Genomic DNA, 56,906 nt, shown 5'->3' on the forward strand with positions numbered 1-56,906 from the left:
CCTGTCCCTGGCTCTCCGCGCTGGCCCCGGGCCGCAGGCGCGGGGTAGCGCTCGGCGCGAGCGCTACCCCGCGGGGGCCACCTGCACCGGGAAGCCGTTGAGGACCGCCGTGCCGGACAGAGGGTCGAGACGGGTTCCGTCGAGCAACTGGTTCACGTTCGCCCCGGCGTCCTCCGACGCGACCGAAAGGCGGGTCCCCGGCCGGTCGTGGCCCCAGCCGTGCGGCAGGCTGACGACCCCGGCCCGTACGGCGTCGGTCACCTCCACCGGCACCAGCAGCTCTCCGCCGTCCCCCTTCACCCGGGCCTTCCCGCCGTCCACGACCCCCAGCCGGGCCGCGTCCTCCGGATGCACCTGGAGGGTGCAGCGGTTGCTGCCGCCCCTGAGGGCGGGCACGTTGTGCATCCAGCTGTTGTTGGACCGCAGATGGCGGCGGCCGACGAGCACGAGCTCCTCGGGACGCCCGTCCAGCGCGCCGCGCAGCCTGGGCATGTCCTCCGCGATGGGGGCGGGGCACAGTTCGACCTTGCCGCTGGGGGTCTTGAGGATCTGCGGGATCCGTGATGCCAGGGGGCCGAGGTCGATGCCGTGCGGGTGGGCGAGCAGCTTCTCCAGGCTCAGCCCTTCGCTGTCGGCGCCGAACCCGTCCCCGTACGGCCCGAGGCGCAGCATGAGGTCGAGCCGCCGCTCGGCGCCGGTGCGGCCGGTGAGCTGTCCGGCCAGCTCCTGCGCGCTGCGGCCGTGCACGGGCGAGTGCGGATCGGCCACCGCCTTCGCGAGTGTCATGTCGATCGCCATCGCGTCGACGTCGGCCGGCCCCGCCACGCCGTGCATGCCGTTCACGCACAGCACGAGCCGGGCGAGGATCTCGCACTCGTCGGGCCGGTCGTCCGGCAGCGGCACGACCTCGCGCGTGAAGCGGGCCTGGTTACGGATGGCGAAGCCGTTGAACGCGAAGTCGTGGTGCGGCACCTGCGAGGGGCGGGGCGGGGGCAGCACCACGTGCGCGTGGCGCGAGGTCTCGTTGAGGTACGGGTCGACGCTGACCATGAAGTCGACGCCCTCCAGGGCCCGGTCGAGCCGGTCGCCGTCGGGCGCGGAGAGGACCGGGTTGGCCGCGAGTGCGATCACGGCCCGCACCCGGCCATCGCCCGGCGTGTCGATCTCCTCGGCGAGCGCGGCCACCGGGAACTCGCCCTTGGCCTCCGGGTGGCCACTGACCCGGCTGCGCCAGCGGCCGAGCGCGAAACCCTTGCCGGGCGCGGCAGGGCGGGGCGCCCGGGCGGTGGCGGCGAGCGGGAACATCGCGCCGCCGGGCCGGTCGAGGTTGCCGGTGAGCGTGTTGAGCACGTCGACCAGCCAGTTGGCGAGCGTGCCGAACTCGACGGTCGAGCTGCCGACCCGGCCGTAGACCGCGGCCGTCGGAGCGGCCGCCAGCTCGCGGGCGATCGTACGGATCTCCTCCGCCGGCACGTCGCACGCCTCGGCCACGGCCTCGGGCGTGAAGTCGGCGGTCTGGGCGCGCACGTCGGCCACCCCCTCCACATGGCCGTCGAGCCCGCCGAGGTCCACCAGGTCCTCGGCGAAGAGGACCTGCACGAGGGCGGCGAGCAGCAGGGCGTCCGTGCCGGGGCGTACGGCCACGTGCCGGTCGGCGAGTCTGGCCGTACGGGTGCGGCGCGGGTCGATGACGGTGAGCGTGCCGCCGCGGCGGCGCAGCGCCTTGAGCCGCCCGGGGAAGTCGGGAGCGGTGCACAGGCTGCCGTTGGACTCGAGTGGGTTGGCGCCGATGAGCAGCAGGTGGTCGGTGCGGTCGAGGTCCGGTACGGGGATGGCGAAGGCGTCTCCGAACAGCAGGCCGCTGGAGACGTGCTTGGGCATCTGGTCGACCGTGCTGGCTGAGTAGATGTTGCGGGTGCGCAGGGCACCGAGCAGCAGCGGCGGGTAGAGAGCCCCGGCCATGGTGTGCACGTTCGGGTTGCCCAGGACGACGGCCACCGCGTCGGAACCGTGCTCCTCGATCAGCGGCCGCAGCCCGGCGGCCACCGCGTCGAACGCCTCCGCCCAGCTCGCCTCCTCGAGCTGCCCGCCGCGGCGTACGAGGGGCCGGGTGAGCCGGTCGGGGTCGCCGTCGAGCTCGCCGAACGCGGCGCCCTTGGGACAGATGAACCCCGCGCTGAAAACGTCGTCCCGGTCACCGCGGGCGCCGGTGACCCGGTCCGCACCGTCGATCGTCAGGGTGAGGCCGCAGGTGGCCTCGCAGAGCGGGCAGATACGCAGGGCGGTACGAGTCGTGCGGTCGGCAGCGGCAGTACGGGGCATGGTCCCTCCCGGTGGGACGGCGGCGGCGACGGTGGCGCGCGGCATTGCCTCCGACCATACCGACCGGTACGCATCCTGTCAGTGGGGGTGCCGGTCGAGGCCCTTCCGGCCAGCCGGCCGAGCTCTCGTCCGACCCGTCAGTCGAGGGTGCGCGCGAGGTAGGCGCGCAGCAGCTCCTTGGTCTCGGCGATGATCAGCGGATCGCCGGACGGCACGGTGCGGAACGCCAGCTGGAGCAGCGCGTCGGCCGCCTCGACCCCGATCAGGAAGGTGCGCTGCAGATCCGCGTCGGCGGCACGGCCGAGCGGCTCCGCGAGCAGCCCGCAGAGCCGCTCGGCGACCAGGGGATTGGCGCCGCCGCCCCGCCGGCCGCTGGGTGCGGGCACGCTGAAGTCGAGCAGCGCGAAGCCCGGCATGTCCCGTTTCATATTGATGTAGACGTCCAGGACGACATCCATCGCGCGCCGCCAGTCGACGGGCTGCGCGGCGTCCAGGCCGTCCGCCACGCGGGCGATGTAGACGTCGAGGTTGCGGTGCGCGAGTGCGTCGGCCATGTCCCGCTTGTTGCTGAAGAAGCGGTAGACGGAGCCGATCGGTACGCCTGCGCGGGCGGCGACGGCGCGGGTGCTGAGGTCCTCGTAGCCGGTCTCGTCCAGAACTTCTGCACAGGCGTCGAGGATGCGGGCGAGGCGGTCGGCGCTGCGCCGCTGCACGGGCATGCGCCGCAGGGGCGGGCTTGGCTGCTGCTCTGTGGGCGTGTGCACGGCCCCATCATGCCGCGAGGCCTCGTTGACGCGCCCTCCCCGTGATTCCTATGGTCTGACATAGGAATCGTTGAGCGGTGGGTCGACCGGCGGGAGCGCGCGATGAGCGGTACGGGCGGTACAAGCGGCACGGGCAGTACGGGAAGTACGGACAGCGAGCAGGCGAGGAAGACGGCCGAAGGGCTGGCGTACCTCTCGGGGTTCGGCAACGAGCACAGCTCCGAGGCGATCCCCGGGGCCCTGCCCACCGGCCGTAACTCGCCGCAGCGCGCGCCGCTCGGGCTGTACGCGGAGCAGCTCAGCGGCACCGCGTTCACCGAGCCGCGCCACCACAACCGCCGCTCCTGGCTCTACCGGATCCGCCCCTCGGCCGCCCACCCGGCGTTCCGGCGGACCGGCAACGGAGCCCTCCGCGCGGCGCCGTTCGACGAGGCGGTCCCCGACCCCAACCGGCTGCGATGGAACCCGCTGCCGGAGCCCGACGGGCCCGCCGACTTCGTCGAGGGGCTGTGGACCCTCGGCGGCAACGGCGACGTCCGGCAGCGCACGGGCATGGCCATCCACCTCTACGCCGCCAACCGCTCCATGACCGACCGGGTGTTCTCCGACGCCGACGGCGAGCTGCTGATCGTCCCCGAGCAGGGCGGTCTGCTGCTGCGCACCGAGTTCGGCCTGCTGCGGGCGGAGCCGGGCCATGTCGCGCTGATCCCGCGCGGGGTCCGCTTCCGCGTCGAGCTGCTCGATGCCGCGCCGATCGGCGGGCAGAGCCCGACTGCGCGCGGTTATGTCTGCGAGAACTACGGGCAGCCCTTCGCGCTCCCCGACCTCGGCCCGATCGGCGCCAACGGACTCGCCAACGCCCGGGACTTCCTCGCGCCCAGCGCTGCGTACGAGGACCGCGAAGGGCCGGTCGAGGTGATCAACAAGTTCTGCGGCAACCTCTGGGCGGCCACCTACGACCACTCGCCGCTGGACGTCGTCGCCTGGCACGGCAACCACGTTCCTTACGTCTACGACCTGCGCCGCTTCAATGTGCTGGGCAGCATCAGCTACGACCACCCGGACCCGTCGATCTTCACCGTGCTGACCTCCCCGTCCGACACCCCGGGCCTCGCGGGCGTCGACTTCGTCGTCTTCGCGCCGCGCTGGCTGGTCGGCGAGGACACCTTCCGGCCGCCGTACTTCCACCGCAATGTGATGAGCGAGTACATGGGCCTGATCGAGGGCGCGTACGACGCGAAGGCGGAAGGTTTCGTTCCGGGCGGCGGCTCGCTGCACAACATGATGTCCGCGCACGGACCCGACCGTGAGACCTTCGACAGGGCGAGCGCGGCGGAGCTGAAGCCGCAGAAAATCGAGGGCGGCCTGGCCATCATGTTCGAGACCCGCTGGCCGGTGACCGCCACCGAGCAGGCACTGTCCGCCGACCATCTGCAGCGAGGCTACGACGACGTGTGGCAGGGTCTGCAGCGGAATTTCCGCCCCTGATTTCCGCCTGATTTCCGCCCCTGACCGGAGCTTTCGGAGCTTTCGCCGTGACCGCCTTCGCCCCCGACTCGCTCGTCCTGAACCGCAAGCTGCCGCTGTGGTACCAGGTCTCGCAGTCGCTTCGCGCCTCGATACTGGGGCGCCGCCCCGATGCGCCGCTGCGGCTGCCGACCGAGGGCCAGCTCGCGGAGCACTACGGCGTCAGCGTGCTCACCATGCGCCAGGCGCTGAAGGAGCTGGAGACGGAAGGGCTGATCAGCCGCCACCGGCGGCGCGGCACCTTCATCGAGCCTGCGGCTCAGCGCGGGGCGCCGGTACGGCTGCTGGGCTCGGTGGACGCCATCGTGGCCCAGCAGTCGGGTGAGGCCGCCACGGTGCTGGGGCACGGCCCCGCGCCCGTACCGGCGGAGCTGGCCGAGCACTTCCCGGACCTGGAGGAAGTGGTGCGGTACCGGCGGCTGCGCTGCGACGGCAGCAACGGCGAGCCGACCAACTGGGCCGAGAACGCGGTGCGTCCCGAACTCGCCGAGCGCATCGAGATCGAGGACCTGACGCGCTGGCCGATGACGAAGGTGCTGCGCGACGCGGTGGGGGTGCGGATCAGCCGGATCACCGACACGGTGGAGGCGCGGCTCGCGGACCCGGAGACGGCCCGTCTGCTGGACGTCCCGCTGCTGAGCCCGATCCTGCACTACACGGGCGTGACGTACGACGACACGGGCCGCGTCGTCGACGTCGCTCGCATCCACTACCGCGGCGACCGCTTCTCGTTCACGGTGACGCTGGAGGCGTAGCCGGGCAGCCAGCCGTAGCCGCGCAGCCGCCTCCGGCGCGGACCACACCGCGTTGACCTGGGCTTTTGCGCTTATTGCTCACGCCTCAAGGCCTTGTTGACGCCGAGTTTCGCCACCTACGGTCGTCCGGACCGCCGAACCCCACGGTGGAGTTCAAGGGCGAACGATAGGTGTCCACATGCTGACAATCCTCGGATTCGTCATGATTGCTACCTTCCTGGTGCTGATCATGGCCAAGAAGATGTCCCCGATCGCGGCGCTGGTCCTGATCCCCGCGCTGTTCTGCGTCCTCGCCGGACAGGGCGCCGGCCTCGGGGACTACGTGCTCAAGGGCATCGGCGATCTGGCGCCCACGGCCGCCATGCTGATGTTCGCCATCGTGTACTTCGGCGTGATGATCGACGTGGGTCTCTTCGACCCGATCGTCCGGGTCATCCTGCGGTTCTGCAAGGCGGATCCGCTGCGCGTCGTGATCGGCACCGCGGTGCTCGCCGCCATCGTCTCGCTCGACGGCGACGGCTCCACCACCTTCATGATCACCGTCTCGGCGCTGCTGCCGCTCTACAAGCGCCTGAAGATGAGCCTCGTCGTGATGACGGGTGTCGCCGCCACCGCGAACGGCGTCATGAACACCCTGCCCTGGGGCGGCCCGACCGCCCGCGCCGCCACCGCGCTCAAGCTGGACACGGGCGAGATCTTCGTCCCGATGATCCCGGCGCTCGCCGTCGGCCTGGTCTTCGTCTTCGCTCTCGCCTACTTCCTGGGCCTCCGCGAGCGCAGGCGCCTCGGCGTGCTCACCCTCGACGAGGTCCTCGAGCCGGAGACCGAGGCCGAGTCCGAGTCCGAGCAGGTCCTCGTGGGCGCCGGTGCCGGGACCGGTGCCGGTGCGGACGGCGGCTCCGCGGCCCGTACGAAGAAGAGCCTCGGCGGCTCCGGCACGGACGCGGACTGTACGCCGGAGGACGAGCGCGCCGCCGTACTGGACCCGAACCGCACCACGCTGCGGCCCAAGCTCTACTGGTTCAACGCCGCGCTGACGGTCGCCCTGCTCACCCTCCTGATCATGGAGGTCCTGCCGATCCCGGTGCTGTTCCTGCTGGGTGCCGCAATCGCGCTGACCGTCAACTTCCCGCACATGCCTGACCAGAAGGCCCGTATCGCCGCACACGCCGAGAACGTCCTCAACGTCTCCGGCATGGTCTTCGCGGCCGCCGTCTTCACCGGAGTCCTCACGGGCACCGGAATGGTCGAGCACATGGCCCGAGCCGTGGTCGATGCCATCCCCGACGGCATGGGCCCGCACATGGGCCTGGTCACGGGCCTGCTGAGCATCCCGTTCACGTACTTCATGTCGAACGACGGCTTCTACTTCGGCATCGTGCCGATCCTCGCCGAGGCCGGAGCCGCGCACGGCGTGGCCCCTGTCGAGATCGCCCGCGCCTCGCTCATCGGCCAGGCGCTGCACATGTCCAGCCCGCTGGTGCCCGCCGTGTACGTGCTCGTGGGCATGGCGAAGGTGGAATTCGGGGACCACACCAGGTTTACGGTGAAGTGGGCGGCGCTCACCTCGCTGGTGGTGCTCGGAGCAGGACTGCTCTTCGGAATCATCTGACGGGACATCCGACCGGGGATGCGACTGAAGAATCCGACCGGAGATCTGACCGGAGTCATCCGACCGTGACGTATGCAGGGCCCGGCAGGGGCTGGCTGGTCCGCCTGGTCATCGCCTTCGCTTTCGCGCAGGGTGCGGTGTCCATGGCGCGGCCTGCCGTCTCCTACCGGGCCCTCGCCCTGGGCGCCGACGCCCGCGCCGTCGGTGTCATCGCCGCCGTCTACGCACTGCTGCCGCTGTTCGCGGCGGTGCCCCTGGGGCGGCGTACGGACCACGGGCGGTGCGCGCCCCTGCTGCCCGTCGGCGTGGCACTCATCGCGGTGGGCTGCGCGCTGAGCGGCACGGCCGGCTCGCTCCCCGCGATGGCCGCGTGGAGCGGTGTGATGGGCCTCGGCCACCTGGCGTTCGTCATCGGCGCGCAGAGCATCGTGGCCCGCCAGAGCGCCCCGGCCGAACAGGACCGCAACTTCGGCCACTTCACCATCGGCGCCTCGCTCGGCCAGCTGGTCGGTCCGATCGCCACGGGCCTGCTGGTGTCCGGGCACGACGGGGCGCTGTCCCGCACCAGCGCAGCAGCCCTGCTGGTCTCGGCCGCCGTCGCCGCCTTCTCCTTCACCTCGCTGTGGCGGATCGAGCGCCGCGACACCCTGCCCGTACGCGAGGAGCCCGGGACGGGGACGGGGGCCGGTGCCGGGACGGGGCCCGGGACCGGGCCCGGGACCGCCGCGAAGGTGCCGGTCCACCGCATCCTGCGCACCCGGGGCGTGCCCGCCGGGATGTTCACCAGCCTCGCCGTGCTCTCCGCCACCGACATCCTCACCGCGTACCTCCCGGTCGTCGGCGAGCACCGCGGCATCGCGCCCACCACGATCGGCCTGCTGCTGAGCCTGCGGGCCGCGGCCACCATCGCCTGCCGCCTCGTCATGACCCCGATGATCCGCCTCCTGGGCCGTACGGCCCTGCTGGTCCTCAGCTGCCTCGCCGCCGCACTGCTCTGCGCGGGCATCGCCGTACCGCTCCCGGCCTGGGCACTCGGCATCCTCCTCGCGGCCCTGGGCTTCTGCCTCGGGGTGGGACAGCCGCTGTCCATGACCACCGTGGTGCAGGCCGCCCCGGACGAGGCCCGCAGCACGGCCCTCGCCCTGCGCCTGACCGGCAACCGCCTCGGCCAGGTCGCCGCCCCGGCCACCGCCGGCCTCGCCGCGGGCCTCGCGGGCACGGCCGCCCCGTTCGCGATGCTGGGCGTCCTGCTCCTGATCGCATCGGCCGCGGCAGCCAGGCCGCTCCGCGGGGGCGGCGGCGCGGAGCAGGGGGTCGTAGGCGGCGGGCGGGAATCCGGCTACCAGACCTCGGATACGGCTAGAGAATCGCGATCGGGTTGACCGGAGAGCCGGTGGCCCGCGGCAGCCGGAGCGGTGCGATCACGCACAGGAACGACCAGCGGCCCTCCCGTTCGCAGACCGGCACGAGGTCCTCGAACTGCAGGTAGTCCAGCAGATGCACGCCCAGGGCGTGCACGGCGAGCACATGGACGGGGTAGGCCACGCCCTCCGCGAGGCTCGGGGCGACATCGCTGTTGCCGTCGCTGCCCAGCACCGCGACCCGGCGTTCGGCCACGAACTCCGCCGCGTCCGGGTGCAGTCCGGCGCGGGCCTCCGATGCGGCCCACGGCCCGAGTTCGTCTCTGCGCCTGCGGTGGCCGACCCGTACGAGCAGGATGTCGCCCTCCCGGACGCGTACGCCCTGGGCCTCCTCCGCCGCGGCGAGTTCAGCGGCCGTCACATGGTCGCCGGGCTCCAGCCACGGGACGCCCCGCAGCCCGGGGATGTCCAGCAGGACCCCACGGCCCGCGATACCGTCCCGCACCGCCTCGACGGTGAGCTCCTCGGCGCCGCCCTCCGTCACCGTGGCGCCGGGGACGCCGCCGTGGAGTGAGGCGTCGTAGATGACGTGGCAGAGGGCGTCGAGGTGGCTGTCCGCGTCGCCGTGCACGTTCATAGCGAAGCGGTCCCGGGCGAAGTGGAGCCCGGGGCCGGGGTCCTGCTCGGCCCACGCGGTCATCTCGTGGCGGCACGGATCGGGATTGTCGGGGCCGGAGCGGGTCTCCACCGGGGCGGCGAGGGTCACGGTGCGCCCGGTCCGTACCTCGGCGGCCGCGGCCAGCACCTGGGCGGACGCGCTGTACGCCAGCGCGCCGCGCCGCCCTCCCGCGCCCCGCCGGCCCGCTCCTGAAGGTCCGCGAACAGCGCGCCGAACCCGGCCGCGCTCAGGGCCGCGGGCCCGCCGGGCCGGGTGCGCCAATTCGTCCCGCGAGCAGTCATGGCCGTCTCAGCGTCGCATGCCGCCGCGGGGCGTGCGCGCCTGCGCGCTACGGGGTCCGGCGGGGGCCTGACCGGGCGGACGGCGCCGCGCGGGCCCCGTACGGCGTGCGAATCTGAAGCTGTGCCCGGCCGCTGGGTCCTGGGTCTGCGCTCGGCTGCTGGATCCGTCCCCGGCCGCTGGATCCGTGTCCGGGTGGATGAGGGGGTGACCCGCATGCCTGGCGGAATCCGCCTGCCGCGCGCCCGCGCCCCGGTCCTGCCGGCGTTCAGGCGCCCGGCCCGGATCACGATCGCCGCCAGTGCCGCCTTCTCCCTCTGCCGCGATGCCATCGGCCTGGCCGGGCTCACCCTCGGCTGTCTCATCCGAACCACCGCCACCGCCGCCGCCACCACCACCGCTACCGCCCCGCCGCACGGGGCCGGTTGACCGCCCCTGACGTCGGAGCTGACGTCGGACTGGCGTCGGAGAGCGATCGCGTGGTCGTGGCGGCCGCGCCCCGCGTGAGACGGTGGCCGTCCGTACCGAGCTGCGCTGGGAGGGGCGTCAGATGGCCGGTCCGTACCCGGAGGCCGAACCGTACGAGAGCGGGATGCTCGAGGTGGGCGACGGCAACAGCCTCTACTGGGAGACCTGCGGCAATCCCGCGGGCAAGCCGGCGGTCGTGCTGCACGGCGGACCGGGGTCGGGGTGTACGCCGGGGTGGCGGCGGTTCTTCGACCCCGACGCGTACCGGATCGTGCTGTTCGACCAGCGCGGCTGCGGCAGGAGCACCCCGCACGCGAGCGACCCGGCGGTCGGCCTGGCCGCCAACACGACCCGTCACCTGCTTGCCGACATCGAGAGCCTGCGGCGGCATCTGGGCATCGACCGCTGGCTGGTACTCGGCGCGTCATGGGGCTCCACGCTCGGGCTCGCGTACGCCCAGAGCCATCCCGAGCGCGTCTGCGAGACCGTGCTGTTCAGCGTCGCCACCACCACGCGGCGCGAGGTGGAGTGGGTCACGCGCGGCGTCGGCCGGTTCTTCCCCGGGGAATGGGCGCGCTTCCGTGACGGCGTGCCGGCCGCCGAACGGAGCGGCAGCCTGGTGGACGCGTACGGCAGGCTGCTGCACGACCCCGATCCGGCCGTGCGGGAGAAGGCCGCCCGGGACTGGTGCGCCTGGGAGGACTCCCACATCGCCGTGCGGGCGGACCACAAGCCTGATCCGCGCTACGACGACCCGGCGTTCCGGATGGCTTTCGCCCGGCTGGTCACGCACTACTGGCGGCACGCCGCATGGCTCGACGACGGCGCGCTCCTGCGGGGAGTGGACGCACTCGCCGGGATCCCGGGCGTCCTGGTCCACGGCCGCCTCGACCTGAGCAGTCCGCCGGACGTCGCGTGGGAGCTCGCTCAGGCGTGGCGCGGCAGCGAGCTCGTGCTGGTGGACGACGCGGGACACGGCTCCGGATACCCGGACATGACCGAAGCCGTCGTCGCGGCCACGGACCGCTTCGCCGTGCGCGCATGACAAGGCCACCGCTTCCGCGGGCAGGTGATGCGCGTGACATGACCCACCCTGGCGGTACCAAAACTACCGCCGCTAGTTTGGGTGCCGTACGGAGAACGCCCGACGGTCCGGGAGGACGCACGATGAAGGCCCATGACGGGATGTACATCGACGGGGACTGGCGGCCGCCCGTCGGCACCGGCACGATCGAGGTCGTGAACCCGGCAGACGAGCAGGTCATCGGGCTCGTACCGGCCGGCGTCGCGGAGGACGTCGACGCCGCCGTGGCCGCCGCCCGCGCCGCGTTCCCCGGCTGGGCCGCCACCCCGCCCGCCGGGCGCGCGGCCCGTATCGCCGCGCTGCGCGACGCGCTCGCCGCGCGCCGCGACGAGATCGCCGAGACCGTCACCGCGGAACTCGGCTCACCGCTCGGCTTCGCGCAGAAGGTGCACGCCGACCTGCCGATCGCGGTCGCGGGCGGCTACGCCGAGCTGGCCGCCACCTACGCGTTCGAGGAGAAGGTCGGCAACTCCACCGTCCTGCACGAGCCGGTCGGCGTCGTCGGCGCGATCACGCCCTGGAACTACCCGCTGCACCAGATCGTCGCCAAGGTCGCGGCCGCGCTCGCCGCGGGCTGCACGGTCGTGCTGAAGCCCGCCGAGGACACCCCGCTGGTCGCCCAGCTCTTCGCGGAGGCGGTGCACGAGGCGGGCGTGCCGGCCGGCGTGTTCAACCTCGTCACCGGGCTCGGCCCGGTCGCCGGGCAGGCGCTCGCCGAGCACGACGGCGTGGATCTGGTGTCCTTCACCGGCTCCACCGCCGTCGGCAGGCGGATCGGGGCGGTGGCCGGCGGAGCGGTCAAGCGGGTCGCCCTCGAACTCGGCGGCAAGTCCGCCAACGTCATCCTCCCGAGCGCCGACCTGGCCCGCGCGGTCAGCGTGGGCGTCGCCAACGTCTTCGCCAACTCCGGCCAGACGTGCAGCGCCTGGACCCGGATCCTGGTGGACGCCGCACGGTACGACGAGGCGGTCGAGCTCGCGCGCCAGGCCGCGGCCAAGTACGTCCCCGGTGACCCGCACGACGCCGCCAGCCGCCTCGGCCCGGTCGTCAGCGCCCGGCAGCGCGACCGCGTCCGCGGCTACATCGAGCAGGGAGCGGCCGAGGGCGCCCGTATCGTCGCGGGCGGCCCGGAGGCCCCCGAGGGCCGCGAGACCGGCTACTACGTCCGCCCGACGGTCTTCGCCGACGTGACCCCGGAGATGACGATCGCTCAGGAGGAGATCTTCGGCCCGGTCATCACGATCCTGAAGTACGAGGACGAGGACGACGCCGTACGCATCGCCAACGGCACGGTGTACGGGCTCGCGGGCGCGGTCTGGTCGGCGGACGAGGACGAGGCGGTCGCCTTCGCCCGCCGCCTGGAGACCGGCCAGGTCGACATCAACGGCGGCCGGTTCAACCTCCTGGCCCCGTTCGGGGGCTACAAGCAGTCGGGCGTGGGCCGCGAACTGGGCGCCCACGGCCTGACCGAGTACCTCCAGACGAAGTCGCTGCAGTTCTGAGTTCCTGAAGACGCCCGAGCCCGGCGGCCGCCATGACTGCGGCTGTCGGACTCGACCCCGAATCCGCCCGTACCGAGGAGAACCCCGTGGTCCGCGCCGCCGTTCTGCCCGCCGTCAACGCACCTCTCGAGCTCATCGAGATCGACCTGCCGCAGCCCGGCCCGGGCCAGGTGCGGGTGCGGCTCGCCGCCGCCGGGGTGTGCCACTCCGACCTGTCCCTGTCCAACGGCACGCTGCGCCAGCCCGTACCCGCCGTCCTCGGCCACGAGGGCGCGGGCACGGTCACCGCGGTCGGCGACGGCGTCACCTCCCTCGCCCCGGGCGATCCGGTCGTCCTCAACTGGGCGCCGTCCTGCGGCAGCTGCCACTTCTGTGGCCTCGGCGAGCCCTGGCTGTGCGCCAACGCCATGGCGGGCGCCGGCGCGCCGTACGCCCGTACCGCCGACGGGCGGGAGCTCTACCCCGGCCTGGGCAGCGCGGTCTTCGCCGAGGAGACCGTCGTCTCGGCGCACGCCGCGCTGCCGCTGCCGGACGGGGTGCCGCTCACGGTCGCGGCCCTGCTCGGCTGCGCGGTCCTCACCGGATACGGCGCGATCCACCACGCCGCGAAAGTACGGGAGGGCGAGTCCGTCGCGGTGTTCGGCGTGGGCGGGGTCGGGCTCGCGGTGATCCAGGCGGCCCGGATCGCGGGAGCGGGACCGATCGTGGCCGTCGACGTCTCCGCGGGCAAGGAGGAGCTGGCGCGCAAAGCCGGAGCGACGGACTTCCTGATCTCCGCCCCGGACACCGCGAAGCAGATCCGCAAACTCACGGGCGGACACGGCGCGGACGTCGCCGTCGAGTGCGTGGGCCGCGCCGAGACCATCCGCACCGCCTGGGACTCCACCCGCCGCGGCGGCCGCACCACGGTCGTCGGCATCGGCGGCAAGGAACAGCAGGTCTCCTTCTCCGCCCTGGAGCTCTTCCACTTCGGCCGCACGCTCTCCGGCTGCGTCTACGGCAACTGCGACCCGGCGAAGGACCTCCCGCTGCTTGCCGAGCACATCCGCGCGGGCCGCCTGGACCTGGCGGGCATGGTCACCGAGCGCATCGCCCTCGACGGCATCCCGGCCGCCTTCGAGGCGATGCTCGCGGGCCGCGGCGGGCGTACCCTCGTCGTCTTCTAGCGCCTGCTCAGCGCGCTCGCTTGACCCGTCCCTCGTCCCCGGCGCGCGCCGGACTTCGGTCATCGGGGAGTTGCCGCAGGGCTGCCTCGTACTGCATCGCCAGCCCGTCCACCAGAGCCGTGAGGCCCGTCTCGAAGGCGCCCTCGTCGACCTGCTGCTGACGGTCGGCCAGCAGGTGGGCCTGGCCCAGGTGGGGGTAGGCGGCCGGGTCGTACGCGGTCGCGTCGTCGACGAAGCCGCGCGCGAAGGAGCCGAGCGCCGAGCCCGCGACGAAGTAGCGCATCAGGGCGCCGATCCTGGTCGCCTGGGCCGGCGGCCAGCCCGCGTCGACCATGGCGCCGAAGACGGCGTCCGCCATCCGCAGACCTGCCGGGCGGCGGCCGGGACCGCGGGCGAGGAACGGCACGATGTTGGGGTGGGCGGCGAGCGCGGCCCGGTACGAGCGCGCCCACTCCAGCAGTGCCGTACGCCAGTCCGTGCGGCCCCCGGGCGCGGCCTCGAACATCGACAGGTCGACCTGGCCCACGACCGTGTCCGCGGCCGCGTCCAGGATCTCGTCCTTGACTTTGAAGTGGTTGTAGAGCGACGGGCCGCTCACCCCGAGCTCCGCCGCCAGCCGCCGCGTCGAGACGGCCTCGAGACCTTCCTCGTCGATCAGCGCCAGGGCTGTCTCGACGATTCGGTCGCGGCTGAGCAGGGGCTTGCGTGGGCGGGCCATGCCGCACATAGTAGAGGCCGTCCCCCATAAACTAGCACTGCTAATTTATGCGGGACTCCGGCGGAAGCCATGAAAGCCGCGAGATCCACGCCATCCATGCCATCCACGCCATCCGCGACAGCCGACGAAAGGTGCGCGCCGTGAACCTGGAGCTCTCCGAGGAGCAGGAGGCCGTCCGCCGACTCGCCAAGGACTTCACCGACCGCGAGATCGTCCCGAACGCCGTCGCGTGGGACCGGGCGGAAAGTGTCGACCGCGGCATCGTGAAGACCCTCGGCGACCTCGGCTTCCTGGGCCTCACCATCCCCGAGGAGTACGGCGGATCCGGCGGCGACCACCTCGCGTACGTCCTGGTCACCGAGGAGCTGGGGCGCGGCGACTCCGCGGTGCGCGGGATCCTGTCCGTGTCGCTCGGCCTGGTCGCCAAGACGATCGCCGCGTGGGGGAGCGAGGAGCAGAAGCGCGCGTGGCTGCCCCGGCTCTGCTCGGGCGAGGCTGTCGGCTGCTTCGGCCTCACCGAGCCCGGCACCGGCTCCGATGCCGCGAACCTCACCACGCGCGCGGTGCGCGACGGCGACGACTACGTCATCGACGGCACCAAGATGTTCATCACCAACGGCACCTGGGCGGACGTCGTCCTGCTCTTCGCCCGCACCGGCCAGGAGCCCGGCCACAAGGGCATCAGCGCCTTCCTCGTCCCCACCGACACACCGGGTCTGACCCGCCGCGAGATCCACGGGAAGCTCGGCCTGCGCGGCCAGGCAACCGCCGAGCTGATCCTCGAGGGCGTCCGCGTCCCGGCCTCCGCCATGATCGCCCCGGAGGGCAAGGGCTTCTCGGTCGCCATGTCGGCGCTGGCCAAGGGCCGGATGTCGGTCGCGGCGGGCTGCGTCGGCATCGCGCAGGCGTGCCTGGATGCGGCGGTGCGGTACGCGGGCGAGCGCGAGCAGTTCGGCCGGCCGATCGCCCGGCACCAGCTCGTCCAGGAGCTGATATCCGACATCGCGGTGGACGTCGAGGCGGCCCGGCTGCTGACGTGGCGGGTGGCCGACCACATCGAGCGCGGGCTGCCGTTCGCGACCGAGTCCTCCGTCGCCAAGCTGTACGCGAGCGAGGCCGCGGTGCGCTGCGCCAACAACGCCCTGCAGGTGTTCGGCGGGTATGGCTATATCGATGAATACCCCGCGGGCAAGCTGCTTCGCGACGCCCGCGTGATGACGCTCTACGAGGGCACCAGCCAGATCCACAAGCTTCTGATCGGCCGTGCCCTGACGGGAGAATCGGCGTTCTGAGCGGCCCGCACGGACAGGCCCCCTAAGCGCTTGCTCAGCTTCGGAGGTATGGTGTTTGTCCGGCCGGCGGAGGGTCCGCGGGGCCGGAGGACGGGACGTGCGTGCAATGGGCACCGAGGCGGAGCGGACGGCTGACCGTACGGCCGGGCAGGGGGCCGAGTGCATGGCCGAGCAGTGGGACGACGTCGCACCCGACGCGGCCAGGCGACTGGTGATCGCCGCGGTCCAGGCCTTCGCCGAGCGCGGCTACCACGCGACCACCACCCGCGATATCGCCGGCCGCGCCGGCATGAGCCCGGCCGCCCTCTACATCCACTACAAGACGAAGGAAGAGCTGCTCTTCCAGATCAGCAGCGTCGGCCACCGCCTCTCGCTGGGGATCCTCCAGGATGCGGCAGCCGGCGACGGCACCCCCGCCGACCGCCTCGGCACCGCCGTACGCTCCTTCGTCCGCTGGCACGCCGAGCGCCACACGACCGCCCGCGTGGTGCAGTACGAGCTGGGGGCGCTGGGCGAGGAGCACTACGCGGAGATCGTCGGGCTGCGCCGCGAGGTCGACGCCACGATGCGGTCGATCATCCAGGAGGGGGTCGACGCGGGCGACTTCGACGTACCCGACGTCGCCGGCACGACGCTCGCCGTGCTGTCCCTCTGCATCGACGTGGCCCGCTGGTTCAACCCGGAGGGCCGGCGCACCCCCGACGACGTCGGGCGGCTGTATGCCGACCTCGTCCTGCGGATGGTTGGCGCCGCCCCCCAGGGCTGACGACAAGAACCGGCTGGAGCGAACCGGCTAGAGATAGAAGCGGCTCACCGTCTCCGCCACGCACGCCGGCTTCGCGCCGCCCTCCCGCTCGACCGTCACGCTCGTGGTCAGCTGCACGCCGCCCTCGACCTCGGTCACCTCGGCGATCTTCCCGGTCGCCCGCAGGCGCGAGCCGACCGGCACCGGCGAAGGAAAGCGGACCTTGTTCGAGCCGTAGTTGATCCCCATCCGCACGCCCTCGACCCGGAGCAGCTGCGGCACGAACGCGGGCAGCAGCGACAGCGTGAGATAACCGTGGGCGATGGTCGTGCCGAACGGCCCGGCCGCGGCCTTCTCCGGGTCCACGTGGATCCACTGGTGGTCGCCGGTCGCGTCCGCGAACAGGTCGATCCGCTTCTGGTCGACCTCCAGCCAGTCACTGAAGCCCAGCTGGTCGCCGACCGCGGACCGCAGCTCGTCGAGCGATGAGAAGACCCGGGGTTCCGCCATCTCCGATACCTCCACCGGCTTTGCGCACGCACCGTGCGCAACGTTACGTACTAAGCAGTTGCTCAGCACCTGCCAGCATGGTTCGAAGGCGGTCTTCTGTCAACGCGTCGCCGACGTAGGGTTGGGTCCTGTGCCGCAGATACCCACAACTGTTCACGAGCTCACCGTCGGCCAGCTGTCCGCGCGCAGCGGCGCAGCCGTGTCGGCACTGCACTTCTACGAGTCCAAGGGCCTGATCAGCAGCCGCCGCACGTCGGGCAACCAGCGCCGCTACAACCGTGACACGCTGCGCCGCGTCGCGTTCGTACGCGCCGCGCAGCGCGTCGGCATCCCGCTCGCCACCATCCGGGACGCGCTCGCCGAGCTGCCCGACGAGCGCACCCCGACCCGCGAGGACTGGGCCAGGCTCTCCGAGGCCTGGCGCTCCGAACTCGATCAGCGCATCCAGCAGCTCAACCGGCTGCGCGACCACCTCACCGACTGCATCGGCTGCGGGTGCCTCTCGCTCGACACGTGCGTGCTCTCCAACCCGGACGACCGCTTCGGCGAGCGCGGGGACGGCTCGCGGCTGCTGGTGCAGCGCAAACGCTGAGCCGCCCAGCCACGCGAGCCACCCGAGCTATCCCAGCTGGGCAAGCCGCCCGAGCCACCCCAAGCGGACCCGGCCCGGTCACCAGACGGCCGGCCGCCTCGCCGCCCACGGCCGGGCCTCCTCCAGTTCGGCGGAGAGCGAGATCAGGGTCGTCTCCTCGCCGTAGCGGCCGCCGAACATGACGCCGATCGGCAGGTCCTCGTCCGTCCAGTGCAGCGGCACGCTGACGGCGGGCTGGCCGGTGGCGTTGTAGATCGGGGTGAACGGGGTGAAGGCGGCCATCGCCGCGAACTCGGCGTCCGGGTCCGCGTCGTTGCGCAACGCGCCCACCAGGGCCGGGGGCTGGGCCAGGGTCGGGGTGAGGATCGCGTCGTAGCCCGTCCCCGGGGTCAGGAGCGCGTCCGCGATCATCTGCCCCAGGGCCCGGAACGCGTACATCGAGTCCGCGAACTCCTGGCCCGTCACCTTGCCGCCGCGCTCGCGCAGATGGCGGCTGAGGGGCTGCAGCAGCCCTTCGGCGCCGGCCGGCACCGGGCGCGCCAGGGCCATGACGTCCCAGACCGTCGTGAAGGCGGTCCGCACCGTGTCGTCCACCGGCAGCTCCAGCTCGTCCACGTGGTGGCCGAGTTCGCGCAGCAGCGCGGTCGCGCCGTCGGCGGCGGCCCGGCAGTCGGGGTGCAGCTCCACGCCGGGAACGGGCGGCGTGAGCAGCGAGACGATCCGCAGCCGGCCGGCCGGGCGCCGCCGGGCGGCCGCGAGGAAGGTCTCGCCCGGCGGCAGGGACGAAGCGCCGTACGGGTCGCCTGGCATCGGCCCGGCGAGCACGTCGAGCAGCACCGCCGCGTCCGCGACCGTACGGCCGATGGGCCCGGACGTGCTGAGCCCGCTGATGTCGTGGAGGGCCGGGCCGCCGCTGACCCGGCCGCGGCTCGGCTTGATGCCGAACAGACCGCAGACCGAGGACGGGATGCGGATCGATCCGCCGCCGTCGCTGCCGTGGGCGACGGGCGCGAGGCCGCCCGCGACGGCGGCCGCCGCCCCGCCGCTCGACCCGCCCGCGGACCGGTCGAGGTCCCAGGGCGTACGGGCCGGGGGCGCGACCTTGTTCTCCGTGTAGCAGGGCAGGCCGAACTCGGGGGTGTTGGTCTTGCCGAGCATCACCGTGCCCGCGGCGCGCAGCTTGGTGACCACATGGTCGTCGACGTCGGGGATGTGGTCGCTGAAGGCCTCGGAGCCGAAGGTGCAGCGCACGCCCGCCACGAGGTTGAGATCCTTGACCGGCACCGGCACGCCGTGCAGCGGCGGCAGTTCCCTGCCCTCGCGGCGCGCGGCCGTCGCCTCGTCCTCCGCGGCGGTGGCCTGCTTCCGGGCGATCTCGGGCGTGAGGGTGATGAACGCGCCCAGAGTCTGGTCCAGTTGGTCGATCCGTCGCAGGTAGTGCTCGGTCAGCTCGAGCGGCGAGAGCGTCCCCTCCCGGATTCCCTCCGCCTGCTCCAGCGCTGTCAGATCGTGCAGCTCGGCCATGCCCGTCCGTTCTCTCGGCGACTGGAGCAGAATCGTCGCACTACCGCCTGGTAACGGGCCAGACCTCGCCGTGTCCGAGGTGGGTTGCCGTCCCATGTCTCGTCGCGGCCTCCGGCGTCGCGGCGCCTGGTCGCCTGAGCGGTGCCGGGGCCGGTCAGCCCGCCTGCCGGTAGGAGGCGAACCGGGCGAGCAGGCCATGGGGGGCATGGTCACTGAAGCAGACGGCGAGGCTGTCGGCGGACTCGCCGGCGGAAGCCTCGCTGCGCGGGACGCCGACGCCGCCAAGGCGGCGCTGCGTGGCCCGGTCGGCGCTGGTGGCCCGCCCCGTTTCCGGGACTTCAGGGTGCGATGGAGCCCGGCGACCGGGTGTCGCCGAGTGGCGTCCGGCGGGGGAAGGGCTGCGGGACGCGGCGTGGGCGGACGTAGTGCGCTACGAGGCCAGCGCCGCTCTTCGGCATCTCTTGGCCGTCATCAGCGCCTCGTCCGTCAGCACGGCTTCGGGCACGACGATGCCGCAGCCCGTGCAGACCGGTCCCGAACCCGGATGGCGCTCCAGGCCGTGGCGCCAGACGATCCGGTCGTCCGCGCACACCGGGCACACCTCGCGCGGCTCGGACTCCAGCGCCGCGATGAGACGCCGGAGGACGTCGGGGAGGGGTGCCGTCGGGTGGTGCTGCGGGTCGTCGCACCAGACCACGCCGCACCCGCCCCACGTGCGGCGATGCCATTCGTCCAGAGCGCCGGGCTGCCGGATGCCCGCGTGCTTCTCGCGCTTGCGCCGGGCCGCGAACTCCACGTCGTACGCGAGCCAGATGGTCCGCGCCTCCTCCAGCTCCGCGAGTGCCGCGACGAGCCGCGCGGGCTCCGGCTGGCGGTCTCCCGTTCCGATGCCGACCCGGGTGCACAGGTGGTGCCAGGTCGCCCGGTGTCCGTAAGGGGCGAATTTCTCCAGGCACTTGCGCAGGGCGGTGCGCCGCTGCCGGGTCGGGATCCGTGGGTCGCGTACGTGCTCGGCGAGGGCTCTGAATCCGGCCATCTTCCTTGCCACCTCCGTGGCTCGAACTTCGGCTGGTACTCCGGCGATGAGGAATGGACGGATCCCGGAGCGATTCGGATCCATCGAACTGCCTGGCGATTCGCGGCCGGAGTCGTGGGCGGACCGGGCGTTGGTGCTCTCGCCGGGGCGCTCAACTCCCCGCGTGATTCCTGCAGATCCGGAAGAAGCTGACGTCTGTTCATCTTCCGGTGGCGCAGTACCGGCGGTAACCTCCCGGCCACCGTTTTGGGTCCCGTACTCGGGAGGAGCAGGAATGCGACCGCGCACCCCACGCCTCACCGCCGCCCTGCTCGCGCTGATCGCCGGACTGGTCTCGCCGTTGCCGCAGGCCGCCGCCGCAGAGCCGAGCAGCCCACCCGTCGCCGACTACTGCCAGGGCCAGTGCGCAGACATCCTGCCGCCGGGCGAGAACGGCAACGCCACGCTCGCCGAGATCCTGGCCCACCGCCTCTTCGGCACCCGCCCAGCCCACAGCTCCGACCAACTGGGCCCGTACAACGACCTCGTCGCAGGCCATACTTCCCTCACCGACGACACGTTGACCGAGTTCTTCAACGACTCCTCCTTCGGCGTGCCCGAGGACCAGGTCGCCTCCGTCACCAGGCCGCGCCCCGACGTGACGATCACCCGTGACAAGAAGACCGGCGTGCCGCACATCCAGGGCACCACGCGCGAAGGAACCGAATTCGGCGCCGGATACGCGGCCGGCCAGGACCGGCTCTGGCTCATCGACCTCTTCCGGCATATCGGCCGCGGGCAGCTCACTCCCTTCGCGGGCGGCGCACCCGCCAACCAGGGCCTGGAGCAGCAGTTCTGGCCGCTGGCGCCGTACACCGAGAAGGACCTCCAAGCCCAGATCGACCGGATCACCGAGACGGGCGGCGAGCGCGGGAAGCAGGCCATGGCGGACGCGCAGGCGTACATCGACGGCCTCAACGCATACCGGGAGCAGTCGAAGAACGGGCGCTACTTCCCCGGCGAGTACGTCCTCACCGGCCATATCGACGCCATCACCAACGCCGGTGAGATCGAGCCGTTCAAGCTCACCGACCTGATCGCGCTCGCCTCCGTCGTCGGCGGGCTCTTCGGCAACGGCGGTGGCGGAGAAGTGCAGTCGGCGCTCTCGCTGCTCGCCGCGCAGCAGAAGTACGGCGTCGCCGAAGGCACGAAGGTGTGGGAGTCCTTCCGGATGCGCAACGACCCGGAGTCCGTGCTCACCGTGCACGACGGGCAGCGCTTCCCGTACGCGGGCAAGCCGGACAGGGCGCGCGGCACCGCCCTTCCGGACCGCGGCTCGGTCACCCCTGAGCCGCTGGTGTTCGACCGCACGGGTGCGGCGGCCGATTCCCGCAAGCCCCGGGCAAAGGATCCGGTCAAGGCCCCGAAGAAGCTGAAGCCGTTGCAGGGCATCTTCGACGACGGGGTGCTGCCCGCCGATCTGTTCAGCAGGCCGCGGGGTATGTCCAACGCCCTGCTCGTCTCGGGCGAGCACACCGCGAGCGGCAACCCGGTCGCCGTCTTCGGCCCGCAGACCGGCTACATCGCCCCCCAGCTGCTGATGCTCCAGGAGCTCCAGGGCCCCGGCATCAGCGCGCGCGGCGCGTCCTTCGCGGGCATCGGGATGTACGTCCAACTGGGCCGCGGCCAGGACTACTCCTGGAGCGCGACCTCGGCGTCCCAGGACATCACCGACACCTACGCCCTCGAGCTGTGCGAACCGGACGGTTCCCCGCCCACCAAGGACTCCACGCACTACCGCTACCGGGGCAGCTGCAAGCCGATGGAGAAGCTGGAGCAGCGCAACGCGTGGAAGCCGTCGCTGGCCGACTCCACCCCGGCCGGCTCGTACCGGATGCAGGTGTACCGCACCGAGTACGGCACCGTGACACACCGCGCCACCGTCGGCGGCAAGCCCGTCGCATACGCGCTGCTGCGCTCCACCTACCGCCACGAGGCCGACTCGATCATCGGCTTCCAGATGCTCAACGACCCGGGCCATGTGCGCGGCGCGCGATCCTTCCAGCGCGCGGCGCAGCACATCGACTACGCCTTCAACTGGTTCTACGCCGACTCGCGGGAAGCCGCTTACTACAACAGCGGCCTGAACCCCGTACGCGCTCCCGGCGTCGACGCCTCCCTCCCGGTGAAGGCCGAAGGGACCTACGAGTGGCGGGACTTCAACCCGGTCGCCAACACCGCCGCCTACACCCCGCCCGCCCAGCACCCGCAGTCCATCGGCCAGGACTACTTCGTCTCCTGGAACAACAAGCAGGCGCTCGACTACTCCTCGTCCGGCTTCGGCAACGGCTCGGTGCACCGTGGGGACCTGCTGGACGACCGGGTGGCGGCGCTCGTGGGCCGTGGCGGGGTGACCCGGGCCTCGCTCACCCGGGCCATGGCCGACGCCGGGCTCGCCGACCTGCGCGGTGAGGACGTGCTGCCCGAGCTGCTGAAGGTGCTCCGCAGCAAGCCCATGACCGATACGCAACTCGCAGCCGCCGTCGGAAAGTTGGAATCCTGGCTCGACGCGGGCGCGGAGCGCCGCGAAACCGCCCCCGGGTCGCACACCTACACCCACCCCGATGCCGTACGCATCATGGACGCCTGGTGGCCGCTGCTCGTCGAGGCCGCGTTCAAGCCGGGTCTCGGCACGGAGCTCTACGACGCGCTGCGCGCCAACATCCCGGTCGACGAATCCCCGTCGGCGGGCCACGGGCCCACCGGGTCGCACGCCGGCTCGTCCTTCCTGTCCGGGTGGTGGAGCTATGTCGACAAGGATCTCCGCCGGCTGCTCGGAGAGCCGGTGAAGGGGCGGCTCGCGAAGGCGTACTGCGGTAACGGAGACCTGTCCGCCTGCCGCGAAGCCCTTCTCGCGACCCTGGGGCAGGCTGCCGCCAAGCCTGCCACGGAGGTCTATCCGGGCGACGCCTCCTGCACGGCGGGCGATCAGTGGTGCGCCGACGCGATCATCCACCGGCCGGTCGGCGGGCTCACCCACGACACCATCCACTGGCAGAACCGTCCGACCTTCCAGCAGGTCGTGGAGTTCCCACGGCATCGGTGACATGGGGCGCGCGGGTCCTGCCGCCGGCGGCAGGACCGGCGCGTCTCGTACGGGCGGCGCGGTCGCGGTGCCGTATGACCCGTTGGGGGCAGGGCAGTTGCCCGATCGGCCGCCGTCCGCATGCGGCCTTCCCGGCCCTCCGGTACGCATGGATCATGGATTTCCACACCGGCCCTCAGGGGCCTCTCCGAGTACGCCCGCGCCTCGGGCGCGGCAGAGGTGGAGCGCGGCTGCGGCTCGTCGTGCCCGCCGCGGTCCTGGCAGCCACCTTGGGCCTGCCGTCCGGCAGCGCCTGGGCCGCGTCCGAGCCGCCACCGCCCGCCGCGAGCGGCGATGGCGACGACGCCGGGGCCCGCGGGGCTCCCGGGCAGCCCTCGGCTCCCGGCGAGGCGGCCGCGTCCGGCGACGACCTCGCCGACGGAATCGCTCTTGGGCCCGCGCACGAAGGCGCGGGCGAGGAGCCCCTGGCGGCACAGGAGGCGCAGCCCCCCGACGCACCGGACGCGGAGCCCGGTGCCGCGCCGTCCGCCGAGCCCTCCGCCGAATCCGTCATGGAGCCGGGCGGCCTGCTGTCCCTGCTGATGCCCGGCGCCGCACCGCCCGCACAACCTCCGTCGGCGTCACCGGCCGAGTCCTCCGCTGCGCCGCCCGAGCTGCCGGGCGACAGACCGCCTGCGGACCACATGGCCGCCCAGCTATCGGATGCCGCCGCACCGGACGCGGAGCCCGCCCACCAGCAGTCGGACTCCTCCCACCAGCAGGCGGAGCCCGCCCACCAGCAGTCGGACCCCGTCGACGGACCGTCGGAGCCCAACGCCGAGTCCTCCGCCGTCGTCCCGCCCTGGCCGCAGGGCAGGCAGCCCGAGGATCCGGCTGCCCGGCCCATCCCGGGGCCGCCCGCTCAGCCGCAGGGGGGCGAGCGGGGCCAGCGCGGTGCGCAGCCTCCGGCGCCCGCGGACGCGCCCCGTAAGGAACCGGTCGCTGAGCCCCCGTCGGCCGGTGTCGAGCCGCCCCGGGAACCGGAGCGCCGCCCGTCCGCCAGGCCCAAGTTGCCGCGGGAGCACGAGCGTCGCCCGGCGGCCAAGCCCAAGTCGCCCCACAAACACGACCGTCGCCCGTCGACCAGGCCCAAGTCGCCCCGGGCGTCCCAGTATCGCGCAGCCGTCAGGGGCAAGACCTTTCGCAAGCCGCAGCGCCGACAACGGGCCGGAACGCTCATGAAGGCGGCCCGGCAGGTCGTCAAGTTGATCAACGCGAGGCGGGCCGCTGCCGGATGCAGGCCGCTGCGGGTGAGCCCGGCCCTGTCCCGGGCCGCCACGAACCACGCGGATGCCATGGCCAGGTCCGGCAGGTTGTCCCACACAGGCCCGGACGGTTCGCAGCAGACCACCCGGGCGGCACGCGTCGGTTATCGCGGCTGGTCCGTCCTCGGCGAGAACATCGCGGTCGGCCAGAGGAGCCCCTCCCAGGTGACCCAGGACTGGATGAACAGCCCCGGGCACCGGGCGAACATTCTCAACTGCGAGTTCCGGGAGATCGGCGTCGGAGTTCACAAGGGCCCCAGCGGACCCTGGTGGGCCCAGAATTTCGGTGCCCGGCGATAGCCCCGCCCGCACCGCCGGCGACAGCCCCGCCTCACCGGTAGCGGAGGTACTTCCTCCGTACGGTGCGGAAGGCCTCCAGGCGCTCCTGCCAGGCCCCCGTCACCTCGTCCGTGTCCGCCCCGGCGTCGATCATGGTGCGCACGGCCGACGAGCCCGTCAGCTTGTCGATCCAGTTGTCCTGCCGCCACGCGAAGCCGCTCCACACCCGCTTCGCGGTGACGAGCAGGCCGATGCCCGTGCGCACCGGGTCGTAGGCCCCCCGGTCGTGGACGTGCAGCTGCACCCCGCCGATGGTCTTGCCCTGGAACTTCGAGAACGTGGGCGCGAAGTACGCCTCCCGGAAGCGGACCCCGGGCAGGCCGAGGGCGTTCGCGGCCTTCGCCCACCGGCGGTCGATGCCCTCCGCGCCGAGCAGCTCGAACGGGCGGGTGGTGCCGCGGCCCTCGGACAGGTTCGTGCCCTCGAACAGGCAGGTGCCGGAGTAGACCAGGGCGGTGTCCGGCGTCGGCATGTTGGGGCTCGGCGGCACCCACGGCAGCCCCGTGGCGTCATAGAAGTCCCCGCGCCGCCAGCCCGACATCTCCACCGTCTCCAGCTCGACGGCCTTGCCCGCCGCCTCCGGCACGAACTCGGCGTTGAACAGCCGCGCCAGCTCGCCCACCGTCATGCCGTGCGCCTGGGCGATCGGCTCGCGGCCGACGAAGGTCGCGTACGCCTTGTCGAGCACGGGCCCGTAGGCCTTCCGCCCGGTGACCGGGTTCGGCCGGTCCAGGACGACGACGCGCTTCCCGGCGAGGACCGCCGCGACCATGCAGTCGTAGAGCGTCCAGATGTAGGTGTAGAAGCGCGCGCCCACGTCCTGGATGTCGAAGACGACCGTGTCCACGCCCGACTCGGTGAAGATGCCGGCGAGTTCCCGCCCGCTCTTCCGGTACGTGTCGAAGACCGGCAGCCCGGTCGCGGGGTCGTCGTAGCGGCCCTCGGAGCCGCCTGCCTGCGCGGTCCCCCGGAAGCCGTGCTCGGGTCCGAAGACCGCGGTCAGATTCACCCGGTCGTCGGCGTGCATCACGTCCACGATGTGCCGGACGTCCGCCGTGATCCCGGTGGGGTTGGTCACCACGCCCACGCGCTGCCCGTCCAGCAGCCGGTAGCCGGTGGCCGCCAGCCGGTCGAAGCCGGTACGCAGCTGCTCGCCCCCGCAATGCCGCTCGGCCCCGGCGGCCGGTCCCGACCCGGCCGCGAGCGCCCCCACGGCCCCGGTGGCGGCCAGCAGGCTCCGTCTGGAGAGTTCTGGTTCCGGAGAAGTCGGCATGCTCACGCACGCTAGTGGTCCGCGTCCCCCGGCGGAACGACCCACGGCAGCGGCGTTCCCCCTCTTTCCGAGTGACATACCGACTGGTTAGTCTGCTCGCAGGCCAGCCGCGCCGCCGCGCACAGTCGAGTCGAAGGAGCCGCGACGTGAAGACGCTGCACGATGCCGGAGTCGTCGTCACCGGAGCCGGGGGAGGTATCGGGGCCGCGCTCGCCCGCAGGTTCGCCGCCGAGGGCGCCCGGGTCGTCATCAACGACCTGGACGCCGACAAGGCCAAGGCCGTGGCGGAGGAGATCGGCGGCACGGCCGTGCCCGGTGACGCCTCGGGGATCGTCGGCGACGCGCGTGAGGCGCTGGGCGGCCGCATCGACGTCTACTGCGCCAACGCGGGGCTCGCCTCGCCCGGCGGACCGAACGCCGGAGAGGACGTGTGGGCCGCCGCCTGGGACGTCAACGTCATGGCGCACGTGAGGGCGGCGCGCGAGCTGCTGCCCGAGTGGCTGGAGCGCGGCGCCGGCCGCTTCATCTCCACCGTCTCCGCGGCGGGCCTGCTCACCATGATCGGCGCGGCCCCGTACAGCGTCACCAAGCACGGCGCGCTCGCCTTCGCCGAGTGGCTCTCCCTCACCTACCGCCACCGCGGCATCGACGTGCACGCGATCTGCCCGCAGGGAGTCCGTACGGACATGCTGACCGAGGCGGGCAGCGCGGGCGAGATCGTGCTGGCGCCGACCGCCATCGAGCCCGAGCAGGTCGCCGACGCCCTGTTCGACGCGATGGCCGAAGGCCGCTTCCTGGTCCTTCCGCACCCCGAAGTCGCCGGCTACTACGAGTCCCGCGTCACCGAGAACGACCGCTGGCTCTCCGGGATGAACTACCTCCAGCAGAAGTGGGAGGCGACCCGATGAGCACCTCGATCTACGCGGCCCAGCCCTGGCTGGCCCAGCTCACCGACGTCCAGCGGGCCCCGGCCGCGCCGCCGGAGACCGTGCTGCACGCCTTCCGCGACGCCGTGCGCCGCTTTCCCGACCGCACCGCGCTGGCCTACTTCGACGGGCGGCTGAGCTACCGCGAGGCCGACGAGCTGTCCGACGGGATCGCGGGCCACCTCGCGGAGCGCGGATTCGCGCACGGCGACCGGCTGGCGCTCGTCCTGCAGAACACCCCGCAGTTCGTGCTGGCGCTGCTCGGCGCGTGGAAGGCGGGCGGCACGGTCGTGCCGGTCAACCCGATGTACAAGGACCGGGAGGTCGCGCACGTCCTCGCCGATGCCGAGGTGGCCGCACTGGTCTGCGCGGACCGCGCCTGGGAGGCGTACTTGCGCGACACCGCCGCCAAGTCCCCGGTCCGCATCGCCCTCACCACCAGCGACCTCGACCTCCAGACGCGGAACGACGAGCGGGTGCTGGGCGGTCCGCGGATACCGGTGCCCGCGGGTGCGGAGGACCTGCTCGCCGTCGCACGCCGGGGCGCGGCCGCGCCGGGCGACCGGGAGCTCGGGTCCGACGCCATCGCGCTGATCAGCTACACCTCCGGCACCAGCGGCACCCCCAAGGGCGCCATGAACACCCACGGCAACATCGCCTACAACGCCGAGCGGCAGCACACCGGGCTCGACCTGCCCGAGGGCAGCACGTACTTCGCGCTCGCCCCGCTCTTCCACATCACCGGCATGGTGTGCGAGCTGTCGGCCTGTATCGTGAGCGCGGGCACGCTCGCCCTCGCCTACCGCTTCGAGCCCGGTGTCGTCCTCGACGCCTTCGCCGAGCACCGCCCCGCGTACACCGTCGGCCCGTCCACGGCCTTCATGGCCCTGGCCGCCCACCCCGCCTGTACGCCGGACCACTTCAGCTCCTTCCGGATCATCTCCTCGGGCGGTGCGCCGGTGCCGCCCGCGCTGGTGGAGAAGTTCCGGGCGGACTTCGGCCCGTACCTCCGCAACGGCTACGGACTCACCGAGTGCACCGCCCCCTGCGCCTTCGTCCCGCCCGGGAAGGAGGCGCCGGTCGACCCGGAATCGGGCACGCTGTCCGTCGGCCTGCCGGGCCCCGACACGGTCGTCCGGATCGTGGACGAAAAGGGCGAGGACGTGCCCTTCGGCGAGCAGGGCGAGATCGCGGTGCGCGGCCCGATGGTGGTGCCCGGCTACTGGCGGCTGCCGGAGGCGAGCGCGGCCGCGCTCCCGGACGGCGAGCTGCGCACCGGCGACATCGGCTTCATGGACGAGAACGGCTGGCTGTACGTCGTCGACCGCAAGAAGGACATGATCAACGCGTCCGGCTTCAAGGTGTGGCCGCGCGAGGTCGAGGACGTCCTCTACACCCATCCGGCCGTCCGCGAAGCGGCGGTGGTGGGCGTGCCCGACGCGTACCGCGGCGAGACGGTGAAGGCCTACGTCAGCCTGCGCCCGGGCGAGTCCGCCGAGTCCGGGGAACTGGCCGCGTACTGCAAGGAGCGGCTCGCGGCCTACAAGTATCCGCGCGACGTCGAGATCCTGCCGGATCTGCCGAAGACGACAAGTGGGAAGATCCTCCGGCGGGAACTGAAATTGCGTTCTCGCGCGTAGATGCACAGAACAGCCACGAAACGAAAGGCGGGTGGCGGGAATGGCCAGGACGACGGACGGAGACGGCACCCCCGTCCCGCAGCGGCTTCTGGCCGCCGCCACCCGTCTCTTCGCTGACCGCGGGTACGACAAGACCTCCGTGCAGGACATCGTCGAGGCCGCCGGCGTGACCAAGGGCGCCCTCTACCACTACTTCGGCTCGAAGGACGATCTGCTCCACGAGATCTACGGGCGCGTGCTGCGGCTCCAGCAGGAGCGTCTCGACGCCCTCGCGGGCACGGACGCGCCAGTGGAGGAGCGGCTGCGCGCCGTCGCGGCCGATGTCGTGGTGACGACGATCGACAACCTCGACGACGCGTCGATCTTCTGGCGCTCGATGCACCACCTCGGCCCGGAGAAGCACAAGCAGGTGCGGGCGGAGCGGCGGCGCTATCACGAGCGGTTCCGGGCGCTGATCGAGGAGGGGCAGAAGAGCGGGGTCTTCAGCACGGCGACCCCGGCGGACCTGGTGGTGGACTACCACTTCGGGTCGGTCCACCACCTGTCGACGTGGTACCGGCCCGAGGGGCCGATGACGCCGCAGCAGGTCGCGGACCACCTGGCGGACCTCCTGCTCCGCGCGCTCCGGCCTTAGCGGCCGGCATTACGGTCTCCGCGGTTGCGGCCAAAGTCTTTCCGCCGCAGCGGCGAGAGGCCCGACGGCGCAGACCGGCGGTGCCGAATCAGCCGCGATCACCGGGGGATTCCGGTTGTTGCGGCCGGCTCGGCACCGCCGGTCGATGCCGTCGTGGTTGATCGCCGTCGCGGCGGGACGATTTTTCGCTACACGTAGCGCTTCAGCTCGCGGCGGGCGAGTGAGCGCTGGTGGACCTCGTCCGGGCCGTCGGCGATCCGGAGCGTGCGGGCCGCGGCCCAGAGTTCCGCGAGCGGGAAGTCCTGGCTGACGCCGCCCGCCCCGTGCAGCTGCACCGCCTGGTCCAGGATGTCGACGACCGTCCTCGGCGTCGCGATCTTGATGGCCTGGATCTCCGTGTGCGCGCCCCTGTTGCCGACCGTGTCCATCAGCCAGGCCGTCTTCAGAACCAGCAGCCGCAGCTGCTCGACCGCCACGCGCGCGTCAGCGATCCACCCCTGCACCTGGCCCTGCTGGGCGAGCGGCTTACCGAAGGCCGTACGGGACACCGCCCGGCGGCACATCAGCTCGATCGCCCGCTCCGCCATGCCGATCAGCCGCATGCAGTGGTGGATCCGGCCCGGGCCCAGCCGCGCCTGGGCGATGGCGAAGCCGCCGCCCTCCTCGCCGATCAGGTTGGAGGCCGGGACGCGCGCTCCGTGGAAGACGACCTCGGCATGGCCGCCGTGGTAGTGGTCCTCGTAGCCGTAGACCTGCATGGCGCGGCGGATCTCGACACCGGGGGTGTCGCGCGGCACGAGAATCATGGACTGCTGGCGGCGGACGTCATCGGAGTCGGGGTCGGTCTTGCCCATCACGATGAAGATGTTGCAGTCGGGGTGCATCGCGCCGGACGCGAACCACTTCCGGCCGGTGATGACGTACTCGTCGCCCTCCCGCTCGATCCGGGTCGCGATATTGGTGGCGTCGGCGGAGGCGACCTCGGGCTCGGTCATCGCGAAAGCCGACCGGATCTCCCCGGCGAGCAGCGGCTCGAGCCACTGCTTGCGCTGCTGCTCGCTGCCGAACTGGGTGAGCACCTCCATGTTGCCGGTGTCCGGGGCGGCACAGTTGAGCGCGGTGGGGGCCAGCTGCGGGCTGCGGCCGGTGATCTCGGCGAGCGGCGCGTACTGCAGATTGGTCAGCCCGGCGCCGTACTTCTCGTCCGGCAGGAACAGGTTCCACAGCCCCTGCTTGCGGGCCTCGGCCTTCAGATCCTCCTGGACCGGCACGGTGAGCCAGGGCGAGGAGAGCTGGGCGCGCTGCTCCTCGGCCACCTTCTCCGCCGGGTACACGTACTCGTCCATGAAGGCGAGGAGCTTCTGGCGCAGCTCCTCGGTACGCGCGTCGAATGCGAAGTCCATGCGTGCTCAGCTTTCCTGAAGGGTGTTGAGGCCGTTGTCGATGAAGACCGGGACGAGATCGCCGATGCGGTCGAAGCCGGCGCCGACGGTCTGGCCGAGCGTGAAGCGGTAGTGGATGCCCTCGAGGACGACCGCGAGCTTGAACCAGGCGAAGGCGGTGTACCAGGAGACGGCGGAGGCGTCGCGGCCGGAGCCCGCGACGTACCGCTCGATCAGCTCGGCGGGGTCCGGGTGCCCCGGCGCCCCGGCCGTCGTGCTGACCGGGGAGTCGGAGACGTCGATCCGCTGGCTGTACATCACCAGCAGTCCGAGGTCGGTCAGCGGATCGCCGAGGGTCGACATCTCCCAGTCGAGGATCGCCTTGATCCGGTCGTCCCCGCCGACCAGGACGTTGTCGAGGCGGTAGTCGCCGTGGACGACCGTGGGAGCGGGGGACTGGGGCATGGTTTTGCCCAGGGCGGCGTGCAGCTCGTCGATGCCGGGCAGCTCGCGGTTCCGGGAGGCCTCGAGCTGCTTGCCCCAGCGGCGCAGCTGGCGGTCGAGGAAGCCCTCGGGGCGCCCGAAGTCCCCGAGCCCGGCCGCCTCCGGCTCGACCGCGTGCAGCTCGACGAGCGTGTCCACCAGTCCGAGGATCACCCCGCGGGTGCGCTCGGGCCCGAGTGCGGACAGCTGCTCGGCCGACCGGTACGGGGTCCCGTCCACGAACTTCATGACGTAGAAGGGCGACCCGATGACGGACTCGTCCTCGCAGAGCAGCAGTGGCTCGGGGACGGGCACGGCGGTCGCGTGCAGGCCGCTGATCACCCGGTGCTCGCGGCGCATGTCATGGGCGGTCGCGAGCACGTGCCCCAGGGGCGGGCGGCGGACGACCCAGCGAGAGGTCCCGTCGGTGACCGTGTAGGTGAGGTTCGACCGGCCGCCCTCGATGAGCTCGGCACTGAGCGGTCCCCGGACGAGTCCGGGGCGCTCGCGGTCCAGGTGGCCGCGCAGCTGCTCGAGGTCGAGTCCAGGGGGGTGATCGTTGCTCATCGAGGCACTCTCCTCCGTGGGAGACGGTTAGTCGGTAAGGCGAACACCCCTCATCATGCCGACCAGTCGGTATGGAGTCCAGTGAGCTGCAGCAACCATCTGGCGTCCCTAACGCATGCGTGAATAGAGTTCATGTATGGATACAGCGCTGATCGTCGACGAGGTTCGGATCACCCCGATACTGATCGCCGACCCGCCGCTGCTCAACACCCAGGGGGTGCACCAGCCGTATACGCCCCGCCTGGTGATCGAGGTCGTCACGCGCGGCGGTGTGACCGGCGTCGGGGAGACGTACGGGGACGGGAAGTACCTCCGCATCGCCCGCGCGCTGGCCCAGGTGCTGCCCGGCCGCTCGGTCAGCGATCTGAACGGGCTCTTCTCACTCGCCGCCGAGGTCTCCGGCGACCCCGCCGGGACGGTGGCGAGCGTGGACGCGGGCGGTCTGCGCGGCGTGCAGACCGCCGACAAGCTGCGGCTCTCGGTCGTCTCCGGCTTCGAGGTCGGGTGCCTGGACGCCCTGGGCAAGGCGCTCGGCCTGCCCGTGCACGCCCTGCTCGGCGGCAAGGTGCGCGATCGCGTCGAGTACAGCGCGTATCTCTTCTACCGCTGGGCCGAGCATCCGGACGGGGGCGAGCCGAGCGCGGGAATCGGCGCGCGGGACGACTGGGGGGCGGCGCTCGATCCGGAAGGGGTGGTGGCGCAGGCGCGGCGCTTCGAGCGGGACTACGGCTTCCGGTCCTTCAAGCTCAAGGGCGGTGTCTTCCCGCCGGATGAGGAGATCGCGGCGGTGCGCGCGCTCGCCGAGGCGCTGCCCGGCCGTCCGCTGCGCCTGGACCCCAACGGGGCCTGGTCCGTGGATACGTCGCTGCGCGTCGCCCATGAGCTGCGGGACGTGCTCGAATACCTGGAGGACCCGACCAGCGGCATGGAGCGGATGGCCGTGGTCGCGGCCCGTGCCGGGGTTCCGCTCGCCACGAACATGTGCGTCACCACCGTCCCCGAGATCCGGGAGGCCTTCAGGCGGGGCGCGGTCCAGGTGGTGCTCTCCGACCACCACTACTGGGGCGGGCTGCACCGTACGCGTGAACTCGCCGCGATCTGCCGCGCCTTCGGTGTCGGCCTGGCCATGCACTCCAACACCCACCTGGGCATCAGCCTCGCCGCCATGACGCACGTCGCCGCGACCGTGCCCAACCTCGACTACGCCTGCGACAGCCACTACCCCTGGCAGACCGAGGACGTCATCACCGCGCGGCACGTCTTCCGCGACGGGCGGCTCGAGGTCTCCGACGCCCCTGGCCTCGGCGTCGAGCTGGACCGGGACGCGCTCGCGGCGCTCCACAGGCGCTGGCAGGCCGACGACGGCACGATGCGGGAGCGCGACGACGCGGCCGCGATGCGCAAGGCGGACCCGGAGTGGATCACTCCGGCGGTCCCGCGCTGGTGAGGTTCGGGTCGTGCCCGCCGACAACCGGGGCTCAGGAGGGCGGGAGTTCGGCGAGCGCCCGGTCGGTGGTCTCCTCCGGGGTGCCGTCGATCGGGACCATCGCTCCGTTCTCATCCTCCTCCAGCGGCTCCAGGTCGGCGAACTGCGAGCGCAGCAGGCGGGCCGGCATGAAGTGGTTCCTGCGGTCCGCAAGCCGGTGGGCGATCAGCTCGAAGGAGCCGCTGAGGTGGACGAAGAACGCTGCGGGCGCGGCCTGGGCGAGCCGGTCGCGGTACGCGCGCTTGAGCGCCGAGCAGCCGACCACCCCGCCGCCGGAGGTGTGGTCGGCCAGCCATACGCCGATGGCGTCGAGCCAGGGCAGACGGTCGGCGTCGTCGAGCGGAGTGCCGGCCGACATCTTGGCGACGTTCTCCGGCGGGTGGAAGTCGTCGGCCTCCGCGTACGGGACTCCGAGCCGGTCGGCGAGCCGCTCGCCGATCGTCGTCTTGCCCGCGCCCGACACGCCCATGACGACGACCAGGGGAGCGGCGCGCTTCGTCCGCTTGCGGGTCGTGGCCATGGGCCCCTCTGGTCGTCCGGTGTCGCCTTGCATGGTCTTGTGACGCTTTGTCCGGCCAGGCTAGCCTGGGACGTCCGCCGTATCGCGGTTCCACCCCTGTGCCTCGACGAACGCGTCGCCGTACTCGTCGGCCCACCGCCCCAGCGCGCGAAGCGGCTCCAGCAGGCTCCGGCCCAGCGCCGTCAGGCTGTACTCCACGCGCGGCGGCGCCTCGGCGTACACCCGGCGCGACACCAGCCCGTACCCCTCCAGCCGGCGCAGCGTCTGGGTGAGGACCTTGGTGCTGATGCCGCCGATCGGCTCGCGCAACTCGCCCGGCCGGTAAGAGCCGTGGTCCAGCGCGTACAGCACGACCGCGTTCCAGGTGTTGCCGATCAGATCGATGCCCAGCCGTGCGCGGCAGTCGGCGAAGTGGCGCTCCGGGGCTTTGGCGCTCTGCGTCACAAGTCTCCTCCTGACGCCCGCAGTTGGGCACCAAAGGGTGCCTATCGGCTTTCCTGCCGTATCTTTCGCACACGCTACGTGAGCCACATGAGAGGGGAAGCGATGAGGATCGGGATTCTGGGCACCGGCGACATGGCCGACGCGCTGGGCACCCAGTGGGCGCGGGCCGGGTACGAGCTGCTCATCGGCGGCCGTACGCCGTCGCGCGCCGCCGCGCTGGCGGAGCGCATCGGCGCGCGGGGCCCGGACGGCCGGAAGCCTGCGCGAGGCGGCCGAGTACGGCGAGGCGGTGCTGCTCGCGGTCGCCCACGCGGGGGTGCCGCAGATGCTTGAGCAGGCGGGGGCCGCAGACGGGACCCTGGGCGGGAAGGCGCTGATCGACTGCCGCGCCGTCAGCCGGGTGCGGGCGGATCAGAACAGCAGCGCCGTGCCGAACGCGGCGATCGCGACCGCGCAGCCCGCGGCAGCCGCTGCCGCCCGCGGGGACAGCAGGGGCGGCACGGGACGGTGCGGCGCCGGGCTGGGCGGACGGTGCGGCGCCGGGGGACCCTGCGGCGCCGGGGGCCCGTACGGCACCGGCGGCTGAGGCTGCGGCGCGGACAGCGCGCGGATGCGCGCGTGCGCCACGCCCAGGAACGCCGCCAATGCCAGGACCACGAACACGACCGCCACGACGCCGAGCGGCGACACCCCGCCGTACAGCGCGAGCCGCACCGCCAGCACCGCGACCACCGTGCACGCCAGGGTCGTACGCCGCCACGCCAGCCGCGTGCGCTCCGGCTGCAGCCCCGGATCGCGCACGGCTCGCGCATCCCGCGCGGCCCGTGTCATCAGTCGGCCCAGCCGGCCGCCACGGCGACCACCATCACCACCGCCATCGCGCCGACCGTCAGCGCCAGCAGCGAGGGGAAGCGGGACACCGGCAGATCCTCGCCGCGCCGCATCGCCAGTTCGCAGCGCACCCAGTGATTGACTGCACGCACCGCGCACATCGCGCCGACCGCGAGCAGCAGCAGGGCGAGCGTGACGCGCAGCGTCCGGTGCAGATCCGGCAGGAACTGGGCGACCGCGAAGCCGCCGCCCACGAGCGCGAGGGCCGTCCGCAGCCAGGCCAGGAAGGTGCGCTCGTTCGCCAGTGAGAAGCGGTAGTCGGGCGTCTCGCCCTCGTCGCCGATCCGTGCGGGTGCCCACCACAACCGGGCCGCGGCGGTGGCCGCCCGCAGCCTCCCGGGCAGGGCCTTCACGGGAACGATCACGACCGGCACACTACCGGCCGCGCCACTCCAGCAGCCTCCGGTACGCCTCCAGGCCGTCCGGAACCCACTCCCAGCGCGGCAGGCGCTCCGCCAGCTCCTCGTCGGTGAGGAAGGTGTGCCAGGCCACCTCCTCGGCCTGGGGGTTGACCGGCAGCGGGCACCGGACCTCGTGGACGTACGACCACCAGGTGTGCTCGGGCGACTCGTAGAGGAACTTGAACAGGGGTACGGGGGAGGGGAGTCCGGTCACGCCGAGCTCCTCCTCCGCCTCGCGCAGCGCCGCGTCCTCGTACGACTCGCCGGCGCCGACCACGCCGCCGACGAACATGTCGTAGCGGGACGGGAAGACGAGTTTCCCGGCGGTCCTGCGGTGGACGAAGATCCGGCCGTCGGCGTCGCGCGCGAGGATGAACACGCAGCGGTGCCGCAGCCCTTGCACGTATGCCTCGCCGCGCGGCGCCTGCCCGACGACCCGGTCCTGCACGTCCACGATGTCCAGCAGCTCCTCAGCGGAGCGCGACGCCTGCTGCTCAGCCATGTGGCCATCCAAGCAGACGAGGGCGGCTGCGGCAGCGCGGCCGGAGCCGCGGTACCCGGCTAGTCGTCCTCGGTCTCGTCCGCGTGCTTCTGCCGGGCGGCCGTGCCTCCGGTGCGGTGTTCGCCACCCGCCCTCCCCATAGAGGGAGGGCGGGTGGGAATTCCGGCGCGCAGCGCGGCCATGCGCCGCAAGGTGGCAGCGCGCCGCGTGGCCGCGCGCGCCGGCATGGCGCTCGGCCAGCGCGTCAGGAAAGCCAGTCGTGGGCGCGGCCTGGAGTCGGACGGCGTCCCGGTGGTCCAGCGCACCGGCACGCGGCCCACGTCCGCGCCGCCCCCGCCCGCGGCGCGGTCGGACGCGCTCCCCACCTGGGCCGCTCGCCGCGCGTCACGCGGGGCCCGGCGGGCGGCTGTCCGGCCCTCGCCGGTGGTGGGCGACGCCGCCTGCGGGGCGGAGGAACCGGCGCCTCGCACGGGCGCCACGGGGACATCGGAGGGGTCCTGGGGCTCGGGCAGTACGAGCAGCAGCGCCGAGGCCACCGCCACGGCCGAGACCATCACGGCCTCCGCCGCGCGCCTCCGCCCGTAAGCCCGCCCGTAAGCCCGCTCGTACGGCCGTCCGTAACCCCGCCTGTACGGTCGTCCGTAACCCCGCCCGGCTCCGCCGCGGGCCCGCCCCGGCCGGAGAACCTCCCCCTCGATGACCGCCGCGGTCCCCGCCCGCCCCGGCTCGAGGGGCTGCGGGGCGGGGATCACCCGCGTCGGGCGCAGCACGCGCCGCCGCTGCTCAGGTGCACGCTCAGCCTCAGCCATGCGCCAGGATGATTCACAGGCCGCCGACCACTGTCCAGTCGCCCAAATCACCAACACCCGTTCATTCACAGAGAGTTGAGCCCAGTGGCCTGCGCGTCCACAGCCCACGGCCCCGCCCCACGAACGGTGTACACCGTCGTTCAACAGGTTGACGCCGTGTACAACTGTCCAGAAGATCGTACGCAGCGGTAACGGCCGCGCACCTGTCGCGCTTCGACGAGGCGCCCTCCGGCGAGGATGGAACGATGGCGATGGCGTACGACGCTGATGTGATCGTGATCGGGGCAGGTCTCGCGGGTCTGGCGGCCACCGCGGAACTCGCCGACGCCGGCCGCCGCGTCATCCTCCTCGACCAGGAGCCCGAAGCCTCGCTCGGCGGCCAGGCCCACTGGTCCTTCGGCGGGCTCTTCTTCGTCGACTCGCCCGAGCAGCGCCGTATGCGCATCCGCGACAGCCACGACCTCGCCTGGCAGGACTGGCTGGGCACGGCCGCCTTCGACCGCGAGGAGGATCACTGGCCGCGCCGCTGGGCCGAGGCCTACGTGGACTTCGCCTCGGGGGAGAAGCGGGCCTGGCTGCGCGCCCAGGGCGTGCGGATCTTCCCGGTCGTCGGCTGGGCCGAGCGCGGCGGCTACGAAGCCACCGGGCACGGCAACTCCGTACCCCGCTTCCACATCACCTGGGGCACGGGCCCCGGCCTCGTCGCGCCCTTCGAGCGGCGGGTGCGCGCCGCGGCCGAGCGCGGACTGGTGGAGCTGCGCTTCCGGCACCGGGTCACCGGCCTCTCGCGCACGGCGGGCACGGTGGACACCGTGACCGGCGAGGTCCTGGCGCCCAGCGGCGCCGCGCGCGGCACCGCGAGCAGCCGCGAGGTCACCGGCTCCTTCGAACTGCGCGCCCAGGCCGTGATCGTCACCTCCGGCGGCATCGGCGGCAACCACGACCTCGTACGCCGCAACTGGCCCGAGCGCCTCGGTACACCCCCGGAGCGGATGCTCTCCGGCGTGCCCGCGCACGTGGACGGCGAGATGCTCGGCGTCGTCGAGTCCGCGGGCGGTCGGCTGATCAACCGCGACCGGATGTGGCACTACACCGAGGGCATCGAGAACTGGAACCCGATCTGGGCCAAGCACGGCATACGCATCCTGCCCGGCCCGTCGTCGCTGTGGCTCGACGCGCGCGGGCGGCGGCTCCCGGTGCCGCTGTTCCCGGGCTTCGACACCCTCGGCACGCTCGAGCACATCATGAAGACCGGCTACGACTACACGTGGTTCGTCCTCGACCAGCGCATCATCGGCAAGGAGTTCGCGCTGTCCGGCTCCGAGCAGAACCCCGATCTGACGGGACGCAGCATCCGCGACGTGATCGGCCGGGCGCGCGCCGACGTGCCGGGCCCGGTCAGGGCGTTCATGGACAACGGTGTCGACTTCGTCGTCGAGAAGGACCTCTCCGCACTCGTCCGGGGCATGAACGCCCTCACCAAGGAGCCGCTGATCGACGAGGCGGAGCTGCGCCGCGAGATCACCGCGCGCGACCGGGAGATCGCCAACCCGTTCACCAAGGACCTTCAGGTCATGGCCATCCGCGGCACCCGCAAGTACCTCGGCGACAAGCTCATCCGCACCGCGGCCCCGCACCGCATCCTCGACCCCAAGGCCGGCCCGCTGATCGCCGTACGGCTGCACATCCTGACCCGTAAGTTCCTTGGCGGGCTGGAGACCGATCTGTCGTCCCGGGTGCTGGGCGAGGGCGGCGATCCGCTGGCCGGCGTCTACGCGGCGGGGGAGGCGGCGGGATTCGGCGGCGGGGGAGTGCACGGCTACCGCTCGCTCGAAGGCACCTTCCTCGGTGGCTGCCTCTTCTCCGGGCGTACGGCGGGCAGGGCGGCGGCGAAGGCCGTCGGGTAGCCCGACTGCCACCGGTCCAGACCAGATTCCCGTTCGGCGCATGGCGCAAAGAGCCTGGTCGTGGCCGGGGGATGAGTCCAACATTGCCGGAAATGACATGGAGTTGCGGAGCTTATGGGGTTCCTTTCCGGCCTTGACGCGGAGCGGTGACTACCGGTTTGCTGTGCGTGATCATTGGCCATTGGTGGGGCGTGACCAACCCCGCCGGATGCGACCGTCGTTATCGGGCAGGGGCCCCCGCAGGGGCAGAAAGTGGCGTGCCGCCGTGGAGGAAGCTCGCGGATGACTCCCCCTCCGCCTCCCCTCGGCCGATCTCGGCACAGGGACGGCCTGAGCTTCGATCCCGCACTCGACGACACCGCGCTCGCGAGTGCGCGCGATTCGCTCGCCCAGGGCAGATGGCCCGACGCGCGGTCGCTGCTCGCCCAGACCGGTGACGACTGGGACCGCCGCGGGCACCGTATCGTCGTCCTCGCCGAGAGCCCCACGAGCGCTGCCTGGGCCGAGGAATGGCAGCTGGCCGAGCCCGACAGCGCCGACGCCGCAACGCTGTTGGCCTGCGCCACCGTCTTCCGGGCGCTGCGCGGCAAGGCGAGCCGGGATGACGCGCGCGCGGCGTGCCGGGCCGCGGCGCGCATGGCGCCCGCCGATCCGACACCCTGGCTCGCCCTGCTGATCCTCGCCCGCCGCACCGGCACCGACGACGAGCGGCTCCAGGTCTTCGACCAGGTGCGCGGCCGCCATCGCGATCACCACCACGCCCACCATCTGATGACGGCCTGCCTGGCGGAGCGTCAGCAGGGCGAGGGCGACGACCCGTTCCACGAGGTGTACGACTTCGCGTACTGGGCCGCGGAGCAGGCCCCCGCGGACTCGCCGCTCGCCGTGCTGCCCGTCGTCGCGCACACCGAGCGCTACCGCGTTCTGGCCGGGGCCGGGATCGAGCCCGCCGACCCCGCGCGCTCCCGGCACTGGACGACCCGCAGGGCCCGGCAGGCGATGAAGGCCGCCTTCGACTGGTGGCTCGAGTGGGAGGGCGAGGACCACCCCCGCAACAAGGTCGACCTCAACTACCTCGCCCACGCGAAGGTTTACGAGGGGCGGACGGCCGAGGCCGCCGCCCTGTTCAACCGGATCGGGCCGTACGTCACCACCGCACCCTGGTCCTATCCGGACCGCGATCCGAGGAAAGCTTTCCGCACCGCGCGCCGCGCCGCGCTCGGCTCCTCGTAGCGCCCGCGACGCACCGCCCCGCGCACCACCGAGCACCGCTGAGAACCACCCCAGCACCACACCGCACCACCCCGCCCCCACCCACCTCCAGGGAAGGACATCCCCGCCATGCTGACGGGCAACAGCACCGAGATCAGCACGTTCAAAGGCCAGGACAGAGCGCTGCGCGCCGACCGGATCGGGATGGCAGGGCTCCTGCTGTCGGTGCTCGCGGCCAGTGCGCCCCTGATGGTGGTGGCCGGCGTCATGCCCACCACATTCGCGGTGATGGGCATCGTCGGGCAGCCGCTGCTGTTCGTCATCCTCGGCGTCGTGCTGGCGCTCTTCGCCTTCGGCTACGCCGAGATGAGCCGTCATGTGCACAACGCCGGTGCCTTCACCGCGTACATCGCCCGCGGCCTCGGCGGAACCGCGGGCGCCGGGGCCTCCGTCGTCGCTCTGATCGCCTACAGCGCCATGCAGGTCGGTGTCTTCGGCATCTTCGGCTTCGAGATATCGGCGCTGCTCGCCGAGCACTTCGACGTCACCGTCGCCTGGTGGATCCCGGGCCTCGCGGGCGTGGCGCTCATCGGCGTACTCGGCTGGCTGAAGATCGACATCAACGTCAGGGTGCTCGGTGTGCTGCTGCTCATCGAGGTCGCCATGGTCCTGATCTTCGACATCGCCGCGCTCGCCGACCCGGCCTCCGAGGGCCTGTCCGCGCACGCCTTCAACCCCGAGACGCTGTCCGGCGCCGGGCTCGGCACCGCCCTGGTGTTCTGCATCGCCAGCTTCGTCGGATTCGAGCAGCCCCCCGTCTACGCCGAGGAGACCAGCCGCCCCCAGGTCCTCGTCGCCCGGGCCACGCTCCTCGTCGTCGCCTTCGCCGCCGTCTTCTTCGCGCTCGGCTCCTGGGCGCTCACCGTCGCCGCGGGACCGTCCGACGTCGTCGCCGCGTCGCAGAAACAGGGCCCCGGGCTGCTCTTCTCCCTCACCGAGGCCAGGCTCGGCGCCGGATTCACCGACGCACTTCACCTCTTCTTCGTCACCGGCATGTTCGCCTGCCTGCTCAGCTTCCACAACGTCGTCGCCCGGTACGCCTTCGCCATGGGTCGCGAGGGCCTGCTGCCCTCCCCCTTCGGCCGCACCAACCGGACCAGCGGCGCCCCCGCCTACGGCTCGCTGCTGCAGACCGCCGTGTCCCTGATCGTCGTCGTGGCGTTCGCGGTCGGCGACGACAAGCCGGCCGGCGACCCCACAGCGCCCGTACTGCAGCTGTTCACCTGGGGAGGCAACGTCGGTGCGCTCGGCGTGATCGTCCTCCTCGCGACCACCTCCTTCGCCGTCATCGCCTTCTTCGTCCGCCGCGGTGCCGCCCGCGTCCAGGCCTGGCGCATCGCCTCCTCCGCCGTCGCCGGAACTGCCCTGGTCGTGATCGCCGTGTACGCGGTGAAGGACTTCGACGTGCTGCTGGGCGCCGACCCCGGCTCCTCGCTCAGCTGGATCCTGCCCGGCATCATCGGGGCCGCCGTGGTCCTCGGCGTCGCCCTCGGCCTCGTCCTGCGCGCCGCCAAGCCCGAGGTACACGCCCGTATCGGCCTGGGCAACCAGGCGTTCCAGCTGGAGAAGGCCGCGGAGTCCGCTTCCGCGAAGGGCGCACCCACGACCGGGGCATGACCGTGGGCGCTCGCGGCGCGCCGCGGACGGCGGGCCCGCGTCCTGCCTCGTCCGAACCACCTCCGTCCGAACCGCCCTCCGGACCACCTCCGGGCCGCCGGACCGTCACTTCACCGTGAACGGCGGTCCGACGGCCCGTGGGAGGCGACATCACCCCAAGGACTCGCCCACCGCGATGGCGACCCCGTCGTACGCCGGGTCCGGGTCACGCTGCTGGAGACCGGCCCCGGCAACCCGGCGGGCAACGCCGCGTGGTGTACGGCACCAAGCACCTGTGGGTGACGCGCGGGCGGCCCGATCGCCGCTGCACGGCGGGCGACTACCCGAACCAGAACGGCGGGGCCGGGGTGCCCGAGTGGACGGCCGGGGGCGTCGCTGGGGAACACCGAGCTGACGCTGTGGCACACCTTCGGCCCGACGCACCTGCCGCGCCCGGAGGACTGGCCGGTGATGCCGGTCGAGCCGTGCGGCTTCACCCTGAAGCCCACGGGCTTCTTCGACCGCGACCCGGCGCTCGGCTGCCACCCGTAGCCCGCAAGGGTGTGCCCGCCCGTTCCGCCCCGCGGAACGAATGCCCACCACCCGGTATGACGGAAGTCTGACGGCTGCCCGTGGCCACTGGCCCCGCGCAGCCATTGAGTGCTCGAATCATGGGGTGGACCCCGAAGAAGAACCCGCCGCCGCCGAAGAACGCCCCGCGGCCGACGGCCGCGGCGCGTCCGTCGGCCGCCGCATCGTCCTCGGCATGCTCGGTCTCGGCGCGGCCGGCATCGCAGCCGGACCGTATCTCCAGGACCGGCTCGACTCCGTCCTGGGCGCCGCCGCCGAGAAGGACCCCACGGGCGTGACCGGGCTGTTCCCCGGCAGCGGAGGCTTCCGCTACTACTCCGTCGCCTCCTCCGTCGCCCACCGCGGCGAGCGGGACTACCGCCTGACCGTCGGCGGACTCGTCGAACGCCCCGCCGCCTACACGCTCGCCGAGCTCCGCGCCCAGCCCCAGGACCGGCTGGTCCGCGACGTCCAGTGCGTCACCGGCTGGCGTGTGCCCGGCACGCCCTTCGAGGGCGTACGGCTGTCCCGGCTGCTCGACGCGGCGGGCGTACGGCCCGAGGCCACCGCCGTCCGCTTCACCTGCTTCGACGGCACGTACAGCGAGAGCCTCACCCTCGAACAGGCCCGCCGCGCCGACGTCCTGGTCGCCCTGCGCATGCAGGACAAGCCACTCACCCACGCGCACGGCGGCCCGGCCCGGCTGTACGCCGCCCCCATGTACTTCTACAAGTCGGCGAAGTGGCTCTCCGGCATCGAGCTCACGCGCGCGGTGCGGCCCGGTTACTGGGAGCTGCGCGGGTACGACGTCGACGCCTGGGTCGGCCGGTCGAACGGACGCGACGATGCCCCCACTGCCTGACCAGCCGGAGACCGAGAAGACCGAGGCCGGGACCGCGACCGGGACCGCGGCCGGGACCGCGAGCGGGACCGCGGCCGGGACCAAGACCGCAACCGCGATCGGACGCCCCGCCGTACGCGTCCGCCGCTTCACCCGCGCCGAGCGCTGGGTCCACCGCGCCACCGCCGCCCTCATGGGCCTCTGCATCCTCACCGCGGGCTGCCTCTACCTGCCCTCCCTCGCCGAACTCGTCGGCCGCCGCGCCCTGGTGGTCACCGTCCACGAGTGGTCCGGGCTGCTGCTCCCCGTGCCCTTCCTGCTCGGCCTCGCCTCCCGCGCGTTCCGGTCCGACCTGCGCTTCCTGGGCCGGTTCGGCCCGCACGACCGGCGCTGGCTGGGCGCCGCGCTGCGCCGCGACCACCGCCCCTCGGCCCGCCCGGCGGGAAAGTTCAATGCCGGACAGAAGCTCTACGCCGCGTACGCCGCTGGCGCCGTCCTCGTCATGCTCGGCACGGGACTGCTGATGTGGTTCACCGGGCTGGCGCCTCTGGCCTGGCGCACCGGAGCGACATTCGTTCACGACTGGCTCGCGCTCGCCCTCGGCGCCGTGGTCTGCGGGCACATCGGGATGGCGCTCTCCGATCCGGAGGCCCGCCGCGGTCTGCGCACCGGAACCGTCGACCGCCGGTGGGCCGCCCGCGAGCACCCTCTGTGGCGCCCGCCGGCCGGTCCGGACCCGAAAGCAGAGCCCGGGCCAGGACCGCAAGGTGTCGAACCCACATAGTTGCGCCGCGAGTTGTGTCCCGGCCTCTATGCAGCTGACCAACCAGCCGGTAGCTTGCCCTCTCGGCCACTTACTCGGCACAGCACGGATCGCCCGGCAGGTGCCCGGGCAGGGGGGGAGGTGCGGTGTGCGCGAACTCGGCCTTCCACCCCTGGTGGAGCCCCTGAAGTCGGGAGGCCTCGCCGACGCGGTGTACGAGAACGCCGACCGCAGCCCGGCCCTGCCCCAGTTCTCCCGGCGCGAGGACCCCGCATCCCCCGAGTGGACCCCCGTCACAGCGGCCGCGTTCCGGCAGGAGGTGCTGGACGTCGCCAAGGGCCTGGTCGCCGAGGGCATCCGCTTCGGCGACCGGGTCGCGCTGATGTCCCGCACCCGCTACGAGTGGACCCTGTTCAGCTTCGCCGTCTGGTCCATCGGCGCCCAGCTGGTCCCGGTCTACCCCACCTCTTCCTCGGAACAGGTGCACTGGATCCTCTACGACTCGAAGGCCGCCGCCATCGTCGTCGAGCACGAGGATCACGTCATGACGGTCGGGGCCGTGTGCGACGGCCTGCCCCTCCGCCGCATCTGGCAGCTGAACGCGGGCTGCGTAAGGGAACTGACCGAGCAGGGGCGCGGGGTCCCGGATGCGCTGGTGCTGGGCCGGCGGGCGTCCGTACGCCCCCAGCTGGCCGCCGCCATCACGTACACCTCGGGAACCACCGGCAGGCCCAAGGGCTGCGTGATCACCCACAGCAACCTCGCGATCGACTGCGACACGCTCCTCGCCGGCTGGAGCTCCCTGCTCGCCGAGCCCGGCGAGCAGCCCTCCGTCCTCGCCTTCCTCCCCCTCTCGCACATCTACGGCCTGATGATGCAGGTCGCCTGCGTGCGCGGCGGCGTCCGTCTCGGTCACCAGCCCGACATCACCGCCGATGCGCTGCTCCCCTCCCTCAGAACCTTCCGGCCGACCTTCATCTACGCCGTGCCGTACGTCTTCGAGAAGATCTACAAGCGGGCGCGCAGAAGCGCGGAGGAGGCCGGCCGGCTGCAGCTGTTCGACCGGGCCGTGGAGGCGGCGGTGCGCTATGCGGAGGCCGTGGAGCGGCGGGGCCTGGGCACCGGAGCGGGCCCGACGCCCTCGCTCCGGGTCCAGCACGCGCTCTACGAGCGGTCGGTCTACGAGGGTATGCGGGCGGTCCTCGGCGGCCGCGCCCGGTACGCGATGTGCGCCGGGTCGCCGCTCGACCGGAACCTGGGACTGCTGTTCGCGGGCATCGGAATCACCATTTACGACGGGTACGGGCTCACCGAGTCCTCGGGAGGAGTGACGGCCCAGCCGCTGGGCCGCGTCAAGTTCGGCACCGTCGGCCGCCCGCTGCCCGGGTGCTCGATCCGTATCGCCTGGGACGGGGAGATCCTGGTGCGGGGTGACCAGGTCTTCGCCGGCTACCTCGACGACCGGACCGGTACGGAGGCGGTGCTGCGCGACGGCTGGCTCCACACCGGCGACGTCGGATCCCTCGACGACGAGGGCTATCTGACGATCACGGGGCGCAAGAACGACATCATCAAGACCAGCGGTGGGAAGAGCGTCGCCCCGGCGGTGCTGGAGGAACGGCTGCGGGCGAACCCGCTGGTCTCGCGGTGCCTGGTGGTGGGCGACAACCGGCCGTTCATCAGCGCGCTGATCACCCTGGACCCCGAGGCCCTCGATCACTGGAAGCGGCTGCACCGCAAGCAGGGCCTGGACATCCGGGCGCTGACGGCGGACGAGGAGCTGCGCGAGGAGATCCAGCGTGCGGTGCTGGCGGCGAATACCGCGGTCTCGCGGGCCGAGTCCATCCGCGCCTTCCGGATCCTGCCCGCCGAGTTCAGCGCGTCGGAAGGCCTCTTGACGCCGTCGCTGAAGCTGCGGCGCGCCGCCATCGTGAAGGCCTACGCGCGGGAGATCAACGAGCTGTACGCGGCCCGCCCGGCCAAGTAAGCGACCGCAGAGGGGGGAGGGGAGCTTCAGCCCGACCAGGTCCACTCGGCAACCTCGGGCAGGTCCGTGCCGTGCTCCCTGACCCACGTGTGGTGGCGGGCGCGGGCGTCCTGCATGGCCTGCCGTACGCCGATGGCGCGCACGCCCAGGCCCGGGACGCGGTCGATGACGTCCATGACGAGCCGGTAGCGGTCCAGGTCGTTGCGGACCACCATGTCGAACGGCGTGGTCGTGGAGCCCGACTCCTTGTAGCCCCGCACGTGCAGATGCGGATGCCCGGCCCGGCGGTAGGCCAGGCGGTGGATCAGCCACGGGTAGCCGTGGTACGCGAAGATCACCGGCCGGTCGCGGGTGAACAGCGCGTCGTACTCCGCGTCCGGCATCCCGTGCGGGTGCTCCTCCCGCGGCATCAGCGTCGTCATGTCGACCACGTTGACCACGCGGACGCCCAGGTCGGGCAGGTGGTGGCGGAGCAGTTTGGCGGCGGCCAGCACCTCCTGGGTCGGCACGTCCCCGGCCGCCGCGAGCACCACGTCCGGCTCCCGGCCGGTGTGCTCGCTGCCCGCCCACTCCCACGCGCCCGCGCCGCGCGCGCAGTGGGCACGCGCGTCGTCCAGAGAGAGCCAGTCGAAGCAGGGCTGCTTGCCGGCCACGACGACGTTCACATAGTCGCGGGTGTGCAGCACGTGTTCGGCCACCGACAGCAGGGTGTTGGTGTCCGGCGGCAGATAGACCCGTACGACACCGGGGCTCTTGTTGAGGACGTGGTCGACGAAGCCGGGGTCCTGGTGCGAGAAGCCGTTGTGGTCCTGCCGCCAGACGTGCGAGGTGAGGAGGTAGTTGAGCGAAGCGACCGGCCGCCGCCAGGTCAGTTCCCGCGAGGTCTTCAGCCACTTGGCGTGCTGGGAGACCATCGAGTCGACGATGTGCACGAAGGCCTCGTAGCTGGCGAACAGGCCGTGCCGGCCCGTCAGCAGATAGCCCTCGAGCCAGCCCTGGCACAGGTGCTCCGACAGGACCTCCATCACCCGGCCGTCGCGCGCCAGGTGCTCGTCGCCCTCGACGGTCTCGGCCTGCCACGCCTTGCCCGTGGCGTCGTACACCGCGTCCAGCCGGTTCGAGGCGGTCTCGTCGGGACCGAAGAGACGGAAGTCCCGGCGCTCCGCGGTGTCGGTCATGATGCGGGCGAGCACGCTGCCCAGGATCCGGGTGGGCTCGTGGAGGGCGGCGCCGGGCTTGCCGACGTGCACGGCGAACTCCTCCAGGCGCGGGGTCGGCAGCTCACGCAGCCGCAGCCCGCCGTTGGACTGCGGATTGGCGCCCAGTCTGGCGTCCCCCTCGGGCACGCACGCGAGCAACTCCCGCCGCGGTCGGCCCCGGTCGTCGAAGAGCTCCTCAGGCCGGTACGAGCGCAGCCACCGCTCCAGCTGCCTCAGGTGCTCAGGGTTCTCGCGGACGGCCGCCAGCGGGACCTGGTGGGAGCGCCAGGTGCCCTCCACGGCCTGCCCGTCCACCTCCGCGGGACCGGTCCAGCCCTTGGGCGTACGGAGCACGATGACGGGCCAGCGCGGCCGCTCGGCCGCGCCCTCCTCCCGGGCCGCCCGCTGAATGCCGGCGATCCGGTCCAGGGCTCGGTCCATGGCCAGGGCCATCGCCCGGTGGACCTGGAGCGGGTCGCTGCCCGCGACGTGGACCGGCTCGTGGCCGTACCCGCGCAGCAGCTCGTCCAGCTCCCGCTCGGGGAGGCGGGCGAGGACGGCGGGGTTGGCGATCTTGTAGCCGTTGAGGTGCAGGATGGGCAGGACAGCGCCGTCATGGACCGGGTCGAGGAACTTGTTGGAGTGCCAGGACCCGGCGAGCGGCCCGGTCTCCGCCTCGCCGTCGCCGATCACGCAGGCCACCAGCAGCCCGGGGTTGTCCAGCGCGGCGCCGTACGCGTGGGCGAGCGAGTAGCCGAGCTCCCCGCCCTCGTGGATCGAGCCGGGGACCTCGGGCGCCACGTGGCTGGGGATGCCGCCGGGGAAGGAGAACTGGCGGAACAGCCTGGCCATGCCCTCGGCGTCCCGCCCGACGTCCGGATACGTCTCCGAGTAGCTGCCTTCGAGCCAGGAGTTGGCGACCACCGCCGGGCCGCCGTGTCCCGGGCCCCAGACGCAGATCGCGTCCAGGCCACGGTCCCTGATGACCCGGTTGAGGTGCGTGTAGACCAGGTTCAGCCCGGGGGCGGTCCCCCAGTGGCCGAGCAGCCGCGGCTTGATGTGCTGGGCAACGAGCGGCTCGCGCAGCAGCGGGTTGCCCAGCAGGTAGATCTGCCCGGCGGAGAGGTAGTTGGCGGCCCGCCAGTGGGCGTCCAGAGCCGCCAGCTCCTGATCGGTCGGTTCGGGGCGGTCGGTGGTCATCGGCCCTCCTCGGAAGCCGCGGATCCGGTACGGGTTCCACGGCGCCGTGACGTCATGCGGGCGGGGCCGCCGGAGTGCCTCCGGCGGCCCCGCAAGTGACGTGCGGCCGGCGCGTCAGTAGTGGTTTCTGCGGTTGTCGTGGTCGTCGTCGCGGTGGTCGTCGTGGTGGTCGTCGTGGTCGTCGATGGAGGCACCGTTGATGCAGGTGTTGCCGATCGCCGGGTTGAAGGCGTTGAGGAGACTGCCGCCACCCCAGGAGTTGCCGCAGACGTTGATCGGAATGTTGATGGGGACCTGGACGATGTTGCCGCTCAGGAAGCCGCCGGAACCGATGGTGGTCGCTTCGGCGCTGGCGCTGTTGCCGACGTGGTTGAACTCGTCGTCGTCATCCCTGAAGTCGTGACCCCTGCGGTCGTGACCCTTGTGGCCGTTGTGCTTGCCGTTGTCCTTCCAGCTGCCGTCGTAGGCCGTTGCGGCACCCGCGCCGCCCATGACGAGAGCGCAGCTCGCGACGGTCAGCGTGGCAGCCCTGGCGATTCGCTTCATCACCATTTTCCTTTCGGGTTGGGAATGGTGTTTTTCCCCGTACGGTCCGATCCGATCATCGTTTCACCACATAGTCACCCGATGAGATCATTGGGGGGCTTTGCCAATCATGCGCACGAAACTTCCGGCTCGGCGCGGGGAGTTCTGCTATTCGGGGGGGCGACGGGAGAGCGAGCGCGCGTTTTGTCGGCCAACTGGTTGACACGGGTAAGGCCCGTTCGAGTCAGGAAGAAGTGCTGACCGGAGTGTGTTGTCGGCCTCGCGGCCCGGGTTCGGAGTGGCCGGGGTGCGGCACGCGATCAGGCCCCATTCGGCGCAATCAAACTGGTCGTCAACGGGCCCGGGAATGTAATGAGCGCAGCCGGGCTGCGCTGCGCACATCGCGTATTCGACAGGTGCCGGCGCCGAGTCCGAATGGATGACTACACGCTCGGCGTATTCGCGCGCGTCTCACGTGATTTGGGGCATAGCTATCTGCGATGGTCTGGGCCGGAAGTATTTTGCGGAAATCGGAGGAGCAGTCATGCAGGTTTCCCTGGGCCGAGGCGGCCGAGGCGTCCTGTGCGCGATGTCGTCCGTGGCCGTGACGATCGCGCTGCCGCAGTCCGTGGCTGTTCCAGCCGGCAAGGAGGAGTCGCAGGTCCCTTTCGTCGAGCGCTACCGGGCCGTCCAGCGCGGGGGAATCGCCAGGGCCGCCAATGCCTCGGCCACGTGCGAGACCCCGGTCAGCAAGACCGCCATGCCCTGCGACCAGGTGCAGCGCGGTGGCGCCGGCAGCAATGACCACTACGAGATGACGTATATCGACGTCGACAAGGACCCCAACACCTACAATTCCAGCCGGGCCGAACTGCGACTGCCCAAAGGCGCCACCGTCACGTACGCCCGTCTCTACTGGGGCGGGAATCTGCTGGCCGGCGAACAGAAACCGGCCAAGGACAACAACCGGGTCCTCTTCGCGGAGCCGGGCGGCCAATACAAGGAAGTCCTCGCCGACTCCACCATCGGGCACCGCACGGCCGACGGCTCCGACGCCTACGCGGCCTCGGCCGACGTCACCAACATCGTGCGGTACGCCAGCCCTGGTGCTTACACGGTCGGCCAGATCAACATGGCCAAGGGCCACTCCGACCCGGGAACGTACGGCGGCTGGGCCCTGGTCGTCGCCTACGCCGACCCGAGCGCCCCGATGCGCACGCTCGCGCTCTGGGACGGCTTCGAGACCCTGACGCCCGAGCGCCGCGAACACTTCCTGGACATCGACGACCTGCATGTCCCCGCGAAGGGCAAGGGCGGTCTCGGCGTCGTCGCCTATGACGGCGACCGCGGCTTCGGCAGCAACGCGCTCGCCGTCGCCGCCGGCTCCGCCGAGCCCGTCCCGCTGCTCGACGCCGCCAACCCCGCCGACGAGGCCATGAACTCGACGATCAGCGACCGCGGGCGGTCCACGCCAGGCAGGCAGCCCGCGCACATGAACACCCTGGGCTTCGACTCCGACGTCTTCGACCTGCAACCGGCCCTCGCCGCGGGCGCCGAGCACCTCAGGGTCGGCTTCGGCACCCAGGAGGAGGGCTACCACCTCGGCGCCCTCTTCCTCCAGGCCGACGCCCGCCCCTGAGACGAGGGCGCGGCGAGTACCCCCGGCGGCGGCCGTCGCCGGAGCTTGACGTTCCCATCCGGTCCGTGTACGGGGAGCAACGCGTGCCGCAACACAAGCGTGAAGGACGCCGGTTGACGGTGCTGCACATCTCCCAGCCCGTCGACGGCGGCGTCGCCCGGGTCGTCACCGACCTGGTGCGCAGCCAGACCCGGGCGGGCCTGCACGCCCTGGTCGCCTGCCCGCCAGGCGGCGCGCTGGGCGAGGCGGCCGCGGCGGCGGGCGCGTCCGTACTGCGCTGGCCGGCCCGCAGGGAACCGGGACCGCACCTTCCGCTGGAGACCCTGCGACTCGCCCGCCTGATCAGGCACGCCGACCCGGACCTCGTGCACGCCCACAGCGCCAAGGCCGGGCTCGCCGCGCGGCTCGCCGTACGCGGCCGCATCCCCACCGTCTTCCAGCCGCACGCCTGGTCCTTCGAGGCCGTCGGCGGGACAGCCGCGGAACTCGCCCTGTACTGGGAGCGGTTCGCCGCCCGCTGGGCCGCGCGCCTGCTGTGCGTCAGCGAGGACGAGCGGCAGCGCGGCCGGGACGCCGGGGTGACCGGCCGCTGGGCCGTGATCCGCAACGGCGTCGACACCGAGCACTTCCGTCCGGCCGACCGGGCGGCCGGGGAACGCGCCAGGGCCGGGCTCACCGCGCTGCGTGAACTGTCCCGGCAGGCACCGCTGGTGGTGTGCGTGGGACGGCTCTGCCGGCAGAAGGGCCAGGATGTGCTGCTGCGTGCCTGGCCCTCCGTAGCCGCCGAGGTGCCCGGCGCCGTACTCGCCCTCGTAGGGGACGGGCCCGCCCGGGACGAGCTGCGGGGGGCCGCGCCGCCGCGGGTCCTGTTCGCCGGGGAGACGGCGGAGCCGGCCGCCTGGTACGCGGCCGCGGACCTGGTCGTCCTGCCATCCCGCTGGGAGGGCATGGCGCTCGCCCCGCTGGAGGCCATGGCCTGCGGCAGGCCCGTGGTCGTGACCGGCGTGACCGGTGCGCGCGAGAGCCTGCCGCCGGGACACGCCGACCGCTGCCTCGTACCACCGGAGGACCCGGAGGCCCTCGCGCGGGCCGTGACCGTGCTCCTGCTCGACCCCGGGCTGCGCGACACCTTCGGGCGGCAGGCGCAGGAGCACGTACGCGACAGCCACGACGTACGGCGGACGGCCGCGGCCGTCGCGCGCCTGTACCGCGAACTGCTCGGCCCGGACCCCGTCGGCAACGGCCCGCCGGACTGTGCGGCACCGCACGCACGCCCCGGCCCCGTCGACCGACCCGGCCCGACCCCCGAGAGCAGGGAGCACAGCAGGCGATGACCACGGAGAACGCAGGGGTGCCCAGTCCCGGGCGGGTGGTTTCCCTGCTGGGGGACACGACCCGCCCGGCCTCGCCCGTCTTCGCACCGCTCCGCCCGTTCCGCGGCCCGGCACCGGCCGGGCAGCGGAACGCCCCGCTGGTCGGGCGCCTCGGCGCCGCGCTCGCCGCCGCGGACTGCCTCGCGACCGTGGCCGCCGCGGTTCTGCTCGGCGAGGCGGGCCGGGCGGCCGCGGCTCTCGGGCCCTCGCTCGCGGTCCAGCTGGTGCTGGGTGCGCGCGGCGGCCTCTACCGGCCCGGGCCGATGACGACCGCCCTGGACGAACTGCCGCGGCTGGTGGGGCACTCCGCGGTCGCCTGGTGCTCGGCGACGGCCGTCCTGGCGGGCATCCGGCCGCCGGCGGCGCCCGGCTGGTCCCTGCTGCTGGGCGTCGTGGCGGTGAACGTCGTGCTGGTGTGCCTGGGCCGCGCCGCGCTGCACGCCGTACGGCGGAGGAGGAGGCGGAGACGGCCGCACTCGACGCTGGTCGTGGGCGGCGATCCGGCGGGGCGCCGGGTTGCCGCGGCCCTCCACGAGCATCCCGAGTACGGCATGTGCCTGGTCGGACTGGTCTCGCGCGCCCCCGGCACCGGCACCGGCCCCGTCACCGCACCCGAGCACGATCCCGCCGCCGACCGCGACCCGGCCGGGGACCCGGATCTCGACGGCGAGCTGGAGCGTGAGTTGGGCCGCGAGCTGGATCGCGAACTCGATAGCGAGCTGGACCGCGAGCTGGATCGCGAGCTGGATCGCGAGCTGGACCGCGAGCTGGACCGCGAGCTGGATCGCGAGCTGGACCGTGAGCTCGACGCCGCCTCGCCGGGTGTTCCCGAACTCCCCGTGCCCGTCCTCGTCGCCCACGAGGACATCGCCCGGGCCGTCATCCAGAACGCCGTACAGGACGCGGTCTTCACCCGCAGCCCCTGGGACGACCCCCAGGACGCCGCGCTCGTCCGGCTCTTCGCCGAGCTGGGCTGCGCGCTGTGGCTGGTGCACGGCGAGCCCGCGGCCGACGCGGGGCCCCGGCGCCCCGGCGGTCCCGACCACATCTGGGGCTTCGCCTGTCTGCGCCTGGACTCGCCGCCCCGCCACCGCCTCGCCATCCTCGGCAAGCGCATCCTCGACCTCGCCGTCGCCACGGTCGCACTGCTCCTCTCCGCACCCGTCATGCTGGCCTGCGCCATCGCCGTACGCTGGTCGGACGGCCCCGGGGTGATCTTCCGTCAGGAGCGGATCGGCATGGCGGGGCGGCCGTTCACGGTGCTGAAGTTCCGCACGCTCCGGCCGGCCGACGAGCACGAGTCCGCGACGCGGTGGAACGTCGCGGACGACGAGCGGATGAGCGGCGTCGGCCACCTGCTGCGCCGGACCTCGCTCGACGAGCTGCCGCAGCTGTGGAACGTGCTGCGCGGCGATATGAGTCTCGTCGGGCCGCGGCCGGAACGCCCCTATTTCGTAGGGAAGTTCAGCGCCACCCACCCGGGCTACGCGGCGCGCCACCGGATGCCCGTGGGCATCACAGGGCTGGCCCAGATCCACGGCCTGCGCGGGGACACCTCGATCGAGGACCGGGCCCGGTTCGACAACCACTACATCGAGACCTGGTCGCTCTGGCAGGACGTACGGATCCTGCTGCGCACCGCGGGCTCCCTCATCCGGAGCGGGGGCAGCTGACCATGACGACGCTGCCGATCCTGTTCCATCCGGTACGGGCCGGGCTCGCCGGCGGGTGGCGGGCGCTGCCCGTCGCCGCCGTCGTCCTGCTGCTCTGTGTGCCCATCGGGCCGGACAGGCAGCCTCCGCGCCTCTCGGTCGCGGACGGCGCCTCGGCCGTACTGGTGGCCGTCTGCGTGGTCGTCCTGCTGCGCGACCGGCGGCGGCTGCTGAGCCGGGCGGGCGCCGCCGTACTGGCCGCGCCCGCGATCGGTTTCGCCGTGGCGACGGCCGCCTCCCAGGACCCGGTGGCGAGCCTGAACGGATTCGTGCGCTACGCGCAGGTCTTCGTCCTCGTACCGGCCGCGACGGCGCTGCTCCTGCGGTCCCGTCGCGACTTCCGGTGGGTGGCGGGCGCCGTCGTGGCGGCGGCGCTGGCGCAGGGTGCGCTCGGCGTGTACCAGTACGTCAGCGGCACCGGCGCCTCGTACGCGGGACAGCGGATCCGGGCTGTCGGCACCTTCGGACCGGTGGACGTGATGGGCATGGCGACCGTCGTCGCCTGCGGCGCCGTCCTCGCGCTGGCGATGGGGCTCGGCGCGCCCGCGCGTGCGCCGCGGTGGCTGCGGCCCGTCGCGGTGGCCTGTGCCGGGCTGCTGCTGGTGCCGCTGGTCTTCTCCTTCAGCCGCGGGTCCTGGCTCTCCATGGCGGTCGCGGCCGCCGTGGTGCTCCTGCTCGTGGGGCTGCGCACCGCGATGACCGCGCTGGCCGTGTTCCTCGCCGCCCTTGTCGTGCTGGTCGGTGGAGCCGGGGTGGGCAGCGCCCTCATCAGCGAGCGGCTGAGCAGCATCACTCAGGTGACCGACGCGCCGGACCGGTCGGTCACCGACCGGTACGCGCTGTGGGCCGCGGCGGCTTCCATCTGGCGCGACGAGCCGGTCACGGGAGTCGGCATCAAGGGCTTCCCCGCACACCGTGACGGGCACGCGTCGCTGGGCCTGTCGTCCGGGAGCGACACGGAGGGCGCGGGTCAGGAGTTCCGGCGCGAGCCGCTGCTCTCGCCGCACAACATGTACCTGCTCGTGCTGAGCGAGCAGGGACTGGTCGGTATCACGGCGGTTGTGGGCAGCTGGTCGGCCCTGGTCGTCCTCGGCCTCCGCAGGCTTCGGCGGGCCCGCCGGGCCGGATGGCCCGTGGACTGCGGGCTGGCTGCGATGGGCCTGCTGGCCTATCTGTTCGCGGACTTCCTGTACGGCGACATCGGCGGGCCTTCGACCGTGCTCACCGGCGTCATGTTCGGCCTGGCCGCGTGGTGGGCGCTCTCGCCCGCGGCTCTGGCTCCATCGGACGCGGGGGCTCGGCGCGTTGGGCCGGTTGCGGGGGATGGGCGGTCTGCGAGGGATGGGCGTGCTGCGGGGGATGGGCGGGCGGTACGGGCCGCGCAGGCCCCGGCTGTTCCCCCGGCTCCGCCGGCGGCGGCCGGCGCACGGGCGGTGAGGCCCGCGGCGACGGTGAAGACGACCCCGGCGATGAAGACCGCGCCGACGGCGGGGCGCGCCGCCGTCCGGCCCGACGATGGGGCGGACAGCCGATGAGCGACGCGCCGACCGTGCCGCAGTCGACGACCGGGCGGCCGCCGGAAACGGTGGCCGGCCCGGCGAAGTCCGCGACGGCGGGCCCGACGACGGGCGCGGAGCCGAACTCGACGACGGGCTCGGGGTCGGGCTCGACGTCGGGTGTGGGCTCCGGTGCTCCGCAGCGCGGCGGTCCCGAGCGGTTCATCGCCAGGGCTGCGGCCGTCACGGCGGTCCTCACCGCGGCCGGTGCTCTCCTCGGGCTCGTACGCGACCAGTTGGTGGCACACCTCTTCGGCGCGGACGGGGAGACGGACGCCTTTCTGGTGGCCTGGACGGTGCCGGAGATCGCGGCGACGCTCCTCATCGAGGACGCCATGGCCCTGGTGATGATCCCGGCCTTCAGCCTGGCGCTCTCCCGGCGCGCGTCCGCTGGTACGAGCGCCCATGCGGGTGCCGATTCGGGCGACGACGCGGACCGGGACGCCGACAGGGGCGTGGGCGTGGGCAGGGATGCGGGCCCGGACGTGGGTCGGGACTTGGGCCCGGACCCCGTCGGGCGGCTCGTGGCCTCGACCGCGCCCCGGCTGTTCCTCGCCCTGGCCTGCTGCGCGGGGCTGCTGGCCGCGGCCGCGCCCCGGGTCGTACGCCTGCTCGCGCCGGGCCTGGCGGACCCGGCTCTCGCCGTGGACTGCACCCGGCTCACGGCTGTCACGGTCCTCACCTTCGGCATCGCCGGATACTTCAGCGCGGCGCTCCGCGCCCACCGGCGCTTCCTGCCCCCGGCGGCGATCTACGTGGCGTACAACGTGGGCATCATCGCCACCGTGCTGGCCGTGCACGGCCTGTGGGGCGTACGGGCCGCCGCGGCCGGGGTAGCCGTGGGCAGCGCGCTGATGGTGCTGGTTCAACTGCCCGCGTTCCTGCGGCGCCTGCCCGGCAGGCAGCGCCGCGGTCGGGCCACGAAGCCCGCCGCCACGAAGCCCTGCGCCTCCCGCGCGGCGGACGCTCCGGCCCTCGGGAACCTCGCCACTGCGGCGGACGTCTCCGGCGCCGCGGACGACCAGGACGCCCGTTTCGGCACCGGCACGCAACAGGCCCGCCGCCCGGCGACCGGCTCGGGCGTCGCGGAGGGTTCGGGCGCCGCGGGTCTCCGTATCCCGGACGGCCCTCGCCTGAACCGCCGCTGCCGCGCGGACGATGGACCCCGCGCGGTGGATGGCGGCCCTCCGGTGGGCGGCTCGGGCGTCGCGGAAGGTTCGGGCGCCGAGAGCTCCCGCATCCCGGGCGGTTTCCGCCCTGCGGACGGTCCCCGCGTGGATGATCAGTCCTGCGCCGCGGACAGTGCGGGAACTCCCGACCGCGGTTCCCGCGGGGATGATCGGTCCGGTACCGGGGATGGCGGCCCTCCGGTGGGCGGCTCGGGTGTCGCGGAGGGGCCGGGCGCCGAGAGCTCCCGCATCCCGGGCCGTTCGCGCCCCGCGGACGGTCCCTGCGCGCATGACCGGTCCTGCGCCGCGGACGGCACCACTGGCGTGGATGATCGGTCCCGCGCCGGGGATGGCGTTCGTCCGGCCGGTGGGTCCCGCGTCGCGGGACGGGCCCATCGCGACGATGGCCTTCGGCCGGCTGGCCGTGCCCGCGCGGCCGTCGGCCCTCGTTCCGCCCGCCCGGCAGGGGCACCCGCAGGGCTTGCCGTCCTGGCCGTGCTCGCGCCCGTTGCCCTCTTCGCGCTCGCGCGCCAGGCGCAGGTTCTCGTCGAGCGCTACCTCGGCTCATCCCTCCCCGCCGGGGCGATCTCTCACCTCAACTACGCGCAGAAGGTCGCCCAAGTCCCCATGACCCTCTCCCTCATGGTCGTGACCGTGACCTTCCCCCTGGTCGCCCGCGCCATGGCCGACGGCGAGAAGGAGCGGGCCCGGCGGCGGGTCGAGCGGGATCTGACCGTCGCCGGGCTGCTGGTGCTGGTCGGCGCCGCGTATGTCATCGCGTACGCCCCCCAGCTCATCGAACTCCTCTTCCAGCGCGGCGCCTTCAATGCCCAGGACACCGCCGCCACCGCATCCGTCATGCGCGTCTACGCGCTCGGCCTGCTCGGCCACAGCCTCACCGGTGCCCTCATCCGGCCCTTCTTCTCGGCCGCCCGGCCCACCTGGGACCCGGCGGCCGCCATGTCCGTCGGCCTG

At 72.7% G+C, this 56,906-nt stretch carries 48 protein-coding genes (1 of these 48 running past the window's edge); 30 read left to right on the forward strand and 18 right to left on the reverse strand.

The features are described 5' to 3' along the window. Positions 1 to 63: 63 nt before the first annotated feature. Both ACTWP8_RS09300 and ACTWP8_RS09305 read right to left on the reverse strand, forming a co-directional pair. A complete protein-coding gene (locus ACTWP8_RS09300; RefSeq protein ID WP_443321667.1) occupies positions 64 to 2,322 on the reverse strand; it encodes a molybdopterin oxidoreductase family protein in 2,259 nt (752 codons plus the stop codon). A 137-nt stretch (positions 2,323 to 2,459) separates the two neighbouring features. Beyond that, on the reverse strand, positions 2,460 to 3,041 hold the full coding sequence (locus ACTWP8_RS09305; protein ID WP_443321870.1) for a TetR/AcrR family transcriptional regulator: 582 nt from the start codon (positions 3,039 to 3,041) through the stop codon (positions 2,460 to 2,462). A gap of 147 nt (positions 3,042 to 3,188) precedes the next feature. Between ACTWP8_RS09305 and hmgA the strand changes: the two genes are divergently transcribed. From hmgA to ACTWP8_RS09325, 4 genes are all read left to right on the forward strand, one after another. Continuing rightward, positions 3,189 to 4,574, forward strand: coding sequence for a homogentisate 1,2-dioxygenase (gene hmgA, locus ACTWP8_RS09310; RefSeq protein ID WP_443321668.1), 1,386 nt, complete (start codon positions 3,189 to 3,191; stop codon positions 4,572 to 4,574). A 47-nt stretch (positions 4,575 to 4,621) separates the two neighbouring features. Next, positions 4,622 to 5,368 carry a GntR family transcriptional regulator gene (locus tag ACTWP8_RS09315; RefSeq protein ID WP_443321669.1) on the forward strand — a complete coding sequence of 249 codons (747 nt, stop codon included), beginning with the start codon at positions 4,622 to 4,624 and terminating at the stop codon, positions 5,366 to 5,368. Positions 5,369 to 5,546: 178 nt separating this feature from the next. Next, entirely contained in the window at positions 5,547 to 6,980 is a 1,434-nt protein-coding gene (locus ACTWP8_RS09320) for a CitMHS family transporter (protein WP_443321670.1), read from the forward strand. 65 nt (positions 6,981 to 7,045) lie between these two features. Continuing rightward, positions 7,046 to 8,362: an MFS transporter gene (locus ACTWP8_RS09325; protein ID WP_443321671.1), complete on the forward strand. Its 1,317-nt coding sequence runs from the start codon at positions 7,046 to 7,048 to the stop codon at positions 8,360 to 8,362. On the opposite strand, the gene ACTWP8_RS09330 is transcribed toward ACTWP8_RS09325, so the two are convergent. Then, positions 8,340 to 9,146, reverse strand: a complete 807-nt coding sequence (locus tag ACTWP8_RS09330) for a cyclase family protein (protein ID WP_443321672.1) — start codon at positions 9,144 to 9,146, stop codon at positions 8,340 to 8,342. The two genes, ACTWP8_RS09325 and ACTWP8_RS09330, sit on opposite strands and share 23 nt — an antisense overlap. A 360-nt stretch (positions 9,147 to 9,506) precedes the next feature. Here ACTWP8_RS09330 and ACTWP8_RS09335 point away from each other — a divergent pair, with 360 nt between their 5' ends. The 4 genes from ACTWP8_RS09335 to ACTWP8_RS09350 all read left to right on the forward strand — a co-directional run bounded on the left by ACTWP8_RS09335 (position 9,507) and on the right by ACTWP8_RS09350 (position 13,519). Then, positions 9,507 to 9,728, forward strand: coding sequence for a hypothetical protein (locus ACTWP8_RS09335; RefSeq protein ID WP_443321673.1), 222 nt, complete (start codon positions 9,507 to 9,509; stop codon positions 9,726 to 9,728). Between the two features lie 121 nt (positions 9,729 to 9,849). Continuing rightward, complete coding sequence (pip, locus tag ACTWP8_RS09340) at positions 9,850 to 10,812, forward strand: prolyl aminopeptidase (RefSeq protein ID WP_443321871.1); 963 nt, start codon at positions 9,850 to 9,852, stop codon at positions 10,810 to 10,812. 122 nt (positions 10,813 to 10,934) lie between these two features. Continuing rightward, complete coding sequence (locus ACTWP8_RS09345; protein ID WP_443321674.1) at positions 10,935 to 12,353, forward strand: aldehyde dehydrogenase family protein; 1,419 nt, start codon at positions 10,935 to 10,937, stop codon at positions 12,351 to 12,353. 32 nt (positions 12,354 to 12,385) lie between these two features. Further along, complete coding sequence (locus ACTWP8_RS09350; RefSeq protein WP_443321675.1) at positions 12,386 to 13,519, forward strand: Zn-dependent alcohol dehydrogenase; 1,134 nt, start codon at positions 12,386 to 12,388, stop codon at positions 13,517 to 13,519. Positions 13,520 to 13,526: 7 nt separating this feature from the next. Here the strand turns inward: ACTWP8_RS09350 and ACTWP8_RS09355 are convergent, their stop codons facing one another. Then, positions 13,527 to 14,237, reverse strand: a complete 711-nt coding sequence (locus ACTWP8_RS09355; RefSeq protein ID WP_443319738.1) for a TetR/AcrR family transcriptional regulator — start codon at positions 14,235 to 14,237, stop codon at positions 13,527 to 13,529. Positions 14,238 to 14,377: 140 nt separating this feature from the next. On the opposite strand from ACTWP8_RS09355, the gene ACTWP8_RS09360 reads away from it, so the two are divergent. After that, on the forward strand, positions 14,378 to 15,529 hold the full coding sequence (locus tag ACTWP8_RS09360; protein WP_443321676.1) for an acyl-CoA dehydrogenase family protein: 1,152 nt from the start codon (positions 14,378 to 14,380) through the stop codon (positions 15,527 to 15,529). A gap of 163 nt (positions 15,530 to 15,692) precedes the next feature. After that, on the forward strand, positions 15,693 to 16,295 hold the full coding sequence (locus ACTWP8_RS09365; RefSeq protein WP_443321872.1) for a TetR/AcrR family transcriptional regulator: 603 nt from the start codon (positions 15,693 to 15,695) through the stop codon (positions 16,293 to 16,295). Positions 16,296 to 16,322: 27 nt separating this feature from the next. Here the strand turns inward: ACTWP8_RS09365 and ACTWP8_RS09370 are convergent, their stop codons facing one another. Then, on the reverse strand, positions 16,323 to 16,784 hold the full coding sequence (locus tag ACTWP8_RS09370; protein ID WP_443321677.1) for a MaoC family dehydratase: 462 nt from the start codon (positions 16,782 to 16,784) through the stop codon (positions 16,323 to 16,325). Positions 16,785 to 16,914: 130 nt separating this feature from the next. Between ACTWP8_RS09370 and soxR the strand changes: the two genes are divergently transcribed. Beyond that, positions 16,915 to 17,376, forward strand: coding sequence for a redox-sensitive transcriptional activator SoxR (gene soxR, locus ACTWP8_RS09375; protein WP_443321678.1), 462 nt, complete (start codon positions 16,915 to 16,917; stop codon positions 17,374 to 17,376). Between the two features lie 78 nt (positions 17,377 to 17,454). On the opposite strand, the gene ACTWP8_RS09380 is transcribed toward soxR, so the two are convergent. Both ACTWP8_RS09380 and ACTWP8_RS09385 read right to left on the reverse strand, forming a co-directional pair. Then, complete coding sequence (locus ACTWP8_RS09380) at positions 17,455 to 18,900, reverse strand: amidase (protein WP_443321679.1); 1,446 nt, start codon at positions 18,898 to 18,900, stop codon at positions 17,455 to 17,457. Between the two features lie 430 nt (positions 18,901 to 19,330). Continuing rightward, a complete protein-coding gene (locus tag ACTWP8_RS09385) occupies positions 19,331 to 19,936 on the reverse strand; it encodes a hypothetical protein (protein WP_443321680.1) in 606 nt (201 codons plus the stop codon). A 274-nt stretch (positions 19,937 to 20,210) separates the two neighbouring features. Here ACTWP8_RS09385 and ACTWP8_RS09390 point away from each other — a divergent pair, with 274 nt between their 5' ends. Both ACTWP8_RS09390 and ACTWP8_RS09395 read left to right on the forward strand, forming a co-directional pair. Further along, entirely contained in the window at positions 20,211 to 23,021 is a 2,811-nt protein-coding gene (locus tag ACTWP8_RS09390; RefSeq protein ID WP_443321681.1) for a penicillin acylase family protein, read from the forward strand. A gap of 155 nt (positions 23,022 to 23,176) precedes the next feature. Continuing rightward, positions 23,177 to 24,625, forward strand: a complete 1,449-nt coding sequence (locus ACTWP8_RS09395) for a CAP domain-containing protein (RefSeq protein ID WP_443321682.1) — start codon at positions 23,177 to 23,179, stop codon at positions 24,623 to 24,625. Between the two features lie 31 nt (positions 24,626 to 24,656). Here the strand turns inward: ACTWP8_RS09395 and ACTWP8_RS09400 are convergent, their stop codons facing one another. After that, positions 24,657 to 25,937: an exo-beta-N-acetylmuramidase NamZ family protein gene (locus ACTWP8_RS09400; protein WP_443321683.1), complete on the reverse strand. Its 1,281-nt coding sequence runs from the start codon at positions 25,935 to 25,937 to the stop codon at positions 24,657 to 24,659. A 155-nt stretch (positions 25,938 to 26,092) separates the two neighbouring features. Here ACTWP8_RS09400 and ACTWP8_RS09405 point away from each other — a divergent pair, with 155 nt between their 5' ends. The 3 genes from ACTWP8_RS09405 to ACTWP8_RS09415 are packed head-to-tail and all read left to right on the forward strand — an operon-like array spanning position 26,093 to position 29,137. After that, complete coding sequence (locus tag ACTWP8_RS09405) at positions 26,093 to 26,845, forward strand: SDR family oxidoreductase (RefSeq protein ID WP_443321873.1); 753 nt, start codon at positions 26,093 to 26,095, stop codon at positions 26,843 to 26,845. Beyond that, positions 26,842 to 28,503, forward strand: a complete 1,662-nt coding sequence (locus ACTWP8_RS09410; protein ID WP_443321684.1) for a class I adenylate-forming enzyme family protein — start codon at positions 26,842 to 26,844, stop codon at positions 28,501 to 28,503. Before ACTWP8_RS09405 ends, ACTWP8_RS09410 begins: the two co-directional genes overlap by 4 nt. Positions 28,504 to 28,543: 40 nt before the next feature. Then, complete coding sequence (locus ACTWP8_RS09415; protein ID WP_443317376.1) at positions 28,544 to 29,137, forward strand: TetR/AcrR family transcriptional regulator; 594 nt, start codon at positions 28,544 to 28,546, stop codon at positions 29,135 to 29,137. A gap of 188 nt (positions 29,138 to 29,325) precedes the next feature. Here the strand turns inward: ACTWP8_RS09415 and ACTWP8_RS09420 are convergent, their stop codons facing one another. Together ACTWP8_RS09420 and ACTWP8_RS09425 are read right to left on the reverse strand one after the other, a co-directional pair. Then, complete coding sequence (locus ACTWP8_RS09420) at positions 29,326 to 30,540, reverse strand: acyl-CoA dehydrogenase family protein (RefSeq protein ID WP_443321685.1); 1,215 nt, start codon at positions 30,538 to 30,540, stop codon at positions 29,326 to 29,328. Positions 30,541 to 30,546: 6 nt separating this feature from the next. Next, entirely contained in the window at positions 30,547 to 31,569 is a 1,023-nt protein-coding gene (locus tag ACTWP8_RS09425; protein WP_443321686.1) for a phosphotransferase family protein, read from the reverse strand. Between the two features lie 136 nt (positions 31,570 to 31,705). Between ACTWP8_RS09425 and ACTWP8_RS09430 the strand changes: the two genes are divergently transcribed. Beyond that, complete coding sequence (locus ACTWP8_RS09430) at positions 31,706 to 33,016, forward strand: glucarate dehydratase family protein (protein ID WP_443321687.1); 1,311 nt, start codon at positions 31,706 to 31,708, stop codon at positions 33,014 to 33,016. A gap of 31 nt (positions 33,017 to 33,047) precedes the next feature. Here ACTWP8_RS09430 and ACTWP8_RS09435 read toward each other — a convergent pair whose 3' ends face one another. Continuing rightward, on the reverse strand, positions 33,048 to 33,575 hold the full coding sequence (locus ACTWP8_RS09435) for a gluconokinase (RefSeq protein ID WP_443321688.1): 528 nt from the start codon (positions 33,573 to 33,575) through the stop codon (positions 33,048 to 33,050). Positions 33,576 to 33,635: 60 nt separating this feature from the next. Then, complete coding sequence (locus tag ACTWP8_RS09440; RefSeq protein WP_443321689.1) at positions 33,636 to 34,019, reverse strand: winged helix-turn-helix transcriptional regulator; 384 nt, start codon at positions 34,017 to 34,019, stop codon at positions 33,636 to 33,638. 102 nt (positions 34,020 to 34,121) lie between these two features. Between ACTWP8_RS09440 and ACTWP8_RS09445 the strand changes: the two genes are divergently transcribed. Further along, positions 34,122 to 34,352, forward strand: a complete 231-nt coding sequence (locus tag ACTWP8_RS09445) for an NAD(P)-binding domain-containing protein (protein WP_443321690.1) — start codon at positions 34,122 to 34,124, stop codon at positions 34,350 to 34,352. Positions 34,353 to 34,430: 78 nt separating this feature from the next. Here ACTWP8_RS09445 and ACTWP8_RS09450 read toward each other — a convergent pair whose 3' ends face one another. Genes ACTWP8_RS09450 through ACTWP8_RS09465 form a run of 4 tightly spaced genes read right to left on the reverse strand, consistent with a single transcriptional unit; the run spans position 34,431 to position 36,622 of the window. After that, a complete protein-coding gene (locus tag ACTWP8_RS09450) occupies positions 34,431 to 34,850 on the reverse strand; it encodes a DUF202 domain-containing protein (RefSeq protein ID WP_443321691.1) in 420 nt (139 codons plus the stop codon). Further along, positions 34,850 to 35,275 (reverse strand): YidH family protein, encoded by a 426-nt coding sequence (locus ACTWP8_RS09455; RefSeq protein WP_443321692.1) that lies wholly within the window; start codon positions 35,273 to 35,275, stop codon positions 34,850 to 34,852. The genes ACTWP8_RS09450 and ACTWP8_RS09455 overlap by 1 nt, the downstream gene beginning before the upstream one ends. A gap of 10 nt (positions 35,276 to 35,285) precedes the next feature. Then, positions 35,286 to 35,813 carry an NUDIX hydrolase gene (locus ACTWP8_RS09460; protein WP_443317388.1) on the reverse strand — a complete coding sequence of 176 codons (528 nt, stop codon included), beginning with the start codon at positions 35,811 to 35,813 and terminating at the stop codon, positions 35,286 to 35,288. 59 nt (positions 35,814 to 35,872) lie between these two features. Next, on the reverse strand, positions 35,873 to 36,622 hold the full coding sequence (locus ACTWP8_RS09465) for a hypothetical protein (RefSeq protein ID WP_443321693.1): 750 nt from the start codon (positions 36,620 to 36,622) through the stop codon (positions 35,873 to 35,875). A gap of 251 nt (positions 36,623 to 36,873) precedes the next feature. On the opposite strand from ACTWP8_RS09465, the gene ACTWP8_RS09470 reads away from it, so the two are divergent. The 7 genes from ACTWP8_RS09470 to ACTWP8_RS09500 all read left to right on the forward strand — a co-directional run bounded on the left by ACTWP8_RS09470 (position 36,874) and on the right by ACTWP8_RS09500 (position 45,558). Further along, positions 36,874 to 38,529, forward strand: a complete 1,656-nt coding sequence (locus ACTWP8_RS09470) for an FAD-binding dehydrogenase (protein ID WP_443321874.1) — start codon at positions 36,874 to 36,876, stop codon at positions 38,527 to 38,529. A 282-nt stretch (positions 38,530 to 38,811) separates the two neighbouring features. Then, positions 38,812 to 39,762, forward strand: coding sequence for a hypothetical protein (locus ACTWP8_RS09475; RefSeq protein WP_443321694.1), 951 nt, complete (start codon positions 38,812 to 38,814; stop codon positions 39,760 to 39,762). Positions 39,763 to 39,870: 108 nt separating this feature from the next. Further along, a complete protein-coding gene (locus ACTWP8_RS09480) occupies positions 39,871 to 41,418 on the forward strand; it encodes an APC family permease (protein WP_443321695.1) in 1,548 nt (515 codons plus the stop codon). Between the two features lie 423 nt (positions 41,419 to 41,841). Beyond that, entirely contained in the window at positions 41,842 to 41,949 is a 108-nt protein-coding gene (locus ACTWP8_RS09485) for a copper amine oxidase (protein WP_443321875.1), read from the forward strand. Between the two features lie 124 nt (positions 41,950 to 42,073). Next, positions 42,074 to 42,829 carry a molybdopterin-dependent oxidoreductase gene (locus ACTWP8_RS09490; protein WP_443321696.1) on the forward strand — a complete coding sequence of 252 codons (756 nt, stop codon included), beginning with the start codon at positions 42,074 to 42,076 and terminating at the stop codon, positions 42,827 to 42,829. Next, complete coding sequence (locus ACTWP8_RS09495; protein ID WP_443321697.1) at positions 42,813 to 43,592, forward strand: cytochrome b/b6 domain-containing protein; 780 nt, start codon at positions 42,813 to 42,815, stop codon at positions 43,590 to 43,592. Before ACTWP8_RS09490 ends, ACTWP8_RS09495 begins: the two co-directional genes overlap by 17 nt. Positions 43,593 to 43,719: 127 nt before the next feature. Further along, complete coding sequence (locus tag ACTWP8_RS09500) at positions 43,720 to 45,558, forward strand: AMP-dependent synthetase/ligase (protein ID WP_443321698.1); 1,839 nt, start codon at positions 43,720 to 43,722, stop codon at positions 45,556 to 45,558. A 26-nt stretch (positions 45,559 to 45,584) separates the two neighbouring features. Here ACTWP8_RS09500 and ACTWP8_RS09505 read toward each other — a convergent pair whose 3' ends face one another. Beyond that, a complete protein-coding gene (locus ACTWP8_RS09505) occupies positions 45,585 to 47,957 on the reverse strand; it encodes a phosphoketolase family protein (RefSeq protein WP_443321699.1) in 2,373 nt (790 codons plus the stop codon). Between the two features lie 114 nt (positions 47,958 to 48,071). Then, a complete protein-coding gene (locus ACTWP8_RS09510) occupies positions 48,072 to 48,503 on the reverse strand; it encodes a chaplin (protein WP_443321700.1) in 432 nt (143 codons plus the stop codon). 523 nt (positions 48,504 to 49,026) lie between these two features. Here ACTWP8_RS09510 and ACTWP8_RS09515 point away from each other — a divergent pair. The 5 genes from ACTWP8_RS09515 to ACTWP8_RS09535 form a co-directional block, all read left to right on the forward strand. Further along, entirely contained in the window at positions 49,027 to 50,121 is a 1,095-nt protein-coding gene (locus tag ACTWP8_RS09515; RefSeq protein WP_443321701.1) for a hypothetical protein, read from the forward strand. 83 nt (positions 50,122 to 50,204) lie between these two features. Beyond that, positions 50,205 to 51,455, forward strand: a complete 1,251-nt coding sequence (locus ACTWP8_RS09520; RefSeq protein WP_443321702.1) for a glycosyltransferase family 4 protein — start codon at positions 50,205 to 50,207, stop codon at positions 51,453 to 51,455. Further along, positions 51,452 to 53,167 carry an exopolysaccharide biosynthesis polyprenyl glycosylphosphotransferase gene (locus ACTWP8_RS09525; RefSeq protein ID WP_443321703.1) on the forward strand — a complete coding sequence of 572 codons (1,716 nt, stop codon included), beginning with the start codon at positions 51,452 to 51,454 and terminating at the stop codon, positions 53,165 to 53,167. The genes ACTWP8_RS09520 and ACTWP8_RS09525 overlap by 4 nt, the downstream gene beginning before the upstream one ends. Positions 53,168 to 53,169: 2 nt before the next feature. Then, positions 53,170 to 54,741, forward strand: coding sequence for an O-antigen ligase family protein (locus tag ACTWP8_RS09530; protein ID WP_443321704.1), 1,572 nt, complete (start codon positions 53,170 to 53,172; stop codon positions 54,739 to 54,741). Then, positions 54,738 to 56,906 carry the 5' portion of a lipid II flippase MurJ gene (locus ACTWP8_RS09535; RefSeq protein ID WP_443321705.1) on the forward strand. 366 nt of this gene lie beyond the right edge of the window, so only the first 2,169 of its 2,535 coding nucleotides appear in the window; its start codon is at positions 54,738 to 54,740; the stop codon falls past the right edge of the window. Before ACTWP8_RS09530 ends, ACTWP8_RS09535 begins: the two co-directional genes overlap by 4 nt.

The sequence above is a fragment of the Streptomyces sp. 7N604 genome (assembly GCF_052245475.1).
Lineage (GTDB): Bacteria > Actinomycetota > Actinomycetes > Streptomycetales > Streptomycetaceae > Streptomyces.

Bases quoted from the DNA above. Each gene is read 5' to 3' on its own strand.
- ACTWP8_RS09300 (WP_443321667.1), bottom strand. From the start codon at position 2,322: ATGCCCCGTACTGCCGCTGCCGACCGCACGACTCGTACCGCCCTGCGT.
- ACTWP8_RS09305 (WP_443321870.1), bottom strand. From the start codon at position 3,041: ATGCCCGTGCAGCGGCGCAGCGCCGACCGCCTCGCCCGCATCCTCGAC.
- hmgA (WP_443321668.1), top strand. From the start codon at position 3,189: ATGAGCGGTACGGGCGGTACAAGCGGCACGGGCAGTACGGGAAGTACG.
- ACTWP8_RS09320 (WP_443321670.1), top strand. From the start codon at position 5,547: ATGCTGACAATCCTCGGATTCGTCATGATTGCTACCTTCCTGGTGCTG.
- pip (WP_443321871.1), top strand. From the start codon at position 9,850: ATGGCCGGTCCGTACCCGGAGGCCGAACCGTACGAGAGCGGGATGCTC.
- ACTWP8_RS09345 (WP_443321674.1), top strand. From the start codon at position 10,935: ATGAAGGCCCATGACGGGATGTACATCGACGGGGACTGGCGGCCGCCC.
- ACTWP8_RS09350 (WP_443321675.1), top strand. From the start codon at position 12,386: ATGACTGCGGCTGTCGGACTCGACCCCGAATCCGCCCGTACCGAGGAG.
- ACTWP8_RS09355 (WP_443319738.1), bottom strand. From the start codon at position 14,237: ATGGCCCGCCCACGCAAGCCCCTGCTCAGCCGCGACCGAATCGTCGAG.
- ACTWP8_RS09365 (WP_443321872.1), top strand. From the start codon at position 15,693: ATGGCCGAGCAGTGGGACGACGTCGCACCCGACGCGGCCAGGCGACTG.
- ACTWP8_RS09370 (WP_443321677.1), bottom strand. From the start codon at position 16,784: ATGGCGGAACCCCGGGTCTTCTCATCGCTCGACGAGCTGCGGTCCGCG.
- ACTWP8_RS09380 (WP_443321679.1), bottom strand. From the start codon at position 18,900: ATGGCCGAGCTGCACGATCTGACAGCGCTGGAGCAGGCGGAGGGAATC.
- ACTWP8_RS09385 (WP_443321680.1), bottom strand. From the start codon at position 19,936: ATGGCCGGATTCAGAGCCCTCGCCGAGCACGTACGCGACCCACGGATC.
- ACTWP8_RS09390 (WP_443321681.1), top strand. From the start codon at position 20,211: ATGCGACCGCGCACCCCACGCCTCACCGCCGCCCTGCTCGCGCTGATC.
- ACTWP8_RS09395 (WP_443321682.1), top strand. From the start codon at position 23,177: ATGGATTTCCACACCGGCCCTCAGGGGCCTCTCCGAGTACGCCCGCGC.
- ACTWP8_RS09400 (WP_443321683.1), bottom strand. From the start codon at position 25,937: ATGCCGACTTCTCCGGAACCAGAACTCTCCAGACGGAGCCTGCTGGCC.
- ACTWP8_RS09410 (WP_443321684.1), top strand. From the start codon at position 26,842: ATGAGCACCTCGATCTACGCGGCCCAGCCCTGGCTGGCCCAGCTCACC.
- ACTWP8_RS09415 (WP_443317376.1), top strand. From the start codon at position 28,544: ATGGCCAGGACGACGGACGGAGACGGCACCCCCGTCCCGCAGCGGCTT.
- ACTWP8_RS09420 (WP_443321685.1), bottom strand. From the start codon at position 30,540: ATGGACTTCGCATTCGACGCGCGTACCGAGGAGCTGCGCCAGAAGCTC.
- ACTWP8_RS09425 (WP_443321686.1), bottom strand. From the start codon at position 31,569: ATGAGCAACGATCACCCCCCTGGACTCGACCTCGAGCAGCTGCGCGGC.
- ACTWP8_RS09430 (WP_443321687.1), top strand. From the start codon at position 31,706: ATGGATACAGCGCTGATCGTCGACGAGGTTCGGATCACCCCGATACTG.
- ACTWP8_RS09435 (WP_443321688.1), bottom strand. From the start codon at position 33,575: ATGGCCACGACCCGCAAGCGGACGAAGCGCGCCGCTCCCCTGGTCGTC.
- ACTWP8_RS09445 (WP_443321690.1), top strand. From the start codon at position 34,122: ATGAGGATCGGGATTCTGGGCACCGGCGACATGGCCGACGCGCTGGGC.
- ACTWP8_RS09450 (WP_443321691.1), bottom strand. From the start codon at position 34,850: ATGACACGGGCCGCGCGGGATGCGCGAGCCGTGCGCGATCCGGGGCTG.
- ACTWP8_RS09460 (WP_443317388.1), bottom strand. From the start codon at position 35,813: ATGGCTGAGCAGCAGGCGTCGCGCTCCGCTGAGGAGCTGCTGGACATC.
- ACTWP8_RS09465 (WP_443321693.1), bottom strand. From the start codon at position 36,622: ATGGCTGAGGCTGAGCGTGCACCTGAGCAGCGGCGGCGCGTGCTGCGC.
- ACTWP8_RS09470 (WP_443321874.1), top strand. From the start codon at position 36,874: ATGGCGTACGACGCTGATGTGATCGTGATCGGGGCAGGTCTCGCGGGT.
- ACTWP8_RS09475 (WP_443321694.1), top strand. From the start codon at position 38,812: ATGACTCCCCCTCCGCCTCCCCTCGGCCGATCTCGGCACAGGGACGGC.
- ACTWP8_RS09480 (WP_443321695.1), top strand. From the start codon at position 39,871: ATGCTGACGGGCAACAGCACCGAGATCAGCACGTTCAAAGGCCAGGAC.
- ACTWP8_RS09495 (WP_443321697.1), top strand. From the start codon at position 42,813: ATGCCCCCACTGCCTGACCAGCCGGAGACCGAGAAGACCGAGGCCGGG.
- ACTWP8_RS09505 (WP_443321699.1), bottom strand. From the start codon at position 47,957: ATGACCACCGACCGCCCCGAACCGACCGATCAGGAGCTGGCGGCTCTG.
- ACTWP8_RS09510 (WP_443321700.1), bottom strand. From the start codon at position 48,503: ATGAAGCGAATCGCCAGGGCTGCCACGCTGACCGTCGCGAGCTGCGCT.
- ACTWP8_RS09515 (WP_443321701.1), top strand. From the start codon at position 49,027: ATGCAGGTTTCCCTGGGCCGAGGCGGCCGAGGCGTCCTGTGCGCGATG.
- ACTWP8_RS09525 (WP_443321703.1), top strand. From the start codon at position 51,452: ATGACCACGGAGAACGCAGGGGTGCCCAGTCCCGGGCGGGTGGTTTCC.
- ACTWP8_RS09530 (WP_443321704.1), top strand. From the start codon at position 53,170: ATGACGACGCTGCCGATCCTGTTCCATCCGGTACGGGCCGGGCTCGCC.